This window comes from Vreelandella rituensis (genome assembly GCF_003336665.1).
Classification (GTDB): Bacteria; Pseudomonadota; Gammaproteobacteria; order Pseudomonadales; family Halomonadaceae; genus Vreelandella; species Vreelandella rituensis.
In genome coordinates this window covers 1-57,094 of the sequence record NZ_QPIJ01000005.1, presented here as the reverse complement: position 1 = coordinate 57,094, position 57,094 = coordinate 1, and the positions used below count along the sequence as shown (strand labels likewise).

Below are 57,094 nucleotides of genomic sequence, written 5' to 3'. Positions count from 1 at the left end.
TTGATGGCAGCCATGCTTGCGGAAATCAAATCGCGCAGCTTGCTGCCGCGCCCGCCCAGACAAGGAGGCGATGAGCAAGAAGAGGACCCCCGCGCTGCCTTGATTCGCCGCCTGCAGGAATACGAACGCTTGAAGGAGGCGGCGGAGTCGCTGGAAGCCATGCCGCGTGCTGGACGTGACTGGTTCCCTGTTCAGGCAGGCTTGCCACCGCTTGAAGCGCAAGTGATCCATCCCGAGGTGGCGCTGGATGAGCTGCTCGGCGCCTTGGCCGATATTCTCAAGCGCGCCGAACTCAATCAGAGCCATCAGATCAGCCGGGAAGTACTTTCCACTCGTGAGCGCATGCTGAGGATCATGGAGCAATTGACTCACGAGCATTACACGCCCTTTGAAGCGCTGTTCACCCTGGAAGAGGGTCGCGCCGGCGTGGTGGTGACCTTCATGGCGATACTCGAACTGACCAAGGAGGCCATGATCGAGATCGTACAGAATGCACCGCTTTCGCCGATTCACGTCCGTGCTCGCACGGCTGTCCCTTCTGGCATCGAGGAGAGCGCCTTCGAAGATCAAACGGCGGAGCCCGCTTTCGAATGGCAGGAGAAGGTGCCGAAATGAATGCCTCCCTGTTGGAAGAAATCCTCGAGGCCACCTTGCTGGCCGCCGGTGAACCGCTGGCGCTGGAGCGCCTGGAAGGCGTCTTCAATGAGGCGGAACGGCCGCAGCGGCGTGAACTGCACGCCGCCTTGCAGCGCCTTGAACAGCGTCATGCAAGCGGGGCGCTCGAACTGATGGAAACCGCTTCCGGCTACCAATTGCGCATCCGGCCACGGCTTTCGCCCTGGGTCTCGCGGTTGTGGGACGAGCGCCCACAGCGATATTCGCGCGCGCTGCTGGAAACCCTGGCCTTGATCGCTTATCGTCAGCCGGTTACCCGCGGCGATATCGAAGACGTTCGCGGGGTCAGCGTCAGCAGCTCCATCGTGCGTATCTTGATGGAGCGCGGCTGGATTCGTGTGATCGGGCGCCGTGATGTGCCAGGGCGCCCGGCGGTATATGCCACCACGCGCACCTTTCTGGATGACTTCGGGCTCAAGACGCTGGATGCTCTACCGCCTATGCATTTGTTGCTTGACGACATTCAGAGTAAAGAAACGCTGGACAAGGACGACCAGGCCAAGGAAAAAGCATTCAAGGATGAGGCGAGCGCTCCGGTGGAGACACCGACGGCTGAGATAGCCGACACCCAGCACGCCGAGACGGCGTCAAAATCGCCGCTGAGTTTTGCCGACCTTCAAGCAAGGCTGGCGGCACGCGCCGGGACTAGCGTCGATGACGACACAAGTGCCGGTGATGATAACCCTGAAGTGAGGTCGGATGACCATGAGTACGACAACTAACACGCCTAACAGCACCCCTAACAGCACCCCTAACAGCACCCCTAACAGCACCCCCAAGCCCAACACGGAAAAACTTCAAAAGGTGCTGGCTCGCGCCGGTATGGGGTCGCGCCGTGAGATGGAAACGGCGATTGCCGGGGGGCGCGTCAAAGTCAATAATCAGCTTGCCAAGCTGGGCGATCGTGTGGGAATGCGCGACAAGGTCAGTTTCGATGACCGTCCGGTTTCGCTGCGTGCCGAAGACGATGTGCCGCGCCGGGTGATCATGTACAACAAGCCCGAAGGTGAACTCTGCACACGCAAGGACCCCGAAGGGCGGCGTACCGTCTTCGAGCGCTTGCCGCGCCTGAAGGGCGAGCGCTGGATAGCTATCGGCCGTCTGGATATCAATACCAGCGGGTTGCTGTTGTTCACCACCGATGGGGAGTTGGCCAACCGCTTGATGCATCCTTCCACCCAGGTTGAACGTGAATATGCCGTTCGGGTCATGGGTGAAGTAAAGCGAGAGCAGATAGTGGCCATGGTCGAAGGCGTAATGCTGGAAGACGGCCCAGCGCGTTTCAGCGATGTGCAGGAATTCGGCGGCGAAGGCATCAACACTTGGTTCCATGTGGTGATCCTCGAAGGACGCAATCGGGAAGTGCGGCGTCTGTGGGAATCCCAGGGTTTGACGGTCAGCCGTCTAAAGCGCGTGCGTTACGGTAATATCTTTATCGACAAGCGTGCCAAGGCTGGCGAATGGATCGAGCTGACTCAGGATGAGGTCGATGACCTGGCCGGTCTGGCTGAGCTTGAATCGCGCAAGGTGCCGGCACTGACCCCGGATGAGCAAAATCGCTGGAGTCGCGATAAGCAAAAGCGTCGCCCGGTGCAGGCAATGCGCAAGCCAAATGAAAAAACTCGGCGTCGCTAGTCGCTGCCAAGTATTCGTTTGCTGATTTCAGTCGCAACCTGATGATACCGCCATGGAAAAAGTTAAAATAAATCCTTGCCATGGCGGGCTCCTATACGTATTATTTGCACCCGTTCAGGCGGGTCGTTAGCTCAGTTGGTAGAGCAGTTGGCTTTTAACCAATTGGTCGTAGGTTCGAATCCTACACGACCCACCATTCGGACGTGGTGTGAATTGCGAAGTAGGTATGCGAAAGCCAGGTATGTGAGAAGTAAATCGGTAAGAATCAAACCGGTAAAAGGCAAGTCCGGGTCGTTAGCTCAGTTGGTAGAGCAGTTGGCTTTTAACCAATTGGTCGTAGGTTCGAATCCTACACGACCCACCAATTTCAACGCCCTGTCAGCTTGCTGACGGGGCGTTTTGCTGTGTGGCCATGAGTATAGCGGCACGGTTTAGGCCTCTGTCACTGCCCTTGGTCTTGCGCTGTGCAACGAATTGCCAGCACAATGGTCCGAATAGCTATTGGTTGGCCACCGCGAGAGACGCCACGGCCACCATTTCGGTGCATGGTTCATGCGGAGTGCATGAGTGCCGTGCCTGGTGCCATGCAGGGGGAGCCCCTGCCGTCACAGTGGTAGACACGATGACTATAATGACCAAGCAAGCTGAGCTTATCGCTCAGATCCCCAGCCCGTATTGTCCCACTCGCATTCCCGCCGAAGACCAAGCGCGCGTGGAAGAGATCAAGGGATTGTTGAAAGCCCATAATGCGGTGCTGGTGGCACATTATTATACCGACGACGCCATTCAGCAGCTCGCTGAAGAAACCGGCGGCTGCGTGGCGGATTCCCTGGAGATGGCCCGTTTCGGTGCACGTCACGAAGCCACCACCCTGGTCGTGGCCGGGGTTCGCTTCATGGGTGAAACCGCCAAGATTCTGTCTCCGGAAAAGCGTGTGCTGATGCCCACTCTGGAGGCCACCTGTTCGCTGGACATCGGCTGTCCGGAGGATGAATTCAGTGCATTCTGCGACGCACACCCAGACCGTACCGTGGTGGTGTACGCCAATACGTCGGCGGCGGTGAAGGCCCGTGCGGACTGGGTGGTGACTTCCTCGATCGCCGTGGAGGTGATCGAACATCTCCAGGCGCGAGGCGAGAAGATCTTGTGGGCGCCGGATAAGCACCTGGGAGGCTACATCCAGAAAAAAACCGGTGCCGACATGTTGCTGTGGGACGGCGCCTGTATCGTTCACGAAGAATTCAAGGCCAAGGGCGTGGAAGGCCTGAAACGCCTCTATCCGGATGCCGCCGTTCTGGTGCACCCGGAGTCTCCCGCTGCGGTAGTGGAATTGGCCGATGTGACAGGCTCGACCTCGCAGTTGATCAAGGCCGCAAAAGAGCTACCCAACGATAAACTGATCGTTGCGACCGATCGTGGCATCTTCTTCAAGATGCAGCAGGCGGTGCCGCACAAGACATTGTTCGAGGCGCCCACGGCGGGTAGTGGCGCTACTTGCAAGAGCTGCGCCCATTGCCCGTGGATGGCGATGAACGGTCTGGATAACCTGGCGGAGGCGCTGCGTCAGGGTAGCGGAGAAATTCATGTGGATGACGCCCTGCGCCAAAAAGCGTTAATACCCTTGGAACGCATGCTCAGCTTCAACGCCTGACAGGTTCTTGCCCGGTGATGACTTTTGTAGCGCTGGAGCTGATTCTTGGCTTCAGCGCTTCTGGTTTATCGAGTGGGCTTTAGAGCGTTTAACGTCCGAATTTTTCCAACGTTTCCCGATAGTCGACAAAATCTTCGCGGCGCTGCTCGATGCGCCCTAAGGCTTGGCGATCATTTTGTTTCTCAGCTACGCCCTTGGCGATATCCAGTTGCCTAATACCCCGATCAATCCGCCCGGTGAGCTGTAACTGCTCGGCACGGGCGAGATGTCCCCAGGCTTCTCGATCGCTGCGCCCAGCGGCTTCCGCCAATAAGCTGAATGCTTGTGCATTTTCCGGATATTGAAGGGTAATGTCGCGCAGGACGCGATAGGCCTCGTCTGGCTGGCGCTGCAAGAGTGCTTCGCCAAGCACCATCTGCGCCGGAAGGTGATTGGGCATCAAGCGCAGCAGGCGATGGCTGCGCTGGGCAGCTTCTTCATAGCGGCGAGCCTTGAGCGCGACCTCCGCAGCGGAAGCCGGGAATATGGCCAGGTCGGGCAATGCTCGAGCGAGTTGATCAATCTCATTCAAGGCCTCGTCGGTACGTCCGGCCTGAGCGTCGAGTAACGCCTGGAGATAGCGTTTGGCGGTGTCCTCTGCAACCGGGCTTTCCGCCAGCCGAGTGATTGCCTGCTGCGGGCGGTCGGCGTGGATATGTGCCAGAGCCCGCGCCCTTATCAAGGCATACATGGGGTTGCGATCGCCGGACGAGGCCGCTTGCAGTTGTGAAGCGCGTGATTGAGCATCGCTCAGGCGTGCCTCGGAAACCGGGTGGGTAAGCAGGAATTCCGGTGGGGTGCCGCCTTGCAGGCTGGCCATGCGTTGCATGGCACGAAACATGCGCACCATGGCGGCGGGTTCGAAGCCGGCATCGGCCATGGTTTGCAGGCCTAGGCGGTCGGCTTCCTGTTCGAAGCGTCGCGAGTAACGGAGTTGGTCCTGCGCCAATGCCGCCTGGGAGCCTATCGCCGCAGCGATGCCGGCATCGCCACCACCGCTTGCGGCTATCAGCATTCCCGCCAGCATTCCCGCCATGGCGGGAAGCTGGGTTTGCTCGGCACGTGCTGTGCCTCGCGCATAGTGGCGTTGCGAGAGGTGCCCCAGTTCATGGGCCAGAACCGATACAAAGGCGCCTTCATCTTCGGCAAAGGCAAAGAGTCCGGCGTTGACGCCGATGACGCCGCCGGGCACGGCGAAGGCATTCAAGGCGTCGTTATCGACCATCACGATGCTGGTGCGGGTACTGCCCAATTGGCTGTGAGGAAGTAACCGGGAAACGAGGCTGTCGATGTAATCAGCCGCTATTGCATCATCCCATTCAGGGGCATGGGCGCGAAATTGACGTAGCCAGGCACGCCCAAGGCGATACTCCTCGTTGCCCGCCGTTTGCGTGGCGCTGCTGCTCAGGCTGGGCAGGCGTGATTCGTCGAAAGCCAAGGCATGGGTGCTGAAAAGCATCAGGTTGAGGATGCAAAGTATCAGCCAGCCAGAGCAATACCGATGTAGAGCGGAAGACAACATGGTACATCCTCATGAGTAGGGGCGTGAATGGACCGAATAGTGAGCGTGAACGAGAACAAGCAAGAGCCATGCTAAAAGAACAAGGTAAATGAAATGGGCTGAAAAGATGAAAAAAGCGGGATGTTAAGCAATCAGTAACGTTGTGACATTGATTCACAGGCGGAAGTGCCGTTAAATCCTCAGGGTTTTGTCGAAAGAATTTTATTGAAAGCGTTTATTGAAAAAGTTTTATCGAAACAGGGTGCCATTGGTATGCATGGCATTCTCATGGGAGTTTCCAGTTTTATGCAACCCAGCTCTATGCAACCCGATACGGTATTGAATGCCTGTGGGCTTTCATGTCCGCTGCCATTGCTCAAGGCCAAGCAGGCGCTATCGCGCTTGGCGCCTGGTGAGTTACTGGAAGTGCAGGCCACGGATGCCGGCTCCTGGCGTGATTTTGACTCTTTTACCGCGCAGAGTGAACATGAATTGATCGCGCGTGAAACACGCGGTGACATCTATCATTACTGGATTCGTAAGGGCGGAGCTCCCATTTCATGACCATGCAGGCATTATTGAAAGGCTGGGTGGATCGTTACTTTTCCGATGAAGAGGCGATTATTCTGCTACTGGTATTGGTGGTGGGGTTCGCTGCGGTGATCTGGTTCGGGCGTATGTTGGCGCCTTTTTTCACCTCATTGGTGATTGCCTTCCTGTTGCAGGGGGGAGTGAATGCGTTGACCCGCCGAGGGGTGCCCCACCTGCTCGCGGTGATCGTGATATTTCTGGGGTTCATCAGCATACTGTTGAGCATGGCGTTTATTCTCATGCCATTGATCTGGAACCAGATGGTGAGCTTGTTGCAGGAAACCCCGCGTATGTTCGCCAGTGGCCAGCGCTGGCTCGATGAGCTTCAGGGTCGCTACCCCAACCTGATCACGCCCGATCAAATGCAAAGCTGGATCGGCGTGGCAAGCCGTGAAATCACTCAGTTGGGCCAACGTGCGCTGACGCTTTCGCTGGCCTCGCTGGGTAATGTCCTGTCGTTGATCATCTACCTGGTACTGGTTCCCATCCTGGTGTTCTTCATGCTCAAGGACCGCCAGAAGCTAGTTGCCTTCACGCTCTCCTTGTTACCGCAAAAACGCAACTTGATGGAGCGTGTCTGGCAGGAGATGGACGTCCAGATTGCCAACTATGTGCGTGGCAAGTTCATCGAGATCATCATTGTAGGTACGGTCACTTTCTTGACGTTCGCTTACTTCGGCTTGCCCTATTCAGCCTTGCTGGCGGTATTGGTGGGGTTCTCGGTATTGGTGCCTTACATCGGGGCGGCGGTGGCGACCCTGCCGGTTGCCGCCGTGGCCGGGTTTCATTTCGGTCTTAGTGAACAGTTCGCCTATGTCTTGATTGCCTACGCAATTATCCAGGCGCTGGATGGCAATGTGCTGGTGCCGGTATTGTTTTCCGAAGCGGTTAATCTGCACCCGGTCTCGATCATCGTGGCGGTGCTGTTTTTCGGCGGGATCTGGGGCTTCTGGGGGATATTCTTTGCGATACCGCTGGCTACCTTGCTCAAGGCGCTGGTGTATGCCTGGCCGCGGGGTATCCGTAAGCGCCATGAAAAACAAGCGTTGGAAGCGGGACAGGGTTGATGATTCACTCGCCCGCAAATGCTGTTAGGCGGGAGCAGGCGATGTGTGTGGTCAAGCTGGACATAGTCAGGCGCGATCATTTACCTTCATGCAGCGCCTGGGCGGCTTCCAACACCTCGTCGACGTGACCTTTTACCTTGACCTTGCGCCACTCGCGGGCAAGTCGACCGCCTTTATCGATCAGGAAAGTGCTGCGTTCGATCCCAAGATGCTCCTTGCCGTAGAGCTTCTTGAGTTTGATCACTTCGAATAGCCGACAAACGGCTTCGTCCTTGTCCGAGATAAGCTCGAAATTAAAGCCCTGCTTGGCCTTGAAGTTTTCCTGAGCACGAATGCCGTCACGCGAGACGCCGAGTATCAGGGTGTCGGCCGCATCGAAGGCTTGCTTGAGATCGCGAAAATCGCCGCCTTCCGTGGTGCAGCCTGGCGTGCTGGCCTTGGGGTAAAAGTACACCACCACCTGCTTTCCCTTGAGATCCGAAAGCGTGATGGTGGCGTCACCGGTGGCCTGGGCGGTAAAATCCGGAACGGGCTGGCCTAGACTGAGACTCATGGAAATTCCTCATGGGGTGGTAGGTTAAGGTGCCGATTACACGCAACCCGCAGCCTGCTGTCAAAACGCATTTGCGCAGGCTGAAAAAAGACAGGTGGCTTTGCGCTGTACACACTCGAGTCGCCTGAGTACCATTTGTCCCTTACGTGGCGGCAGGGCGTTATGTTTGACGCTGCGCCGATTTTTTGTCAGCGGGTACCTCCGAAATAGAGGAATGAACGGATGATCACAGGCAGTATTGTCGCCCTGGCGACGCCGATGAAAGTCAATGGCGACATCGACTGGGAGGCGCTTCGTCGTCTAGTGAACTTCCATCTCGACAACGGCACCGATGGTATTGTCGCCGCCGGTACCACCGGTGAACCCACCACCATGTCATTCGCCGAGCACTTCGATGTGATTCGCAGCGTGGTCGAGCAAGTCAACGGGCGAATTCCGGTGATTGCGGGTACCGGTGCCAACGCCACGTCGGAAGCCGTGGAATTGGCACGCTATGCCAGCGAAGTGGGTGCGGATTACTGTCTCTCCGTGTGTCCGTATTACAACAAGCCGACCCAAGAAGGGCTGTATCAACACTTCAAGGCGGTGGCCGAAGGCAGCCAATTGCCGGTTATCCTGTACAACGTGCCGGGGCGTACCTGCTCGGATCTGTACAATGAGACCGTGGTACGCTTGGCCAAAATCGATAATATCATTGGTTTGAAGGATGCCACCGGCAATCTCGAGCGTGCGGAAGACTTGATCAAGCGCTTGGAAGGCAGTGGTTTCATGCTTTATTCAGGTGATGATGCTACCGCCTGCGACTTCATGCTGATGGGCGGCCATGGCGATATCTCGGTGACCGCCAACGTAGCGCCCAGGGCAATGCATGAGTTGTGCGCGGCGGCGGTAGCCGGGGATGCCGACAAGGCTCACCAAATCAATACGCGCCTGATGCCGTTGCATACTAACCTGGGGATTGAGTCGAATCCTATTGCGGTGAAATGGGCTCTACACCGCATGGGGTATGCCGAACCCGGTATCCGATTGCCGCTTACCTGGCTTTCGGAAAAATACCACGCCACGGTCAGTGAAGCGCTGCAATTGGCTGGTGTGATCGAGGAATGATCGCCTTGTTGAGCAGGCGCATATACCGGTGAGCCGTCGCCGGGTCCCGAACTGTAGATTGCTAAGGTGGCTTGATGAAATTTGCGCTTAATAACCCTGCACTCAAATGGATGCCGTTGACGCTAGTGGCGGCCATGTCATTGGCAGGGTGTGCGCGTGATGGTTTCTACCATGACCGTAACCTGGACTATGTGGAAACCACGCCCAGTGCACCCTTGGCATTGCCGGAAAGTCGCGATATGCGACAGTATGGCGACGCCATGCCAGTGCCGCCTGTCACCTCTGAAAATACCCGACCTTCCGAACCCGCTCTGGTCAGGCCGCCAAGAGCACTTGCCGGTAGTGGCGCTGAGCAGGATTACGTGGAGCGCCGCGATATCGATGGGCAAAGCTGGCTGGTGGTCGCGGCGCCTCCCGGCGCGGTTTGGTCGCAGCTGGAAGATTTCGTCCAGTCGCGGCGGCTCGGTGTGCAAGAGAGCGATGCCGAGCGTGGGGTTATCGAAACCACTCAGGGGCGTATTCGGCTGGAAAGTGGCTTGCGTGCCGGTAACAGCGAAGTGCGCTGTGAACGCGGCGGTCAGACATTGGGTGCCTGTCTGGATGCGTTGGAAAATCACTTCAGCGCCCGTAGCGCCCTGGCTGATTCCGTATCATCTTCACTTTCCGCCCAGCGTCTGGATCGTAGCGCATACATCCAGCTGGAGCAGGAAGGAGACGAGTGGAAAGTCATCATTCCCCGCAATATCGACAGGGTATGGGCGGAACTCAATCATTTCCTGACGCTTGAGTTCGCTCAAGAAGGGCAGCATGAACTGTTGTCGGAAGACCCTCAGGCACATGAGTTTATCGTGGACTATACCCCCAGCGAGAAGCGCGAGCGTGGCTTTCTGTTGGGCCTGATCACCCCGGACGTCAGTCAGATGTCGCAACGCATCCGCCTGGCGCTGGAATCCGTGAGTGCCGATCAGACGGTACTGCGGGCGATCAATGCCAGCGAGCGTGACCTTACCTCGCAAGACCAACGAGAACTGCTGGAACGGGTATCCAGCTATCTGCGCTGAGTGCCGACTGATCGGTTGTTACCTTTGTTTTGACTCTCCTTCGGAGCCCTCATGGAAAAGCGTCAAGAACTTTATGCCGGTAAGGCGAAATCCGTCTACACCACCGATGATCAAGACCGGTTGGTGCTGCAGTTTCGTGATGATACCAGTGCCTTTGATGGTAAGAAAAAAGAAGCCTTGGCCCGCAAGGGCATGGTCAACAATGTGTTCAATGCCTTCATCATGGCGCGCCTGCAGGAAGCCGGGGTGCCGACGCATTTTGAAAAACGTCTGAATGCCACCGAAAGCCTGGTCAAGAAGCTCGACATGATTCCGGTGGAATGTGTGGTGCGTAACATTGCGGCCGGCGGGTTGGTCAAACGGCTGGGCGTGGAAGAAGGCATCGAACTTGCCCCGCCGACCTTCGAGTTGTTTCTGAAGGACGATGAGAAGGGCGACCCCATGATCAACGAGTCATTGGCGGAAACCTTCGGGTGGGCGAAACCCGAGCAACTGGCTGAAATGAAAGCGCTGACTTACCAGGTGAACGACGTGCTCAAGGCGTTGTTCGCTCAAGGTGGGCTATTGCTGGTGGATTACAAGCTCGAATTCGGTGTCTTCAAGGGTAAGATCGTGTTGGGGGATGAATTCTCGCCGGACGGTTGCCGACTGTGGGATGCCGAGACCCGCGAAAAGCTGGACAAGGATCGCTTCCGCCAAGGCCTGGGTGGTGTCATCGAAGCCTACGAGGAAGTCGGCCGACGCATCGGAATCGAATTCCCTGCCTGAACCGCCTTTCCTGCAAGCCAGCCCTGCCTTAAACCGCGACGATCGCCACGACTTCCAGAGTCGTGGCGTCATTGTTTATTACAGCGCGAAAGCGCACATCCACGTCTCTGAGCCTGACTCCATGGAGGCGGTCCGCTGTGCTGTTCTTGCGATAGGCCGGGCGAGGGTCCTGGGCAAGCACTTGGCTGATGAGCAGCGTTAGCGATTCCCCCTCAGGGTGTTGCGCCAAGTCGCAAACAGCAGAAGGGGAAAAGCTCACCGGGCAGGCTTCAGGCGGCTGGGGAGCAAAGCCGGAACGTGCTTCCGGGTGTGCTTCCGCCCAAGGTAAGTAGGGCTTGATATCCACCACCGGCGTGCCGCTGACCAGGTCGCAACCAGCTAATTCCAGGCGCACACCCTGGGTAGTGTCCACGCGCGTAAGCTCCACCAGCGAAAGTCCCAGACGGTTGGGGCGATGGGTGCTGCGGCTGGCAAATACGCCGACTTTGGCATTGCCGCCCAGGCGAGGTGGACGCACTAACGGTGTCCAGCGTTCAGGGCTCTGATGAAAAATGAAGCTTAGCCACAGGTGGCTAAAGGCTTCCAGTCCGCGTACCGCCAAGGCGTCATTGTGCGGGGGTGTCAGCACAAGCGTGGCGCGCGCCGCCGGGGCCAGGCCCGGCTGGCGCGGAATGCCGAATTTATCCGGGTAATCGCTTTCGATCACACCGATAGAAGTGAGTGAAAAGTGAGCAGCTGCGAAAGATGAATCAGGCATAGGGAGCAGGGTATCGTGGAAAGTAATCGAGACGGTGCGGCTTGAGTCGTTTAAGCAAAGTGCTTAGTCTGCCAAGACGCGCCAACCAATAAGGATAACCGGATGACTAGCCCTCGCATACTTTATCGTGCCGCCCTGTCGCGTGATGCGGCCGACCAGGCGGAAGTGTTTTACCATGCGGTGATGCAAGGTGCGACGGCGCAATACGACTTGACGCAGCGCCAGGCCTGGGCTTCGGCACTGCCGCGAGAAGCCAGTGCCTGGGCGGTGCGTCAGGCGCTTTATACCACCCTGGTGGCTACCTGTGATGGCCGTTGCGTGGCTTTTCTGGAGCTGGATATTCCCACAGGTCGCGTGGTCACTCTCTACGTCTGGCCGACGTTGGCCGGGCGGGGTATTGGCACCACCTTGTTGATCCATGCCGAGCGTTTGTTGCTGGAACATGGCATCCAGCATATCCAGATAGACGCCAGCCTGATGCTTTGTGAACGTTTGCTGCGACGGGGCTGGCGTGACTTAGGTGAGGAATGGGTCGAGCGTGGCGGCGAGCGGTTGCGTCGCCACCATTTGAAAAAGCCAATCGTGGCGGTAGAAACCTAGGCGATGCTTGGCATCACGTTTGTGAGCGCGTCTGGGTGATGCGCATGGAAAGGTCGATGGCTTTGATATCCTTGGTTAACGCACCGCTGGAAATACAGTCAACGCCGGTCTCGGCAATGGCGCGCAGCGTGCTTGCGTCGACGTTCCCCGAGGCTTCCAGGACAGCGCGTCCTGCGGTACGTTTGACCGCTTCGCGCATATCGTCCAGTGAGAAGTTATCCAGCATGATAGTATCGGCGCCCGCCGCCAGTGCCTGATCGAGCTCATCGAACGTTTCCACTTCGATTTCCACGGCAAGTTCCTTGGCAATCTTGTGAGCCTGGTTGATTGCCGCTTCGATACCGCCACAGGCAGCAATATGATTTTCCTTGATAAGAAAAGCATCCCACAGACCGATACGGTGGTTATGCCCACCGCCGCAAGTCACCGCGTATTTTTGCGCTAAACGCATGCCAGGTAGTGTCTTGCGCGTATCCAGCAGACGTACACCGGTATTTTCGATCAAGTTCACATAATGCCGTGTGGCTGTCGCGGTGGCGGAAAGTGTCTGCAGCAGATTGAGTGCGGCACGTTCGCCGGTCAATAGACTGCGCGCAGGACCCTCCATTTCCACAAAGCGTTGCCCGGCTTCCAAGCTGTCACCATCCGCGGCCAGCCAATGGAGCACCACACGGCTGTCCAGGCGGCGAAATACCTCATCGACCCAAGCAACACCGCATAGCACCGCAGCCTCTCGGGTAATCACATGAGCGGTGGCCCACTGGGTGTCGGGGATCAATTCAGCGGTAATGTCCCCGGGGCCGACGTCTTCCGCCAACAGGTGCGCGGCGCTGTTACGGATTTCATCGATAAGGGCGGTTTGATAATGCATAGCGTGCCTTTCAGCAGAAGGAATAACATATAGTTGAGCATTATAGGAAAAGTCACAGCGCAACGTCAGGGGGCAAGGTGATCAAGCGACAACAAACCATGGAGAAAAGTGCAGTCGACCAACGTCCAGTCCATCAAGATTCAATCGAACAAGGGTGGTGGGGGGCAGCGTGCCGGGTGGATTCGCCCAATCAGGATCAGCGTCCCGAAGGCGAAGTCTCGTTACTGCTCCTGCATGCTATCAGTTTGCCACCGGGGCAGTTTCATGGCGATGCAATAGAGGCCTTGTTTCTGAACCGCCTTGATCCGGATGCGGATGAATTTTTTAGTGAGATCGCCCATTTGCGCGTCTCGGCACATTTGCTGATTCGCCGCGACGGTAAGTGCGTCCAGTTCGTCCCCTTCGAGTCGCGGGCCTGGCATGCCGGGCGCTCTATCTGGTTCGATGCACGTTGCAAGCAGTGGCGCCGCGCACTCAATGATCTTTCAGTGGGTATCGAGCTTGAAGGAGATGACGAGACGCCTTTCACCCAGGCTCAATATCATGCCTTGGCGTGTGCCACCAAAAACTTGATGGACTGCTATCCTTCTCTTACGCCCGAACGTATTACCAGCCACGCCCAGGTGGCGCCGTTGCGCAAGACCGACCCTGGACCGGCATTTGATTGGCAATATTTTCGCGGCTATCTGGCTGGACTATCGTCTAAAACCTATAAAACGGTAGTTTGACTACAAGTTGCTGCGCCTTGGTCGTAAGACGCGATATTCTGGGCAATGCTTATGCTGCAGTGCAGTACTTTGTTTTCGATAGGCTTTTCCTGTTGCGGTGAATTGGCAGCGTGGCGACTTTGAGGTATCTTCTGCTGTACAAGCCAGTTATTTTTAACATTTTTGTAGCTTTACTACATTTTGAAATTACGTGATTCGTTTTGAAATTAGATAGTCGTTGAATATAGCTCGCGGAATATAGTTCGTTGAATATAGAGCCAAATTCCAATTCGGTGCTGTTGCCGTCTATTATGGTTGATGCTCTTTACAGCGATTTATCATTGGTTCACGGCGTAAGCGTCGCTATCGCCGGCCGGCCCTGAGGTTGCGGGGCCATTGTCATTTATCGTCATTCGGAGAGACCTCTATGAGTCTGGAGACAAGAGAAGATCTCGATCTGACCGAAACCACGGAATGGATGGATTCCCTGGAGTCGGTACTGGATCGCGAGGGTGAGGATCGTGCCCGCTACCTGATGACCCGCCTGGCGGACCGGCTGCGCCGAGACGGGATGAAGGTGCCCTTCTCGGTGACAACCCCGCACCGCAACACCATCCCGGTCCACCGCGAAGCGCCGATGCCGGGCGACCTGTTCATGGAACGCCGCATTCGTTCCATCATCCGCTACAACGCCATCGCCCAGGTGATCCGCAACAACCGCGCCTGCCCCGGGGTGGGCGGCCATATTGCCAGCTTCATGTCGGCGGCAACGCTCTATGATGTGGGCTTCAACCACTTCTTCCGCGCCCCCAACGGCGACTTTGAAGGCGACCTGATCTACATCCAGGGCCATGTGGCGCCGGGCATCTATGCCCGCGCCTTCCTCGAAGGCCGCCTGTCCGAAGCGCAGATGGACAAGTTCCGTCAGGAAGTCGACGGCGACGGCCTGTCGTCCTACCCGCACCCCTGGCTGATGCCCGACTTCTGGCAGTTCCCCACAGTCTCCATGGGTCTGGGCCCGATCCAGGCGATCTACCAGGCTCACGTGATGAAGTACCTGCACTCGCGTGAAATGAAGGACATGCACGATCGCAAGATCTGGTGTTTCATGGGTGACGGCGAGTGCGACGAGCCCGAATCGCTGGGCGCGATTTCCCTGGCCGGGCGCGAGAACCTCGACAACCTGATCTTTGTGGTCAACTGCAACCTCCAGCGCCTGGACGGCCCGGTGCGCGGCAACGGCCGTATCATGGACGAGCTGGAAGGGGTGTTCCGCGGCGCCGGCTGGAACGTGGTCAAGGTCGTCTGGGGCCGTCACTGGGATCCCCTGTTCGAGAAGGACAAGAAAGGCATCCTGCAAAAGCGCATGGATGAGGCGGTCGACGGCGAGTACCAGAACTACAAGGCCAACGGCGGCGCCTACACCCGCGAGCACTTTTTCGGCAAGTACCCGGAAACCGCCGCGATGGTCAAGGACCTGTCCGACGAGGACATCTGGAAGCTCAACCGCGGCGGCCACGACCCCTTCAAAGTGTATGCGGCCTACCACGAGGCCACCCAGAACGCCGGCGGCAAGCCTACCGTGATCCTGGCGCACACCGTCAAGGGCTACGGCATGGGCGGCGGTGACGGCGAAGCCGCCAACGAAGCCCACCAGATCAAGACCATGGAACACGAGGCGTTGAAGACCTTCCGCGACCGCTTCGGCATTCCCCTGTCCGACGACCAGCTCAAGGACGTGCCCTACTACAAGCCCGAGGACGACTCCCCCGAGCTCAAGTACATGCACCTGCAGCGCGAACGCCTGGGTGGCTATTTGCCCAGCCGGCGCAGCGACTTCCAGGCGCTGGAGATCCCCGGGCTCGATCACAAGATCTTCGCCTCCCAGACCGGCGGCTCCAAGGGCCGCGAAGTCTCCACCACCATGGCCTTCGTGCGGGTGCTCAACGGCCTGGTCAAGGACAAGACCCTGGGCAAACGCGTGGTACCGATCATCCCCGATGAAGCGCGCACCTTCGGCATGGAAGGCATGTTCCGCCAGCTGGGCATCTACACCTCCGAAGGCCAGAAGTACGAGCCGGTGGACAAGGGCCAGATCATGTTCTACCGCGAGGACAAGCAAGGCCAGATCCTCGAGGAAGGTATCTCCGAGGCTGGTGCCATGTCCGCCTGGATCGCCGCCGCTACCTCCTACTCGAACAACAACGTCACCCTGCTGCCGTTCTACGTCTACTATTCCATGTTCGGCTTCCAGCGCATCGGCGATCTCGCCTGGGCCGCCGGCGACCTCCAGGCGCGCGGCTTCATGGTCGGCGGCACCGCCGGGCGCACCACGCTCAACGGCGAAGGCCTGCAGCACCAGGACGGCCACAGCCTGATCCAAGCCTCGACCATCCCCAATTGCCGCAGCTACGACCCCACCTACGCCCACGAGGTCGCGGTGATCCTCCAGGACGGCCTGAAGCGCATGTTCGCCGACAAGGAAAACTGCTTCTACTACCTCACGGTGATGAACGAGAACTACGAGCACCCCGAGCTCGAGACGATCCCCGCCGAGGACATCATCAAGGGCATGTACCTGCTGCGCGAGACAAAGGGCGACAAGGGCCGCGTCCAGCTGCTGGGCTCCGGCACCATCCTGCGCGAAGTCGAAGCCGCCGCCGAGCTGCTGGCCAAGGACTGGGGCATCGGCGCCGACATCTGGAGCGTCACCAGCTTCAACGAGCTGCGCCGTGACGCCCTGACCGTCGACCGCCAGGCTTTCCTGCACCCCGACGAGGACCCGGCCACGCCGCATGTCACCCAGTGCCTGGCCGGGCGCGAGGGGCCGGTGATCGCCTCCACCGACTACATGAAGCTCTACGCCGACCAGGTCCGCGCCTGGGTGCCCAGCGACTACACGGTACTGGGTACCGACGGCTACGGGCGCTCCGACAGCCGCGAGAAGTTGCGCTACTTCTTTGAAGTGGACCGCCACTTCGTGGTGGTCGCCGCGCTCAAGGCCCTGGCGGATCGCGGCGAGATCGAACGCAAGCGGGTCGGCGAGGCCATCAAGCAATACGGCATCGACCCCGACAAGCCCAACCCGCTGACCAGCTGATCCGGTGCCCGGCGGGCCAGGCCCGCCGGCTCGACACGATTTGGAAGGAGCGCGACCTTGAGTAGCGAAATCATCAAAGTGCCCGACATCGGTGGCAGCGAAGGTGTCGAAATCATCGAGATCGCGGTGGCCGAAGGCGACGTGATCGCCGCGGAAGACACCCTGATCACCCTGGAATCCGATAAGGCCAGCATGGACGTGCCCGCCCCGAAAGGCGGCAAGGTCCTCAAGGTGCTGGTGAAAGAAGGCGATACGGTCTCGGAAGGCGACGACATCCTCGAGCTGGAAATCGAGGGGGGCGGCGACGGCGAAAACGACGAAAAGCCCGCCCCAGCCGAGCCTGAGCCCGACGCAAGACCGTCATCGCAAGAGAAACAAGCACCGCCAGCGGCGGATAAGCCTGCCGCCAAAAAAGCCGGCGGCGGTAAGCAGACCGTCGACATCAAGGTGCCGGACCTGGGCGGCGACAGCGACGTCGAGATCATCGACGTGGCGGTGGCCGAAGGCGACGAAGTCGACGCCGAAGACACCCTGATCACCCTGGAGTCCGACAAGGCCTCCATGGACATGCCTAGCCCACACACCGGCAGGATCGTCAGCTTGACGGTCAAGGAAGGCGATGCCGTCTCCGAAGGCGATGTGATCGGCCAAATGGAAATCGCCGGTGACGGCGCGGCCGACGAGCCGGCACCGGCGCAAGAAGCCGCCTCTGCGCCGGCTAGCGAGCCAGAGGCAGACGCTACCGAAAGTACTGCCGAAGAAGAAACCGGCAACGGCGAGCCCGAGCGCAAGGAAATTCGGGTGCCGGATCTGTCCGGTTCCACGGATGTACCGATCATCGAGATCGGCGTGGCGGCCGGTGACGAGGTCAATGAGGAAGATCCGCTGATCACCCTGGAGTCCGACAAGGCTTCGATGGACGTGCCCAGCCCTTACAAGGGCCGGATCGTCGAGCTAACCGTCAAGGAAGGTGACACGGTCTCCGAAGGCGACGTAATCGGTATCATGGAGGTGGCGGGCACCAAGCCGGCCAAGAAAGCCAAGCCACAGTCGGCCGAAAAGAGCGCCCCGGCGCCCAAGGCTGACAAGCCGGCCGCCAAGGCGGAAACGCCCCCCGGCACCCCGAGCCCCGAAGCCCAGATGGCTGCACACAAGCCGCGCGACGGCAAGCTGGTGCATGCCGGGCCGGCGGTGCGCATGCTGGCCCGGGAGCTGGGCGTGGACCTGGGGCTGGTCAAGCCCAGCGGCCCCAAGGAGCGGGTACTCAAGGAAGACGTGCATGAGTACGTCAAGCAGGCGATTGCCAACCAGGCCAAGCCCGGTGCGGCCCCCGCCGCCAGCGGTGGCGCGGGCATCCCGCCGATTCCCGAGGTCGACTTTAGCCAGTTCGGCGAGATCGAAGAAAAGCCCATGGGGCGGTTGCTCAAGATGGGCGCAACCAACCTGCACCGCAGCTGGCTGAACGTGCCCCACGTGACCCAGTTCGACGAAGCCGACATCACCGAGCTCGAAGCGTTTCGCAAGGCGATGAAGGCCGAAGCGGAAGCCCAGGGCGCCAAGCTCACCCCGCTGCCGTTCATGGTCAAGGCCTGTGCCTTTGCGCTTAGGAAGTTCCCGCAGTTCAACGTCAGCCTGAAGGGCGACGGCGAGACGCTGGTGTGGAAGCACTACGTGCATATCGGCGTGGCGGTGGATACTCCGGCCGGACTGATGGTGCCGGTGGTGCGCGATGCCGACAAGAAGTCGTTGATCGAGATCGCCAAGGACATGGCCGAGCTGGGCAAGAAGGCCCAGACCAAGAAACTCAAGCGCGAGGAAATGACCGGCGGCTGCTTCACCATCTCGAGTCTGGGGTCGATCGGCGGCACGGCGTTCACCCCGATCGTCAATGCGCCGGAAGTGGCCATCCTCGGGGTGTCCAAGGCGTCGATGAAGCCGGTCTGGGACGGCACCGCCTTCCAGCCACGGCTGATGATGCCGCTGTCGCTGTCCTACGATCACCGAGCGATCAACGGGGCGGATGCAGCGCGCTTCACCGCCTTCCTGGCGGAGGTGCTGAGCGATATTCGGCGCTTGCTGCTGTAGCAGAGTTATTTTAAGTAACGTTACGTTAGCGGCGCCTTCGGGCGCCGTTTGCGTCGCATGTTTTCGATCTAAACCGGTTTTACCGGCTAAACTTGATAAAAAAGCCGCTTCTCAGGCTTTTGGAGAGTTGTGCCTCTTCGGCGGCGCGGTTATTGTCGACGGTCTATTTTTTACATTTTTGTAATCCAAGGAGCAGTGCGATGCGTTTGATCCTGTTGGGCGCCCCGGGGGCTGGTAAAGGAACTCAAGCTCAATTTATTTGCGAGCAGTTCAAGATCCCGCAAATTTCCACCGGCGACATGCTGCGCGCCGCCGTCAAGGAAGGCAGTGAGCTGGGGCTCAAGGTCAAGGAAATCATGAACAGCGGTGGTCTGGTGTCCGACGACCTCATCATCGATCTGGTCAAGGAGCGTATCAGCCAGCCGGATTGCGAAAATGGTTTCCTGCTGGATGGCTTTCCGCGCACCATTCCTCAGGCGGAAGCCATGAAAGATGCCGGCGTGAAGATCGATCATGTACTGGAAATCGCGGTTTCCGATGAGGAAATCGTCAGTCGTCTGGCAGGACGCCGGGTTCACCCTGCATCCGGGCGCGTCTATCACGTCGAGCACAATCCGCCCAAGGAATCAGGCAAGGATGATGTGACCGGTGAAGCCTTGATTCAACGCGAGGATGATCAGGAATCAACCGTGCGTCATCGTCTTGCGGTCTATCATGACCAAACGGCTCCGCTGGTCGACTATTACCAGCAGTGGGCCAAGGAAGATCCGCAAGCGGCCCCCGAGTATCACCGTGTGGAAGGCACCGGTAGCGTTGACGAGATTACCGGTCAGGTGCTTGAAGCACTTAAAGACTGACTCTCGCTTGCCCAGCATCGCAGATGGCCCGCCTCGTGCGGGCCATCGTCGTTATGGCCCAAGCCACGTATAATCATGTTTCATTCTGCGTTGGGTGGTTTTTCGCCATGTCATCAGTGTTGCTTGCCTTGGATGCCTCTTCGAGTGCTTGTTCGGTTGCCTTGCTCCGGCGGGATGCCGGAAAGCAGGAATGCATCAGTCGCTTTGAGCTGACGCCCCGTGCCCATACCCGTCGGTTGATGCCGATGGTGGATGAGGTCCTGGCCGAGGCCGGTATTGCTCCAAGCGAGTTGGATGCGGTGGCCTATGGACGTGGTCCAGGTTCTTTCACCGGCTTGCGAATTGCAGCGGGGGCGGCTCAGGGGTTGGCGTTCGGTCTGGAACGGCCTCTGTTGGGCGTATCCACCCTGGAGGCTTTGGCGCTGGGTGCCCACCGTCGCTATCACTTTCGCTATCTGGTCACTGCCCTGGATGCCCGGATGGGCGAGATCTATGTGGCTGCCTGGCACTGTGCCGATGGTGTCACCACGCTTTTGCAGGAAGAAGCGGTAATCGCCCCGCAAGCCTTGCGGTTGCCCGCAAAGGAAACCGACTGGGTAGGGGTGGGGTCGGGTTGGACGTTATGGGAGCAAATGCCCGCCCAGGTTCAAGCCGGCTTGACCCAGACGCTCGAGAACATCGAAGCCAGTGCCGAAGACATGGTGGTGTTGGCTGCTCGGGACCTTGATGCTGGCCTGGGGCGTGATCCCCATGAGGTTCAGCCAGTGTATCTGCGTAATGAAGTCGCCTGGAAAAAGCCGGCATGAGTCTTCCCGATGGGTTGATCTTGCGCCATCAGTCAGATGGCTTGGTGCTGGCCGGGGATGAACTTCTCTACGGCAAGCCTCTACGTGTGGATTTTGTGCAAGGGCGTGCGGCTCATCGGCGGCGCTTCGGTGGTGGCCGCGGCCAACTGGTCGCCAAGGCATGCGGTTTGAGCAAGGGGGTAACGCCGAATGTGGTCGATGCCACTGCGGGTCTGGGGCGCGATGCTTTCGTATTGGCGAGCCTGGGGGCCGAGGTGCTATTGATCGAGCGTGTCGACGCCATTGCCGCCTTGCTTGGGGATGGTCTGATGCGTGCCGCCGGTGATCCAGAGATTGCCGCGATAATAGCGCGTATGCGGTTGATCAAGGGGGATGCGGTGAGTGAACTAGAGGCATTGGTCGCTGAAGCGGCGTTTTCGCCACAAGTCATTCATCTTGATCCCATGTTTCCTCATCGGGAAAAGTCTGCCCTGGTCAAAAAGGAAATGCGCCTGTTTCGTGAACTAGCGGGCGATGATCCTGATGCATCGCGCTTGCTGGAAGCGGCGCTGGATGTGGCGACCCATCGGGTGGTGGTCAAGCGGCCACGCAAGGCGCCGCCTATCGCGGGTCCGGCGCCTCAGCACAGTGTGGAGGGTAAAACCAGTCGGTATGATTTGTATGTTCACCGGGCGTTGACCCAGCGCTGACACTTGCCAGGCTGAGCCACAAACGCCTGGGAAAGAAGATCAAGGATGCGACGGGATGCATGAAGGAAGCGGTTTGAAAAGTGTCTGGCGAGAGAGCAACCAATTTACGTTACTGCCCGAGGCTTCTCGGTTTTTGCCTGCCATGTTCAAGGTGGTGTCGCAGGCGCAGGATTACATACTGGTCGAACTCTACTTGATGGAGTCCGGTAAGCTTGCCACTCGGGTCTGCAATGCGCTGATCGCCGCGGCCCAGCGTGGTGTGACGGTTCTTCTATTGTTGGATGGTTACGGCGCCATGGGCCTTTCAAAGGAAGACCGACACCGTTTGGAAGCCGGCGGCGTAGCATTGCGTTTTTTCAATCCGCTAGGGTTTCATTCCCTGGCACGTAATCTGAGCCGTGATCACCGTAAAATCGTGGTAGTCGATGGGAAGGTGGCGTTCACCGGTGGGTTCGGGGCCGTGGATGAATTCCTTCAAGCCTGGTATGAAATTGCCATCCGTATTCAGGGGCCGGTAGTGAACGACTGGGAGCGACTGTTCCGCCAGTTATGGGATTCCAGGCTGACACGCGGTACGGGAAAAACCTGGCTGGTACGCAATCTTCCGGATACATCTGCCGCGCAGCGAGGCGAGGAAGGCATGCGCGGCCGGGTGATCTGGGGGCGAGGTTACCGTTATCAGGCCATTCGCCACTCATTGTACCAACGTGTTTCCTCTTCCCGGCAACGGCTGTGGCTATGTACGCCTTATTTCGTGCCCACTTTCACCTTGCGGCTGAGGCTGACTCGGGCGGCGCGCCGAGGGGTGGATGTACGGTTGTTGCTGCCGGGGAGCAAGAACGACCACCCCGGGGTGCGCTATGCCAGTCAGCGGTTCTATCAGCGTATGCTCAAGGCGGGGGTGCGAATTTTTGAATTCCAGCCGACGTTCATCCATGCCAAATTTGTGGTGGTGGACGATTGGGTCAGCTTGGGGTCCTGCAATTTCGACCACTGGAATCTGCACTGGAACCTGGAAGCCAACCAGGAAATCGAAGATCGATATCTGGCGGATGAAGTGGGCGAATTGTTCAAGCGTAATTTCGCTTCCAGTGCAGAAGTGAATGTCGGTGAATGGGCGAAACGTCCTTATCCGCAACGCATCAAGGAATGGCTGTACGGCACGCTGGACAGCTTGCTGGCTCGGTTGCGTTAACGTCTTTTGCCCGGCGCCGGTGCCTTTTTGCGCGGCTTGGGCTTGGCGGTTTCCGGCGGCACCCGGTAGTGCAGGTAAATATCCAGTACCAGTTCGGGTAGCTGAACCACCAGCGCTTCCAAGCGCTGGGTATCGGCGGAAAGCTCCGCCATGTCCGGTTCGTCATTGAACAGCCCGGAGAGCAGCATGAACGGCAGAAGTAGCGTTGCCGTGGCCTCTTCGTTATCGTCGAACCAGGCGGTTTCATCGAGGAAAACGCCTTCCATGAAACCGGCACACCAATCGCCTATAGGTGTGTCTTCTGGTGTGGCTCCCTTGAGAGTCAGGTCGAAAGGTAGCTCCGGCAGCCCGCCTTGTTCGAGCACGTCCACGGCGTTATCGCGCAGCAAGGTGAGCAGCGCGAAAATGTCCTGACGCTGGGCATCGCTGGTGAACGTCGGCTCGCCTTGGAAAAGCTCTGCCATCCATTCAGTGGAGGGGGTTTCCCGCGGAGCGACGGCGAGAGCGACAAGAAAGCCATGAGCTGAAATCAAATCCAGTGCATCGGGGTCGACGTGCTCGGAATCGAGAAACTCATCCAGCCGTTCAAGTTGTTCATCGTCAAGCAGCGGCTGAGGAGAGGGTGTCTCCGCATGAGGGGAGGAGTGATCTGCCATGGGAACCTCATCATTACGTGAATCAAAGGCACAGTTTAGCATTATGACGACACCGGTATTGCCTTCGCCGTGCAGCAAACGACTAGGGTTACTTGATTCGAGCGCTTTGGCACAGGCCGTGGATGCGCGGGTGGCCGAGGCGTGGCAATTGTGCCGGGAAGTGCATCCTGATTTGCCGCGACCGGGAGTATGGCTGGATCTGCGGGGGGCCGGGGCGGGGCAAGCGAATATGAAACGCGGCGGGCTGCGTTTTAATCGACTACTCTTGGAAGATAATCGTCTGGCTTTCTTTGAGGAAGTGATTCCTCATGAAATGGCTCACTGGTTGGTGTTTCACCTGGAAAATGGTCCTCGGCTGAAACCTCATGGGCATGAATGGAAAACCGTCATGCGTGAATTATTCGGTTTGGTGCCTCGGGTAACTCACCGCTTCGATACGCAGCGCGTGCGTTTGACCCCGTTTCGCTATCGCTGTGGTTGCCGGGAGCATGCCTTGACGCGCCGCCGACATACCTTCGTCCTGCAAGGAGGATGCTACCGTTGCCGTTTTTGTGCCGAGACCTTGGTCTATCATGCGGAGGATGGGTCTGAAGGGCGTATATAAGTCTTTGTTATATAAATAAAAATAGCTAATACCAATGTCTAAAGGGAAGGCTGCCAAGGGAGGTTTATGCTAAGAGAGTTATATGGCGTCGATAGAGTTAATAATAACCTGGTCGACAACATTCCCCTTAGTGAGTGCATTTCACGGAATTGTTTCCGCGAACTCATTCCTACGGACTAGAGGCAATTTCATGAGCGAACAGCAGAACGTCTATCCGGTGCGCGACGATTTCGCCGCCAATGCCTGGGCCGACCAAGAAAAGTATCAGGCCATGTACCAGCAGTCGGTGGACGATCCTGAAGGCTTCTGGGCCGACCAGGCCGAGCGTATTAACTGGATCAAAAAACCCACAAAAATCAAGCACACTTCTTTCGACATCAATAACGTAGATATTCGCTGGTTTGAAGACGGCACTCTCAACGTCAGCGCCAACTGTCTGGATCGCCATCTTGAAGCGCGCGGCGACCAGCCGGCGATCATCTGGGAAGGGGATGACCCCAACGATTCCGAGACGATCACCTACCGTCAGCTGCATGAGCGTACCTGCAAGCTTGCCAATGCGCTCAAGGAAATGGGTGTCGCCAAGGGTGACGTAGTCACGCTTTACATGCCGATGATTCCGGAAGCCGCCGTCGCCATGCTGGCTTGTGCACGTATCGGTGCCATTCACTCCGTGGTCTTCGGTGGTTTCTCTCCAGATGCCGTCGCTCAACGTGTCATCGGTGCCGACTCCAAGCTGGTGATTACCGCCGATGAATCCGTGCGTGGCGGCAAGCACGTGCCGCTCAAGGATAACGTCGATGCCGCCCTGACGCGTCCCGGTACCGAAGTCTGCACGAAGGTATTGGTGGTCAAGCGTACTGGGGGCGATGTCGAGTGGAAGGACGGCCGTGACGTCTGGTATCAGGATGCCGTGAACCATCAGTCCACCGACTGTGCGGCGGAAGAAATGGGCGCCGAAGACCCGCTATTCATCCTTTACACGTCCGGCTCCACCGGTGCCCCCAAGGGGCTGAAGCATACCTCCGGGGGTTATCTGACGTATGCCGCGATGACGCATCAGTATGTCTTCGATTACAAGGAAGGCGAGGTTTACTGGTGTACCGCCGATGTGGGCTGGGTCACGGGGCATAGTTATATTATCTATGGGCCGCTCGCCAACGGTGGCATCACTCTGATGTTTGAAGGGGTGCCGAGCTATCCGACTCACGGCCGCATGGGTGAGATTGTTGATAAGCACAAAGTTTCCATCCTTTACACGGCCCCCACGGCGGTACGTGCCCTGATGGCGCATGGCGACAACGTCATGGATTCCAGTACGCGTGAAAGCCTGCGTTTGCTGGGCTCGGTAGGTGAACCAATCAACCCGGAAGCCTGGGAGTGGTTCTACCGCGTTATCGGCAATGAAAAATGCCCTATCGTGGATACCTGGTGGCAGACGGAAACCGGCGGCATCATGATAGCTCCCTTGCCGGGCGCAACCGACCTCAAGCCGGGCTCTGCGACCATGCCTTTCTTCGGTGTGGTGCCGGCCCTCGTTGACAACGAAGGCAATGAGCTCAAAGGCGCGACCGACGGTAATCTGGTGATCATGGATTCCTGGCCGGGTCAGGCGCGTTCGATCTGGAACGATCATGACCGCTTCGTTCAGACCTATTTTTCGACCTACAAAGGCATGTACTTCACCGGTGACGGTGCCCGCCGTGACGAGGATGGCTATTACTGGATCACCGGGCGTGTTGACGACGTGCTCAACGTCTCCGGCCACCGTATGGGTACCGCCGAGATTGAATCTTCTCTGGTGGCTCATGAAGCCGTTGCCGAGGCTGCTGTGGTTGGCTTCCCGCATGATATCAAGGGCCAGGGTATCTATATCTACGTTACCTTGAACGATAACGCCGAACCTACCGACGAACTCAAGAAAGAGTTGATCAAGTGGGTACGTAAGGACATCGGTCCCATTGCCTCGCCGGATATCATTCAGTGGGCACCAGGTCTGCCCAAGACGCGCTCAGGCAAGATCATGCGCCGTATCCTTCGCAAGATCGCTGCAAATGAATGTGACGGATTAGGCGATACCAGTACTCTGGCCGATCCTTCTGTCGTGGATGACCTAATCGAGCATCGCGCTATCAAATAATTGCTCCAGATCAAATATAAGCGATGCCAATGAACAATGCCGGCCCTTTGGGCCGGCATTGTTGTATAAAAATGACACATTCTTCGCGCAGTGCTTGGGCATCGGGAAGTCCATGCGTTACCATGCTCCCACCCCAATGAGCCTAGCCTCGTGGCGGCAGGTAGTGACCCGCTGCGCAAGGAACCGGAGGAATATCCATGGCCTTTGCCCATAAATTTATTGTCGCCGACGATCACCCGCTTTTTCGCGCGGCGCTGACGCAGGCGTTGCGCCAGTTGGCACCACAAGCAGAAATCGTGGAAGCCGACACCATGCAAGCGACCAACGAAGTGGTCAAGCGCCATCCCGATGCGGACTTGATCCTGCTGGATTTACACATGCCCGGCGCCCATGGTTTTTCCGGGTTGATTCAGTTACGCGGCCAGATGCCCGATATCCCGGTAGCGGTCGTGTCGGGGAGCGATGAACCTTATGTGGTAAGGCGGGCCATCGATTACGGCGCTTCCGGCTTTATCCCCAAATCATCTTCGCTGGCCCTGATTGCCGAAGCAGTGGGAGAAATTCTCGAAGGTGAAGTCTGGTTGCCGGAAGCCTTGGCTAATGTCATGGAAGGCAGCAATGAGGATGAAACGCGCTTTGCCGAAGCCATCGCCTCGTTGACCCCTCAGCAGTTTCGCGTTCTCAACATGTTGACGGAAGGCTTGCTTAACAAGCAGATTGCCTATGAGCTGAGTGTTTCCGAAGCCACGATCAAGGCACATGTAACGGCTATCCTGCGCAAGCTGGGAGTGCATTCACGCACCCAGGCGGTGATTGCCGCCCAGAAGCTTGAAGTCGACCCCCCTAAGGTTCAGTCCTGAACTAACCCTGCCTTTTGCTTATATCGCAGCGCCGACTCAGTCGCTGCGAGGAGCACGGCTGGCCTGCAAGGTGCGGGTCAGCAAGGCGCGTAGCGCAGCGGGGCGCACTGGCTTGAGCAATAGCTGATAGCCACTGCGTCTGATTTCTTCCGCGACGGCTTCGGTTCTATCGGCGGTGATCACCACGCCCGGCACTTCCCCTTCCAGGCGTTCGCTCAACACTTCCAGCGCCATCAGGCCGGTGACTTCATTGTCCAAATGATAATCCGCCAAGATGGCGTCGGGTTCGCCGTCCATATTGCGCAGTACCGATTTTGCTCCCCCGATGGTGGTTGCGGTAAACACCTCGCATCCCCATCCCGATAGCATGGCGACCATGCCTTCTAGGATTAACGTCTCGTTGTCGATACATACGAGACGAATCCCGGCGAGCTTGTTGCTGCCGCGGCGCTGTTGAAGCTCGGCATTCTCGGTGGGGCGCTCTCCCGCGGCTACTCGTGGAACACTCACCGCAAAGACGGTACCCACCCCTTCCTGAGAAAGCACCTTGATCGGATGATCGAGTACGCGACTCATTCGGTCGGCTATGGACAGCCCGAGCCCCAATCCTCTCTCGCTTTCCTTGTGACGTGAGACCTGATCCAACCGGCGGAACTCCTGGAAGATCTCCGATAACTTGGATTGAGGAATGCCCGGACCACTGTCCCAGACTTCTATCCATAACCGATCATCCCGGCGCCGGCATCCTAGCAATACGCGGCCGTCTTGAGTGTAGCGAAGCGCATTGGAAAGAAAGTTCTGCACGATGCGTCTGAGCATCTGGGGGTCGCTGTCCACCCATTGCTGGGTGGGAACCACCATCAGGTCCAGGCCGCGCTCATCGGCCATGACTTCGAATTCAGCGCGCAAGGGGCGAAAGATATCCGCCAGGGCAAAGTGGCTGCGTCGCGGGGTCAGGGCACCGGCATCGAGCTTGGAAATATCCAGCAAGGTGCCGAGTAGCTCTTCGGCGGCCTGCAAGGAGTTATCGATATGGCCGATGGTGCGCTGCGTGTCTTCGTCTTTCACGTTCTGCAACAAGGCTGAAGTGAAAAGACGTGCGGCATTGAGAGGTTGCAACAGGTCGTGGCTTGCCGCCGCCAGAAAGCGGGTCTTGGAGGCGTTGGCATCTTCCGCGAGCTGCTTGGCCTGGCGCAGAGCGAGCTCCGCTTCCGCACGTACGCGGTTTTCCTGACGCAGGGCGGCGTTGGCCTCGGATAATGCCTGGGTACGCTCACGTACCCGTTCCTCCAGGGTTTCGTTGGTTTCTTTAAGGGCGATTTCAGCTTGGCGCCGTTCGGTAATGTCCTGGTAGAGGGCAAAGAAACCCAGGATCGCATTACTATCACCGAAGTGCGGGGTGTAGGTCACCAGCATGTAACGCATGGCGTCGCCTACCCTCAGCGAGACTTCAAAGTTGACTCGTTCGCCAGTCAGGGCACGTGCCACCCAAGGCGCCCGTTCTTCGGCATGTCTGGCCGCAAGCACTTCTTCATAGCGTTTGCCGATGACTGCATTCCGGTCGATGCTGAACGCCTGCTCGTAAGCGCGGTTGGTGAAGAGATAACGACACTCCTTGTCGAAATAGGCAATGAGGGCCGGAACGTTGTCGGTATAGATGCGTATATTGTTTTCGGAGCGAATCAACGCCTCTTCAATGCGCTTTTGCTGCGTAATATCCTGATAGGTATACACAAATCCGCCACCGGGCATAGGGTTGCCCTGAACTTCCAGCACGCTCCCATCCTGGCGATAACGCACATAGCGATGGGGTTGGCCGTCACGAATGTTGTCGAGCAGCAATTGGACGTGTTCTTCAGGATCGCCAGGGCCGTACTCGCCGTTATGGGCGTTATAGCGAAAGATCCGATCGATGGGGGCGCCCACGCGAATCAAGTGATCGGGGAAGCGGAACAGCTCCAGATAGCGCTGGTTCCACACCACCAGTTTGAGGTTCTGGTCCACCACACTGATGCCCTGATTGATGTTTTCGATGGTGGCTTGAAGAAGGGCACGGTTGAATTCCAGCACTTGCGAGGCTTCATCGACGATCGAGATGACATCCGAAATACCGATACCCCGACCCTGAAGAGCCGAGTTGACCACGATGCGCGCCGAGGAGGCGCCAAGCACCGATGCCAGGAAACGCTCGGTGAACTGAATGATATCGATCGAAGCACGCGTGCTGTTATCCAAGGGCTTGCCACTGCGCCGAGCGTAGTTCTCGAAGGCTCGGTCGACCTGGCCTGCCCCGAGAAAACGTTCGCAGAGTACCTTCAGGTCGCCCACCGTAGTGGCGCCCGTCCAGGGACGATTGACCGAGGTCTGACGAGTTTCAACACTATCGACGAACAGCGAAGCCTGAATGCGTTCCACCACGCGCTGCGAGGTGACTTGCGAAATGAAGATGTAAAAGAATAAATTGAGTCCCAGCGACAGCATTACCCCATGGGTGAGGCTATCGCCCAGATTGAGTCCGAACAATGAAACGGGTGATAGCCAGTTCAACCCCAATGGTCCACCGTCCAGCCATTCCACCGGTAGCACCCCAGCACTGATCATTGCCGGGAGTAACAGGCTGTAGGCCCAGATGGCAAAACCTATGTTCATCCCCACGATAACCCCGAGCCGGTTACCGCGTTTCCAGTACAGTCCGCCGATTACCGCTGGAGCGAATTGTGCCGCAGCGGCAAACGACAGCATGCCGATCGATGCCAGTGAGGAGAACTCGGCGATCAAATGGTAAAACCCATAGGCCATGGCAAGTACGGCGACGATGGTAAGACGCCGTGCTCGAAGCACCATGCGTCCATAATCACGTGCCTTGGTGTCGAACCAGCGCATGCGGAACAGGGCGGGGATCACGATCTCATTGGAGATCATGATGGAGACGGCTACCGCCGCAACAATCACCATGCCGGTGGCGGCGGAAAAACCGCCGATGAAGGTAAGTAACGTCAGCCATTGCTGGTCGGAGGCCATCGACAGGGCCAGGACGTAGGAATCGGCTTCCACGCCGGTGCCGGAAAACAGCATCAGGCCGGCGGCGGCCAAAGGCACCACGAAGAAGGCAATGGCAATCAGGTAGAGCGGAAATAGCCAGCGCGCCTTGGTGGCGTCATCTGGATGAATGTTTTCCACCACTGCTACATGGAATTGGCGGGGAAGACAAAGGATCGCCAGCATGGCCAAGAGCGTTTGCGCCCAGAAACTTTGCCCGAAGTCCTGGCGAGCGAGTTGGCGCTGCAACTCGAGTTGGCTTTCGGCATGGCTCATTAGCTCACCCAAACCGTCAAACATCACCCAGGTGACATAGGCACCCAGGGTGAGAAATGCCACCAGTTTGATCAATGACTCGAAGGCGACCGCATGGATTAGGCCTTCATGATGTTCGGTTGCATCGGTGTGGCGGGTGCCGAATAGAATGGCAAACACGGCCATGACGATGGCGATGTAAAATGCCGTGTCCCCGAATAACGGGGCATTGGTGATATCAGTGGCATCGGTCAGTACGGTAAATGACGTGGAAACGGCTTTCAGCTGCAAGGCGATGTAAGGCAGGGTGCCGACGAGGGCGATCAGACTGGCAAAGGCGGCCAAGGATTGCGTCTTGCCATAACGCGAAGCGATAAAATCGGCGATCGAGGTGACGTTCTGGTGTTTGGCCACCCGGATCATCTTGGCCAGGACTGGCCAGAAAAGCAGGAAGGTCAGTATCGGTCCGACAAAGATGCTGGCAAACGACCAGCCCGCAGTGGCGGCTTGCCCAACTGCGCCATAAAACGTCCAGGAGGTACAGTAAATGGCCAATGCCAAGCTGTAGATGATTGGACGGCGTCGGCTGGCGCCATGCATGCGTGCGCGGCGATCACCGTACCAGGCGATAGTGAACAACACGGCAATGTAGAACAGGGAAATGATTACCAGCAGCCAGCCGTGGAACATGCATCTCTCCGTCAATAGAGCTAACAAATAAGTGCCTGGTAAATACGATTACCGAAATAGCGCTTGGGAGTGCTGGAAAACCCGGGCCAAGCGATAGGCAGCAGGGGAACGCAGATTCTACGTTAATACCGCTTATGGGGGCAGTCGAGAGGCAGGAAGTTTGTAATGACGAGATAACCTGAGTGAGTCCAGTCCACCAACCGGTTTCCGGGCGCTACTCAGGCATTGAAGATTTGAAACCGGCCACTTGGAAGAAATGTCAGGTGTTGCATAACGCTTGGTAGAGAGGGGCAGAGTCTTTTAGCTGACGCATCTCGGTAGTGCGGGGCTGACGCTGTTCCCCTTCGAGGGGCAGGAGGTCGCGGGTGGTGCAATTGAGTAGGTAAGCCTGCGTGGTTACCCGGTCCATATGCAGTTTTTCAAAGTGGTAGAGGATGAATTCAACCAGTTGTTGGTCATTCGCCTCACTTTTCACCATGTTGTCCTGGTCGACGACCCTGAAGGCGATAGTCATTGGAAAGAAATATGTCCAGGGGCGCCAGAAGGCTTCACCTTTTTCGCTGCTGATTACCTGCGCTGATTCAGGTAGCTGGCTTTGCTTGTGGCTGAACCAGGAATACTCGTGGTTTATTTGGTAAGCCAGCATGCCCAGCCCGGCACAGACTGGAACGATCCAGCTGGGTAGCCATTTGCGAGTGACAACCCGCAAGAACAAGCCCACTCCGGCGGCCGCTAAACCGGCGAATACTGCCGCAACTAAATGCCATAACATAATTCAACCTTCCTGAAAGCAATCGGGCTCCCCCAGGGGAAGCCCGATTTCATTTTGATTCCACAGCTCAGAGAGGCTGCATCCGGAATCGATTATGGCTTAATGGTCGACTGCCATGCCAGCCCCTTTTGGAGAGCGAACGCTTTCCACCAGGTCCTGGATAGCTTGCGGAGGTTCTTCAGTGGCACTGGATACCGCGAAGGCAACCGCGAAGTTGATCATTGCACCCACCGCGCCGAAGGACAGCGGCGAAACGCCAAATATCCAGTTTTCCGCGGTGTTGGGCAGCATGTTGGTGCCGGGAATGAAGAGCCAGCCCAAGTAGGTGAAGATATACAGCAGGGTGCAGAGCAGACCGGCCAGCATGCCGGCAATCGCGCCTTTGCTGTTCATGCGCTTGGAGAAGATACCCATCATCAGCGCCGGGAACAGCGAAGCACCGGCGATGCCGAAGGCAAGTGCCACCGTCTGAGCCGCAAACCCGGGTGGGTTAAGACCAAGATAGGTTGCCAACAAGATGGCGCCGCCCATGGAGATCCGCGCAGCCAGCATTTCGCCTTTTTCGGAGATCTTCGGGTTGATCATGGTCTTGATCAAGTCATGACTGATGGCCGAGGAAATGGCCAGCAACAGACCCGCTGCGGTAGACAGTGCCGCTGCAATACCACCGGCGGCGATCAGACCGATAACCCATGGCGGCAAGTTGGCGATTTCCGGGTTGGCGAGTACCAGAATGTCGTTGTTGACACTCAGTTCGCTGCCTTCCCATCCACGCGCTTCCGCTGTATCGGCAAAGTCTTCATTGCCATCGTTGTAAAGCTGGACGCGGCCGTCATTGTTGCGGTCGGTGAAGGTGATCAGGCCCGTCTCTTCCCAGGTTCTGATCCATTCGGGACGCTCTTCATAAATCAGGGCGTTATCCATTGCATCTTCGTAGCTTTCCACCTGGCCTGCGGCTTGTGGGTAAACGGTGGTCATCAGGTTCAGGCGTGCCATGGAGGCGACAGCCGGTGCCGTCAGATAGAGCAGGGCGATGAATACCAATGCCCAGCCCGCCGACCAACGTGCGTCAGCCACCTTGGGAACGGTGAAGAAGCGGATGATGACGTGAGGCAGACCAGCGGTACCTACCATCAACGACAGGGTGAACAGGACCATGTTCAACTTGTTGTCGACGTCGGCCGTGTAGTCCCGGAACCCAAGTTCATTGAGAACCGCGTTCAGTTTGGTCAGCAGCGGCAAGCCGGATTCGGTGTGAGTGCTGAACATCCCGAACATGGGAATGGGGTTGCCGGTCAACTGCATGGCGATGAACACTGCCGGAATGGTGTAGGCAATGATCAGTACCACGTACTGGGCCACCTGTGTGTAGGTAATGCCTTTCATACCACCGAATACGGCATACAGGAACACGATGAAGGCGGCAATCCAGATGCCCCAGGTGTTGCTGACTTCCAGAAAGCGCGAGAAGGCTACGCCGGCACCGGTCATCTGACCGATGACGTAGGTGACCGATGCCACTACCAGGCAGATTACCGCCACCAGACGAGCGGTGTTGCTGTAGAAGCGATCGCCGATGAAGTCGGGCACGGTGAACTTGCCGAACTTACGCAAGTAAGGTGCCAGCAACATGGCCAGGATGACATAGCCGCCGGTCCAGCCCATCAGGAACGATGAGTTGGCATAGCCGCCTGACGCCAGCAGACCGGCCATGGAAATAAAGGAAGCTGCGGACATCCAGTCGGCCGCCGTCGCCATGCCGTTAGTGATCGGGTGTACCCCACCACCTGCAACATAGAAGTCCTTGGTCGAGCCGGCACGCGCCCATACAGCGATGCCTATATATAGGGCAAATGATGCCCCGACGAACAAAAGATTGATTGCAAATTGACTCATGCTGGCTTACTCCCCGAGTCCAAATTTTTCGTCCAGTTTGTTCATTTTCCAGGCGTAGAAGAAAATGAGCACTATGAACGTCAGAATGGAACCTTGTTGGGCAAACCAGAAACCAAGGTCGGTGCCGCCGACAGGGATGCCTGCCAGCAATGGTCGGAACAGGATGGCACAGCCGTACGAGACGAATGCCCAGACGACTAGGCATCCGGCAATCAGGCGTACGTTAGCCTTCCAGTAAGCAGCAGCATTGGATTTATCGTCTGCCATAGTGATGATCTCCACTTGTAATTTAAGGTTGGAGGGGGAAGTTGCACTGAAAATGAATGACTCATCAGGGTGTCGCATGCACGAAACAATATCTTGTATCCCTTTTCAGCATACAGCCATCTTGTTCGTTCATATGCTCAAGAGGTAACAAGGTAACCGGCATTTTCATCATTGGTGATGACAGCGCCGGTTACCCTTTACTGCCCTTGGCTGACTAAAGTCGCTCTCTACTCACTTCAATGCCTGCCTATCGAGCTACGTAACTAACATGCGATTACCCTGCCTGACTCGTGAACAATACTGGGCAATAAACACAAAAATTAAATCCCAGACTTTGGTATCACGACAAAAGGGGAGTAGTGGATATTTTTAATAAATTGTTAAAAAACAAAGGCTTTAATAATTTTTTCTCTGTAGGGGCTTATGCGTTTCACAAGGATACGGAACGATAGTCTAGGTATTCTCACAAAACATGATTTTGTTATTCTGTTTTGATCCACTTTCAGCTTCTCAGCATGGATGGGTGCTTTTCATAAGTCGTTCTTTGGGTTCCATCAAATAATGGTAAGGCGCTGCGAAATCCTTCTCCAGGTGTGGCTGCTGGTTTTGGCAAACTGTACCGAAACGAGTATTACCGGTGTTGCCGGCGACAGACAGTGAATCACCACAATCTTGTAGTACCTGTACTATAACGAGGGTAATACCATGGTCGATGTCGAACTTTCACAACCGCCTTTTTCATTGTTGGACGAGGAGGGTCGAGAACGGATACGCAGTGGTGTGGATCTGGCCTATTTTGACCGGGATGAAATCATTCTGGAAACCGGACAGCCTGGTGAGTTCGTCTTTCTGATTCATAAAGGTGAAGTGGCTGAACTCGATCCCACCTTGCCAGCGTCAAGTGCTCGGATCGGTCTTTACACTGCCGGCGATCTTTTTGGTGCGATCAGTATCCTCAATGGCAAGAGTCGTTATCGTTTCCAGGCGGAGCAGGAGACGCTGTGCTACTTGCTGCCCAAGGCCTTGTTTCAGCAGTTATGCCGGAAATATCCCGATTTCAATGATTTCTTTCGTCAAACCTTGGCTCACAAAGCGCGCTTGTTGACCGAAAAGCGTGCAGAAGGTGGCGTTACCATGGCTGGGTTCATGCTGGCCAAGGTGATTGAATGCATGCGCGCGCCCTTGATGGTCGAGGCGACGACACAAATCCACCAGGCGGTACATACTCTTAATGACAGTCATGCCGATAGCCTGTTGGTGAAAAGTCAGGAAGGCGTGGGGATGGTGACCAAGACTGATTTGCTCAACGCCTTGGTGGTCAAGGGACTGGCGCAGAGCACTGCGGTCAAGGATATTGCCCATTTTGAGTTGGTGAGTGTCACACCGCAGCAATATCTGTTTGAAGCCCTGGTGGCCATGACACGTCACAAGGTCGCCCGTGTAACGGTGGTGGAAGACAAGGAAGTAACCGGCGTTGTCGAACTGACGGATGTGCTGAGTTATTTCTCCAGTCGTAGCTATGTCATCAGCCTCCAGGTCGAGCAGGCGGATAGCCTACAGGCTCTGACCGAAGCTAGCCGGCGCACCCCTGAGTTGGTCAAGGCGTTAATGGCTCAGGGGGTCAAATTGCGCTTTGCCATGGATCTTCTGGCTGCGCTCAACGGGCGCATCATGAACAAGGCGTGGGGATTTCTGATTGATGAGCGCTACCATCGTGATAGCTGCATGATGGTGATGGGCAGTGAAGGGCGGGGTGAGCAAATTCTCAAGACTGACCAGGATAACGGGTTGATTCTTGCCGACGACCTGGAGTGGCCGGACGTTGGTGAGCAAATGCAGGCCCTGACGGATACGCTGGTGGAGCTGGGCTATCCTCCCTGTCCCGGTAATATCATGGTATGCAATCCTGAGTGGGTAGGAACGGTAACTCAGTGGAAGCACAATATCGCTCACTGGGTCGCGGCCCGTGATGGCGAGAGCCTGATGAAGCTGGCCATCCTTCTGGACTCTCATGCGGTGGCGGGTAATGCAGAATTGCTGGAACAGGTGCGCGATGAATTGTTTGAACGCTGCGCACGAGATGAGATTTTATTGTCCTACTTTGCTCGCACGGCGCTGCGTTTCTCGACGCCTCTGACGTTGTTCGGCTCGTTGAAAAAACCTCAGCACGGCATCGATATCAAGAAAGGCGGCATCTTTACGATCGTGCATGGGGTTCGCACCATGGCTCTGGAGCGGCGTATCAAGGCGACGTCCACGTTTGAGCGTCTCGATGCGTTAGTGGAGGATGGACGTCTGAAAAAACGCTTTGCCGAAGACTTGGGGGAAGCCTTGGCGCTGTTCACCGAAATTCGTCTCAGACAGCAATTGGCCCAGATGGAAGGGGAGGCTGAAGGGCGCCAGCCGGATCGCGTGGTGGTGCAGGAGCTTTCCTCATTGGAGCGTGATCTGCTGCGAGAGGCCCTGCATATCGTCAAGGATTTCAAGCAACGGCTGTCGCATCGTTACCATCTGGAATATTCGTGAGCGGGAGACAGAAAGTTGCTAGGCAGATAGGTAGTTTGTATAGACAGTTGGTATATAGACAGTTGGTAGGCAAGGGGCGAGTGTTGATAGAATGTTCGCCCGCCATTTCAGCCATCGGCAGGCTTACTCTATGCAATCCGTTGAACATTTCGATCCTGATGTCCTCGCTCATTCCAAGGTGAACGGCTCCGGTATAGATGATGCTCGTAGTATTGTTTCATCGGCTTTTAAGCCGGGCGTAGATGCCAAGGAAAAACGTGACTTCAACAGGCTGCAAAAGCGCCTGCGGCGTCAGGTAGGCAATGCCATTATCGACTATGACATGATTCAGGAAGGTGATCGCGTCATGGTATGCCTCAGTGGAGGCAAGGATAGCTACACTCTGCTGGAAATTTTGCGCAACCTGCAGCGCAATGCACCGGTCGATTTTTCCTTGATCGCCGTTAATCTTGATCAGAAACAGCCCGGATTTCCCGAGCATATCTTGCCAGCCTATCTCGACAATCTAGGCGTCGAGTATCATATTCTCGAGCGAGATACGTATTCGGTGGTCAAGGAAAAAACCCCGGAAGGCAAAACCACCTGCGCGCTGTGTTCGCGGCTGCGTAGAGGGTCTTTGTATGGCTTTGCCGAAGAAATCAAGGCCACCAAGATTGCCTTGGGGCACCACCGAGAAGATATACTGGAGACCTTGTTTCTTAATCTTTTTTTCGGTGGAACGCTCAAGGCCATGCCGCCTAAACTGCTCTCGGATGACGGAAAAAACATCGTGATTCGGCCACTTTCGTATTGCAGGGAAGCCGATATCGCCGAGTTTTCCCGGCACATGGCGTTTCCCATCATTCCCTGCAATCTATGTGGTTCTCAGCCCAACATGCAGCGTCAACTGGCGAAAGAGATGCTGGCGGAATGGGACAAGAAACACCCCGGCCGGCTGGAGAGCATGTTCAAGGCGGTCACCAACGTGGCACCGTCTCAGTTGGCCGATCGGCAGCTGTTTGATTTTGCCGGGCTGGAAGCCAAGCAGGCTGACCTGATGGCCAGCCGCATTCAGGCAGTCAAGGTGAACTGAGCTCTTGCTCTTCTTCCTCAGATAAACCAATCAGCGCGGGCATATCGAGGACATTGACTTCCCTTCCGGAAACCGACACTACCTTCTGGCTTTGAAAACGGCTCAAGATGCGGCTGACGGTTTCCACTGCCAGTCCCAGGTAGTTGCCGATGTCCGCTCGGGACATGGAAAGCCGAAAGCTATAGGGCGAATAGCCCCTGCGGCGAAACCGCTCGGATAGCGTTATCAAGAAGCTTGCCAGGCGTTGGTCGGCGGTCTTGCGTGAAAGTAGACGCATCATGCGCCGATCCTCGCGTAACTCCTTGCTCATGCTGCGATAAAGCTGACCGCGTAATTCAGGGAGTTGTTCGGAAAGGAGATCCAGACGGTCGAAGGGAATTTCACAGACGGTAGTCGTTTCCAGCGCAATGATACTGCCTGGATAGGATGCTTCGTTGATGCCATCAAGGCCCACCAGCTCACTAGGGAGATAGAAGTTGGTCAATTGATCACTGCCATTACCTTCCGTGGTGACTTGCTTGAGACTGCCGGAGCGTACGGCAAACACGCTGGTGAAGAGATCCCCTTGGCGAAACAGGGGCTCACCTTTCTTGAGTGGTGCGCGACGACGAATGATCGAGTCGAACTGATCCATGTGTTCAAGCTCAAGCGCCAAGGGGAGGCAAAGTGAGCTCAAGCTGCATGTCTGACAGTGAGCTTCGTTCAGTATGGCTCTATGACGGCCAATGATGTCCGGCATGAGTTCCTCCCTCAAATAGGTGGCAAAGACCATTATGAGGAATTAAGCGCCGGCAGCAAGTGTTGTCGAAAAAGTTCCTTAAAAATCGGTTTTTACGAAACCGCTTGGGTCGGGGAGCGAGCATCGAAAGCCATGGCTAGATGGCCAAGCACTGATCGACCCTGGGCGGTAACTACCAACCTGGTGCCGGTTCGCTGAATCAGCCCGGCGCGTTCGGCAACTTCCAGCTTGGTCAGGGCACCTGCAAGATAACGCGGTGCGTCGATGTTCCACCGTCTACTGATTTCATCAAGGTCGAGTGCCATGTAACACAGCATGCGTTCGATGGCATGCCGGCGGATTTGGTCATCCCGGGTCAGGCGAAGGCCGCGTTTTATGGCCAGGTGGCCCTTATCCAAAGCTTGTTCATAGCTTGCCGGCTCAGTGGGGTTCTGGGCATAGATATCATCCACGCAACTTACAGCGGAAACTCCTAAGCCCACCAAATCATATTGGGTGTGGCTGGAGTAGCTCTTGAAATTGCGCTGTAGGGTGCCTTGCTGCTGAGCGATGGCCAGGTTGTCATCCGGTCGGACGAAATGGTCCAGTCCAATAGGCACGTAACCGGCCTGGGTCAGCATGGTGATAGCGGTATGTAGAATCGCCGATTTTTCTTCGGGGCACGGCAGGTCGTCGCGGTTGATGTGCCGTTGGGACGCAAAACGCTCAGGCATATGACGGTAACTGGTTACCTTGAAGCGTGCTGGGTTGAGTTCGATTGCCTGGGCGAGTGTCTTGGCGAAACTTGTGCGAGTCTGGCAAGGCAGGCCGTAAATGAGGTCCAAAGAAAGCGAGCGAAAACCGAGACGGCTGGCTTCTTCCATCAATGTCTCGGTCAAGACGTGCGGTTGCACACGATTGATTGCATGTTGAACGGTCGGGTCGAAATCCTGTATCGACAGGCTTATCCGGTTGAAGCCCAGGGCTTGAAGATGGCGCAAGGTCAATACATCTGCTTGATGCGGGTCAATATCGATGGAGTAATCGCGGTTTGGCGCGTAGGAAAGGCCAAAACGTGCATCCAGCCGGTCGATCAAGTCGCTCATTTGATCCAGCGTCAAAAAAGTCGGTGTGCCGCCCCAGTGAAGCTGTTGTATTTGACGAGAGGAATCTAGATGGCGTGAGCTCAGCACCATTTCTCGATCCAGCCGCGATAGGTAAGGCTCGGCTAGTTGGGTATTCTGGGTGACTATCTTGTCGCAAGCGCAATAAAAGCAGACTTTTCGGCAAAATGGCACATGAACATACACGCCTAAAGGCTTGTTGCCGCTATTGCTGCGCTCTAGCGCGGCAGTAAACTCTTTGGCACTGAAGTTATCATGAAAGGAGCGCGGCGTAGGGTAAGACGCATAGCGAGGCTCCTCTTTGTCGTTGCGCTGTAACATGGCTTGGTTCCAAGCTCTGCCTGGAATGAATCCGTTCAAAGCAGGGTAGCGGTCGGGAATGGCTTGAACGGGCATACAGATGCTCCGGTATCTAGAACGTATAGTACTAATGGTAGTTCGCAGAGAGGAAAGGAAGATTGAGCTGAGTCAATGTAACGATGGTTGGGCTTAGTGAAGCGAGGAGGTTGTGAACAATGTCCATAATTGCCAAAGCGCGAAGCTAATGATAGTTAATGCGGCCAGGCTGCGTGTGGCGCGGTGACGAATCAAGCCGGCCATCTGGCGTGCTGCAATGCCGGTAACCAGCAATGCGGGAAGGGTGCCCAGACCGAAGGCTCCCATCAGGGCGGCTCCATGCAAAGGGTCCGCTGTGGCCAGACTCCAGGCGAGCATTGAGTACACCAGGCCGCAGGGCAGCCAGCCCCAGATGGCACCTAGGGCAAAGGCTTGGGGTAGCTTGACCACCGGCATCAAGCGGCGCCCCAAAGGCTCCAGGTAACGCCATAACCGCTTGCCTATCGCTTCAACCTTGAGTAGCCCTTTCCACCAGTTGGCGATGTACAAGGCCATGAGGATCAGCATGACAGCGGCAAAGGCCTGAAGCACCATGCCGGCCTCGGGCGACAATGCCAGTAACGTGCCGAGCGTTGCCACCAAGGCACCGGCAACCATGTAGCTGACAATACGCCCGGCATTATAACCCAATAACAGGCCTGTGAGCCTGGCCGGATGGCGCATGCTGGGCGGCACGGCAAAGGTCAGGGCGCTCATGATACCGCCGCACATGCCGATGCAGTGCGCACCCCCCAAAAGACCGAAAACGAACGCCGCCAGCAGTGGTGGCAGGTCCATCCCGGTGGGATTCATCGGGGGGACTCAGTATCATCATCATCATCGCCCGGCTGCGGCCGGAGCTGCTTTTGCTGTTTTCTGCGCTGGCGCTCCTCGGGTGAGAGGTCGTTTTCATCTTCATCGAACAGGATGCGATGAGCGGGGCCCTCCAGATCATCGAACTGTTCATTTTTCACCGCCCAGAAAAAAGCCCAGACTGCCAATCCCAGCAGAATTAGCGATAGCGGAATCAACAGATACAATATCGTCATGCGGGCACCGGCGTAGGAGAATAAGGCAGCGGCACGGTGCTGCTGTGCCAGCGGGATAGACGTAAGGCATTGCCTACCACCACCAGTGAGCTGAGAGACATTCCGATGGCGGCAAGCCAGGGTGGTACGATACCTATCGCGGCCAGCGGCAAGGCGGAAGCGTTATAACATACCGACCAGATCATGTTCTGACGCATCACCCGGCGCGTCGCCCGAGAAATCTGGATCGCTTCGGCAATGCGCATCAGGCGTGGACTCAACAGTATCGCATCGGCGCGTGTGCGGGCCAGATCCGTGGCGCCATTCATGGCGATCGCCACGTCAGCCCCGGCCAGCACCGGAATATCGTTGATGCCATCGCCGACCATGATCACGGTTTCGCCGCTAGCCTGCAATTGCTGCAAACGCTCAAGCTTGCCTTCGGGGGAGGTGCTTGCCTGCCAGGTATCGATATTCAGCTGCCTGGCCAGGCTTGCCACTGCATGCGACGTATCTCCTGAAAGCAGTTCGACCTTGAGGCCAGCGGCCTGCAGTGCCATTACAGTTTCTCCGGCGTCCTCGCGAATCGCGTCGTGCAGACCGAACCAGGCACGTGGCTCACCTTCTTCTGCCAACAACAGCCATTGCCCTTCATCGGGTATGGTCAGCGGCTGTATCGCGGCGAATTCAGGTTTGCCTAGTCGCCAGCGTGCCCCGTTGATGGAGCCTGACAGCCCTTGCCCCGTGTGGCTTTGCACCTCGTTTGCTTGCACGGTGGCATCACGAAAAGGACGAAATGCTCGGGCAATGGGATGTTCCGAGTGGGCTTCAAGGGCGGCTGCCAGGGCGCGGGCATCTGCTTCGTCGATATTCCCCAGTGGAAGGGTCTGCATCAGCTGCATTTCGCCATGCGTCAGTGTGCCGGTTTTATCGAAGATCACTCTATGGGCTTGGGAGAGAGATTCCAAGGCGTCGGCACGCGTAATCAAGACGCCACGGTTGCGCAGTTGGCCATGACCCGCGGTAAGAGCCGTTGGGGTGGCCAGTGCCAAGGCGCAAGGGCAGGTGACCACCAGTACGGAAAGGGTGACCCAGAGTACACGAGAGGGATCAATGAACCACCAGACCGCTGCCACGCAGGCGGTAACGATCAATAGGCGCAGCACAAAAAGGTGCGCCATGCGTGCGGCCATCTGTGCCAGACGCGGACGGCTGGCAAAGGCGCGGTCGGTCAAGTCGACAATGCCAGCGACACGAGCTTCGCGTCCCGCATAAGTGACTCGAATATCCAGAGGGCTTTCCATGTTCTGACTGCCCCCGGTGACTTCATCGCCTATTCGCCGAGTGACAGGTAGGTATTCGCCGGTCAGCATGGACTCGTCAAGACTTGATTCGCCCGCTTCTATTATGCCGTCAGCGGGTACGCTATGGCCTGGTTTTACTCTGACTCGGTCGCCTGTTCTGAGCTCTGAGGCGGGGAGAATGCGTTCATTGTCCTCATCATCCAGGCGAACGGCAGAAAGGGGCAGCGCGCCACTCAAGGCATTGCCGCTATGCCCACTGCGACGGCGGGCGCGGGTTTCCACATAACGTGCGAACAGCAGAAAGAAGGTGAACATGGCCACTGAATCAAAATACACTTCCCCCACGCCGAATATCACGGCATAACCGCTGGCGAGATAAGCGCCTCCAATGGCTAGTGACACCGAAACATCCATGCCGAGTACGCCTGTTTTTACATCCCGCACGGCATTGCGGAAAAAGGGCATGGCGGAAAAAAACACTACCGGTGTTGCTAGCGCAAACGACAGCCAGTGGAACAGGGCGTAGAAATCTTCGCTGATCTCGCCTGGTGAAGAGACATAGATAGGGATGGAAAACATCATCACCTGCATCATCCCCACAGCGGCGATAATCAAACGCCGTACGTTCATTCGTTCTTCGTGCTGCAGGCGCGCCTGAGCCTGATCCGGCTCATAAGGTTGGGCGTTATAGCCGATAGCCGCCATTTCGGCAAGCAGCTCGGAAAGCTTGATCTGATCGGGGTCCCAGCTGACACGGACCCGGTGGTGGGTCAGGTTGACAGCACTGGATTTTACTCCCGGCATGGCGTTCAGGCGGTGCTCGATCAACCAGGCGCAGGCCGCACAGGTAATGCCTTCCACCGCTAGTGTGGTGGCGACATGCCCTTCATCGCCATCGTGATGGACAAATTGCTGTTGCAGGCCTGGGTCGTCGAAGACCGACCAGGTGTCGGCACGCACGGCTTGGCGTTCATCCGGGCGCTCTGGAAGTTCGGTACGATAGCGGTAATAACTTTCCAGACCACCGTCGACGATAGCGTGGGCTACCGCTTCGCAGCCTGGGCAGCAAAGCGGGTGGGTGTCCTCGTCCAGGGTGATGGTCCAAGGTGCTGCAGCGGGCACTGGGTTACCGCAATGGTAGCAGGCAGGTGCGTGGCTCATTCGCTTTCTGTACGCCCTCCCGGCAGTAACGCGATGCTGTTTTCACTGGGGAAGGTAGCCTCACCCGTGAGACGCCAATCGCTGTCTTGCTGATCGGGCTGTAGCTGCAGATACCAACGATAGCGCAGGTTATCGGGGCCTTGAGTGATATAACGGCCATCGCGGACATGCTCGAGCACGAACGATTGGTCACGGTCATTTTCCGTGGGGAAAATGAGCTGTAAATACAACTTTTCAGGGCGTGTATCGCCCGCCAGGTCCACCACGATATCACTGGTGAGCGGATCAAGACGCAAGCTTGCGCTCAGGTTCAATTCACGCGCACGTACTTGCTTGGCGATTACCATGTTAATGGCTTTGCCATGCTCGTAATAATCTTCCTGGACGACCATGCCGTCGGAGCTCTTTATCGACACGACGGCAAAAGTGGTGCTGACAATAATTGAGGAAAACAGCAGGCCGAGCAAGAACCACGGCCAAAACTGCTTGTACCAAGGAGGTATCTTTGTGGGTGTCGTGGTAGGCATGTTACCTCCTGATGTTGCCGATGAAGCGTATTTCACGCTCCAGGCTGATACTTTCATCCTGCTGAGATTCAATGGTCAGGAAGATGGAATGGCTGGGTTTTTCGATAACGTCCTCATCGGCGGTCACGTCAATCACGAGTAGGCGTGATTCACCGGCTTCCACGTCGAGCGTCTTGTGATCAAGAGTGAGCCCCGGAAGTCCGGAAACACTCAGCTGATAGGTGTGGTCACGGTTATCCAGGTTGCGCACGTTCAATGTATAAACGTTAGTGATTCGACCGTCACGTGTCATTTGATAAAGCTGATTGCGTTCGCGTTCCACATCAAAGCCCAATGGCAGGCGATCACCTACCGCCCAGGCGAATACTCCGATCATGAGCACCAGAGCGGCAAAATAGCCTGCAAGGCGGGGGCGCAGAATGTGACTCTTCTTGCCCTCCAGCGCATTTTCTGTAGTGTAACGCACCAGGCCGCGTGGGTAGTTCATCTTGTCCATCACGCTATCGCAGGCATCGATGCAGGCGGCACAGCTTATGCATTCATATTGCAGGCCGTCACGAATGTCGATCCCTACAGGGCATACCTGAACGCAAAGCTCGCAGTCGATACAGTCTCCCAGGCCTTTTTCCTTGGGGTCGATACCTTTCTTGCGGGCGCCACGAGGCTCACCACGCTCTTGGTCATAAGACACGATCAAGGTGTCGCGGTCGAACATGACTGATTGGAAACGGGCATAGGGGCACATGTAAAAGCACACCTGCTCGCGTAACCAGCCGGCATTCAGATAGGTAAATACTAGAAAGAAACCCACCCAAAAATACGACCAGCCATGTGCCTCAAGGGTGGGAAGATCGATCACTAACTGGCGAATCGGGGTGAAATAACCCACGAACGTGATACCGGTAGCCAGAGCGATCAACAGCCAAATAGTATGTTTTGCACTCTTGCGGGCTAGTTTCTCAGTCGTCATGGACTGTTTGTCGAGTTTGATGCGCTTGTTACGTTGCCCTTCGATACGGTGCTCGACCCACATGAACAAGAAGGTCCAGACGCTTTGCGGGCAGGTATAACCGCACCAGACTCGGCCTGCGAAAACAGTGATGAAAAAAAGACCAAAGGCACAGATGATAAGCAGCCAGGAAAGTAACATGAACTCCTGGGGGTAAAATGTCCCGACAAAGATGTGAAATTCCCTACTCGGCAGGTCAAACCAGATGATCGGCCGATCTCCCCACTGGATCCATGGAAGCAGAAAGAATGCCAGCATCAGTACCCAGTTGGCGCTGCGTCGGATTTTCTGAAATAGCCCCTTTATTTCGCGTACATAAATATGCTGCCGTCTAGCATACATTTCCTGGGTGACTTTCTGGTCCTTGGGGGCGTAATGACCCACAGAATCCGGAGTTACATCTTCGCTGGGTATTCTTTCCATAATGATGTCATAACTCAGAGGGAACAGAGGGAAACTGCTCCAGAGAATGGAGCCTCATTATAACTATTCATGGCCGCCAACAAGAAAGGGTGCGACTCGAAGCCGCACCCTTTGGTTAAAAAAACTAATTTAATCAGTCTTGTAGGCGAAAGCTGTAAACGTAAGCCGCTACCAGATGAACCCGTTCTTCACCAATGTAAGAAGCCTGTGCCGGCATGTGACCGTTACGCCCGTTACGCAGTGTTTGACGAACCGACTCCGCGACTTCCTGGCCGGGTGCTAGGTAGAGCCAGATGTCGTTGGTCAAGTTGGGCGCGCCCAAGGCCTGATTGCCGGTGCCGCTTGGCCCATGGCATGCCGCACATACTGATGCGTAGGTGGCTTCACCTTGCTCGGCGCTCTCGGCGTCGTGCTCAAGCCCGGAAAGAGAAAGGACATATTGCGTCAGGTTGCCAATATTGTTCTCTCCCAGCTGCTGCCAGGAAGGCATCAAGCCATTACGCCCATTGTGCAGGGACGTCAGAATGTTTTCCGGCTCACCCCCATATAGCCAGTCATCATCGGTGAGATTGGGGAAACCATACCCGCCCTGGGCGTTGGAGCCGTGACAGACTGCACAGTTATTCTGATAGATACGCTCGGCCACCTGCATGGCTGCTTCGTCTCTTGCCAGCTCAGGGATCGGCACTTCCTGATATTGAGCGAAAATCGGTGTAAAGCGCTCTTCGGCCTGAGCCACTTCCTCTTCCCACTGACCTTCCTGTGACCAGCCCAGGATGCCAGCAAAATTACCCAGGCCAGGGTAGAGCACCAGATAGCCCAGGGAAAATATGATGGTGGCGACAAACAGCTGAAACCACCATTTGGGCAGGGCGTTATCATACTCTTCAATCCCGTCTGCCGCATGCCCTGTGGTTTCCACATTGCCGTCGGCGTCGGGGGTCTTATCGGTGCGGCGGTTAGCGAACAGGATCCATCCGCTGAAGGCAATGGTGCCTAGCGTGATGATGATGATCCAGGCACTCCAGAAGCCGGATAGGGATTCACCCCAGAGATTGCTCATACGTTTTTGTCTCCCCCGTCGTGTCGGGAATTGGTCTGCTCTTCTTGCGCGGCGTGTTGTTTGCGGATTTCTTCTTCATCTTTATCATCAGCGAAGGGCAGGTTAGCCGCTTCGTCGAAATCCGGCTTGCGTCGCTTGGAGTAGGCCCACCAGGTGATGCCGATGAAGGCGACCAGAAGCACAAAAGTGATAAGGCCGCGAAAGGTTCCCGTATCCATAACTTAGCGAGTGCCCTCAAGCACAGTTCCGAGTTGTTGCAAGAAAGCGATTAACGCGGTGATCTCTTGAGTACCCTGAACGTCACGCTCGGCACTCTCGATCTGCTCGTCGGTGTACGGGACGCCCAGAATGCGCAATGTGTTCATCTTGGCGGCCATGTCTTCACCATCGAGAGTGTTCTCGAACAGCCAAGGGTAGGCTGGCATTATCGACTCGGGAACGACGTCGCGCGGGTTATACATATGGGCACGGTGCCAGTCATCACTGTAACGGCCACCGACGCGTGCCAGGTCCGGGCCTGTGCGCTTGGAGCCCCACAGGAAATTATGGTCGTAGACTGACTCGCCAGCCACACTATAGTGACCGTAGCGTTCCGTCTCTGCGCGGAACGGACGAATCATCTGGGAATGACAGCTGACACAGCCTTCCCGGCGATAGATGTCGCGTCCTGCCAGCTCCAAGGCGGAAAGTGGTTCAAGTCCTTCAACCGGTTCCGTGGTCTGCTTCTGGAAGAACAGCGGTACCACCTCCGCCAGGCCGCCGAAGCTGATCGCTACCAGGATCAATACGGCGAGCAGACCGACATTCTTTTCAACAATCTCATGTTTCATTGGTCTTAGTATCCCCGTTTAAGCCGCTTGCGGTGCAGGCTGCTGACGAATGGATTCGCTGCGCTTCACCGTCATGTAGACGTTGTAGGCCATGATCAGCATGCCGGTTACCCAGAACAAGCCGCCAATCAAGCGAACGAAATAGCCTGGACCACTGGCTTCCACGGATTCGATGAAGGTGTACATCAAGGTGCCGTCCGGGTTGATGGCGCGCCACATCAGACCTTGCAGAATGCCGTTGACCCACATGGAGGCGATGTACAGCACGGTGCCGATGGTCGCCAGCCAGAAGTGCACAGCAATCAGGTTGACCGAGTGCATCTGTACCTGGCCGAACAAGCGTGGAATCAAGTGGTACATGGAGCCTATGGTAATCATGGCTACCCAGCCCAGCGCACCAGAATGTACGTGTCCAATGGTCCAGTCGGTGTAGTGGGAGAGGGCATTGACGGTCTTGATGGCCATCATCGGGCCTTCAAAAGTCGACATGCCGTAGAAAGACAGGGCCACGACCAGAAAGCGCAAGGTCGGGTCGGTGCGTAGCTTATGCCAGGCGCCGGAGAGCGTCATCATGCCGTTGATCATGCCGCCCCAGGAAGGAGCAAGCAGGATGATCGACATGACCATGCCCAATGATTGCGCCCAGTTAGGTAGAGCGGTGTAATGCAAGTGGTGCGGGCCGGCCCACATGTAAATCATGATCAGCGCCCAGAAGTGGACGATGGAGAGCCGATAGGAGTACACCGGGCGTTCCGCCTGCTTGGGGACGAAGTAATACATCATCCCCAAGAAGCCGGCAGTAAGGAAGAACCCTACCGCGTTATGCCCGTACCACCATTGCACCATGGCATCGATGGAACCGGCATACACCGAGGTGGAGTACATGGCCGTGACCGGAATGGCTGCATTGTTGACGATGTGCAGCACGGCTACGGTCAGAATAAAGGCAGCAAAGAACCAGTTGGCCACATAGATATGCGACGTCTTCCGTTTCTTGATGGTCATCAGGAATACCAGCGCATATGTCACCCAGACAGCGGCGATCAATATGTTGATTGGCCATTCCAGTTCGGCGTATTCCTTGGTAGTGGTGTAACCCAAGGGTAGCGAAACGACGGCGGAAAGAATGACGGCTTGCCAGCCCCAGAACGTGAATGCGGCGAGCTTGTCAGAAAAAAGACGGACCTGACAGGTGCGCTGGACAACGTAATAAGACGTGGCAAACAATGCTGAGCCACCGAAGGCGAATATGACGGCATTGGTATGTAACGGGCGTAGCCGCCCAAAGCTCGTCCAAGGTAGATCGAGGTTCAGTTGCGGCCATACCAGTTGTGCGGCAAGGATGACACCGATGAGCATGCCCACGATGCCCCATACCACTGTCATGATCGCGAACTGCCGAACTACCTTGTAGTTGTAGGTCGGGTGTTCTAGTGCTGAGTTCATTTGAATGTTCCCATCGAACGCGGTTAGGGGGTAACCCGTAGCATTGTGCCCGGGTGCGGCCACCCGCTTGATGATGCAGGTCAATAAATCCGTCTGGGATTCTATCGCAGCCACGCTGCAAGCTGAACAACCCAATTGGCTAAGTGATTATATACGCAAGCAATAGCATTGGGGTTCGAGACCTGCGGGTGTATTTTTGCGCCACCCTTCATTATTGGCCCACAAGCCTTCCAGACGCCTGGAATCACCGCTATTGCAAGCATTTGCGAGTGTAGCGGTTAAGCGGGGCGCTTGTTATCAATATGTTTTTTTGAAGGCCCCGATGCGGTCTTGGTCGGCCTGCGACAAATTGCCTCCATGATTGTCTTACAGGTATTTCTTCAAGATGATTGACCCGGAGGCTCGTATATTGCATTCTTCACGCGCTCGCAGCAGGCTGCCGAGGCAGGGAAGTAATTCATGACAATAAAATTATCATGAATGTTGACAACGTCCTGATCTTTGGTAGAATGCAGCGCCACGTGACCAGACGGGTGGTTAGCTCAGTTGGGAGAGCACCAGCCTTACAAGCTGGGGGTCACTGGTTCGAACCCAGTACCACCCACCATCACCTAGGTGATGCGATCACGTTGCGGTAGCAAAGAAAAACGTAGTCTGAAGTTTTGATGCATATAGCGGACCGGTAGTTCAGTTGGTTAGAATGCCGGCCTGTCACGCCGGAGGTCGCGAGTTCGAGTCTCGTCCGGTCCGCCAGCATCATCCTCCTAGTCTTGCTTTTCTGAGTGAATTTTCATTATGCGGACCGGTAGTTCAGTTGGTTAGAATGCCGGCCTGTCACGCCGGAGGTCGCGAGTTCGAGTCTCGTCCGGTCCGCCAGCATCATCCTCCTAGTCTTGCTTTTCTGAGTGAATTTTCATTATGCGGACCGGTAGTTCAGTTGGTTAGAATGCCGGCCTGTCACGCCGGAGGTCGCGAGTTCGAGTCTCGTCCGGTCCGCCATGATGAAAGTACCGAATTTGTAGTAGAAAGCCGTAAGAATAGCGTTAAAGAATGCTTATGCGTGGGTGATTAGCTCAGTTGGTTAGAGCACCAGCCTCACATGCTGGGGGTCACTGGTTCGAATCCGGTATCACCCACCACGCGGACCGGTAGTTCAGTTGGTTAGAATGCCGGCCTGTCACGCCGGAGGTCGCGAGTTCGAGTCTCGTCCGGTCCGCCATTTAGCATCCACGAATCTCAAGCCCCGGTTCAGTTATCTGATCCGGGGCTTTCGCTATGGGTGCTTTTCGGTTAACCGCCGACAGCCTTGATGCCTGCCTTGGCCACCTGAGCATCCTGATCCGGCTTCACACCGGAAATACCCACTGCACCGATTACCTGACCATCGATGATGACCGGTACGCCACCTTCGAGCATTCCTTCCAATGGCGCGGAAAGAAACGCATTTCGCCCGCCATTGATCATATCTTCGAAAACCTTGGTTTCCTTGCGCCCGATAGAAGCGCTACGCGCCTTTTCGGTGGCTACGTAAGCGCTCATGGGGGCGGCATTATCCAGGCGACGCAATCCCAACAGATGGCCACCATCATCAGTGACCGCAATAGTCACCGGCCAGCCGTTGCTGTCGGCTTCCTGTTGGGCGGCATCCAGCATGGCGGTGACATCGGCTTGGGACAAAACGGATTTGGTCTGCATGAGAGTTTCCTCTTGATGATTGATTGTAGATCATGGGTGGTGAGCAAATGCCCGGAAAGTCGATGCCGGTGCGACTCGCAGTTGAGTCATGCCGGCATCGAATTTGAAACCAAGGTCAGGTAAGGGCGGCATCGACTACTTCGATCCAGTGGCGTACCGATGTGCGGTTAGCGCCGGCAAGGTGTGTCTGACAGCCGATATTGGCGGTAACGATCATCTCCGGATTGCCGGCTTCCAGAGCATTGAGCTTGTTGTCACGCAGTTGGGTGGCAAGTTCCGGCTGGGTGACCGAGTAGGTGCCAGCTGAGCCGCAACACAAATGGGCATCCGCCACCGGTGTCAGCGCAAACCCCAGGCGTGTGAGTATACCTTCCACGGCACCACTCAGTTGCTGGGCATGCTGCAGGGTGCAAGGGCAGTGAAATGCCAGGCGCTGAGTGTCGCCTATCTCGAACGTTTCCAGATTCTCGTCACGCAATACTTCCACGAGATCCTTGGCCAGCTCGCTCACGCGTTGGGCCTTTTCGGCATAGGCGGGGTCGTCTCGGAGCATATAGCCATATTCCTTGACGAAGGCACCACAGCCACTGGCAGTCTGAACGATACTTTCAGCCCCTTGTTCGATATGCGGCCACCAGGCGTTGATATTGGCACGCATGCGGTGACGGCCGTCTTCTTGTGCGTTGAGGTGAAAGTCGATAGCACCGCAGCAGCCGACTTCATTGACTGGCGTGACGCTGATGCCCAGGCGGTCGAGCACGCGCGCCGTGGCGGCGTTGGTGTTGGGCGAAAGCCCGGGTTGCACGCAGCCTTCCAGCATCAGTACACGGCGGCTATGCGTTTGTGTATCCGGGCGCTGTCCTGCATCGGCGGGTTTGGGGGGCATCTTGTTCTGCAGGACGCCGGGAACCATTGGCTTGAAGGTCTGGCCCAGTTTGAGCAATGCCTGAAAACGCTTGGGTTCGACCAAGGCTTTGCGTAATCCAAAGCGCAGCATTCTGTCCGCGGCCGGGCGGGGAACGCGACGATCGATTTCGGCGCGTCCGATATCCAGAAGTTTGTGATACTCGACCCCGGAAGGGCAGGTGGTTTCACAGCTGCGACACGTCAGGCAGCGGTCCAGGTGCAGGCGAGTCTCTTCCGTGACCTGGTCGTCGTCCTCAGCGCTTTCCAACAACTCCTTCATCAAATAAATGCGCCCGCGCGGGCCGTCGCGTTCATCGCCCAGCAACTGGTAGGTGGGACAGGTAGCATTACAGAAGCCGCAGTGCACACAGGTGCGCAGAATGCGATCGGCTTCCTGGATGTGCGGTTTCTGGCGGTCGGCATCGGTAAATTGCGTCTGCATGGTTCAAAACTCCGCGTAGAGACGGCCGGGATTGAAGATGGCATAGGTATCGAGTTCGCGCTTCAGGTTACGATGATACTTGGCCACCACCGGGTTGAGCGGCGTGAACGGCTCGATAGCGCCCCCGTTCTGGTGAGCGGTGTAACAGGTGGCATGACCACCGGCTTCCTGACACAGGCGCCTTAACGTCTCGGCATCAACAGAGGTTTTCACCCAGCGCTGGCTGCCGCCCCAGTCGTAAAGCACCTCGTTTTCCTGAACGCCGGGTAGCGCCAAGGTGCCGCTATTGGGAGGTAGCGACAGGCGCCACAGGGCTTTATCGCCGGTCCCTTGGAAAAAACTCAGAGAATGATCACGCAATTCTTGCCAGAAGGAGGCATCCAAGGAGTCACCACCCAGGCGTTCATGGGTGGCCTTGACCGAGCTTTGCCCCCCTTCCAGGCGTAAATGTAAGCCTCCGTCATGCCAGGCGGCCGCAGTGATCGGTAGCGGTTTTCGCCCCAGCTCGGCGAGTTTTTTCAAGGCTTCGTCAATGGGCATTGTCAGGCGCAGGCTGTGAGTCGCGTTGGGCCGGGGCAATACCTTGAAGGAGATTTCACTGAGTACCCCCAGTGTTCCTTGGGCGCCTGCCATCAAACGTGAAAAGTCGTAGCCGGCGACGTTCTTCATTACCTCGCCACCAAAACGCAGCAGTTTGCCTTCCTGAGTGATGACGCGGGTGCCGAGCACAAAATCACGCACAGCGCCCGCCCAAGGGCGCCGAGGGCCGGAAAGGCCGGTTGCCACGGCGCCGCCGATGGTGCTGGCTTCACCGAAGCGAGGCGGCTCGAAAGGGAGCATTTGGTTATGGTGGGCCAAGGCGGCTTCCAGGTCGCTCAGGCGTGTGCCGGCGCGCACGGAAACCACCAGTTCGACAGGGTCGTAATGCACGATGCCGCGATGCTCTAAGGTCGACAAGGCCCGACCTTCCACTGCTCGCCCATAGAAAGCGCGTGTATCACCCCCCACAATGCGCAGCGGTGAGCGTTCACGATAGGCTTGTCGCACTTGCTCGCACAGGGTCTCGGCATTGTCCTGCTCGGTCATGTCTGGGGCGTGGGGTAACGGCTGGTTGGTGTTGGTCATGATCACTCCTGCAGGCCATTCAGAAACGGGGCAGTTCCGGGTGCGGCAATTCATTGTTGTGCACGTGCATGGCGCCGAACTCGGCACAGCGCGCCAGGGTGGGAATGTTCTTGCCGGGGTTCAGCAGGCGTTTTGGGTCGAAAGCTGCCTTCAAGGCATGAAAAACCGTCAGCTCATCGGGTTTGAACTGGCTGCACATCTGATTGATCTTTTCACGTCCCACACCGTGCTCCCCGGTAATAGACCCACCGGCAGCCACGCACAGTTCGAGTATCTTGCCCCCGACATCTTCGGCGAGTTCCAGTTCGCCTTCCTGGTTGGCATCGAACAGGATCAAGGGGTGCATGTTGCCATCGCCAGCATGAAAGACATTGGCCACGCGCAGGCCGCTTTCTTCGGACAGTGCCGCAATGCCCTTGAGCACCCGGGGTAGCTCGCGACGCGGAATGGTGCCATCCATGCAGTAGTAATCCGGCGACATGCGCCCCACGGCTGGAAAGGCGTTCTTGCGCCCGGCCCAGAACTTGGCACGTTCGGCATCGTCGCGGGCCTGCTGAATGTCGGTGGCGCCGGCAGCTTCGAGAACGCGGCGTACCGTGGCGCAGTCGTCATTGACATCCTCTTCCACACCATCCAGTTCGCAGAGCAGAATGGCCTCGGCGTCCACCGGATAGCCCGCCCGAATGAAGTCTTCGGCGGCGCGAATGGCCAGGTTATCCATCATTTCCAGACCGCCGGGAATGATGCCGGCGGCGATGATATCGCCTACCGCACGGCCGGCCTTTTCAACGTCGTCGAAGCTGGCCATCAGTACCTTGGCGGTTTCCGGCTTGGGCAGCAGCTTGACGGTAATTTCGGTGACTACGCCGAGCATGCCTTCGGAGCCGTTCATCAGTGCCAGCAGGTCGAATCCCGGCGCATCCAGGGCTTCCGAGCCCAGGGTCATGGGTTCGCCTTCGATGGTGAGTATGTCCAGACGCATGACGTTGTGCACCGTGAGGCCGTACTTCAAGCAGTGCACGCCACCGGCATTTTCCGCCACGTTGCCGCCAATCGAGCAGGCGATCTGGGAGGAGGGGTCGGGGGCATAATAAAGCCCGTAAGGTGCGGCCGCCTCGGAGATGGCCAGGTTGCGTACCCCCGGTTGCACGCGCGCCAGGCGGGCATCCGGGTCGACGCCAAGAATCTTGCTGAAGCGCGACATCACCAGCAGCACGCCCTTTTCCAGGGGCAGGGCGCCACCGGAAAGGCCGGTACCCGCGCCCCGGGTCACCACTGGTACACCCAGATGGTGACAGCGCTTGAGAAGCGTTTGTACCTGTTCGAAGGTTTCCGGCATCGCCACCAGCATGGGAAGTACGCGATAGGCCGCCAGGCCGTCGCACTCAAAGGGGTGCAGGTCTTCTTCGCGATGCAACAAAATCAAGTCAGGGGAGGCGTTCTGAAGGTCGGCCAGTACTTCGGCCTTGTCGATAACAGTCAGTTCACCGTCTAGGCGCTCGTCGAAGTGAATATTCATGGCAACTCCTGAAACCGAAGAGGGCGGGACGAAATGAACGCCACCGCCCTGTAGGGTATTGTTTCATGGAAAAGGTTTCCATAATTTATTTGAAGAATTGCAGGAGGAAACCTTTTGCATGAAATCGCCGGGATAGTGATATCCCGGCGATTTGCCCGTTTAGGAACTCAATGCGCGCATGAGCGGGTCGCTGATACCCACCCCATACAACACGATCATGGCGAGAATGCCACTGGCGATGAGGTAATAAAGCGTTGGCAGGATGGTCTTGCGAATCGTCGTACCTTCACGCCCCAGCAAGCCAACCGTCGCTGATGCCGCCACCACATTGTGAATGGCGATCATGTTGCCCGCCGCTGCCCCGACGGCTTGCAGTGCCACCATCATGGCAGTGGAAACTCCCAGCTGCTGAGCGATATTGAACTGGAATTCAGACAACATCAGGTTGGACACGGTGTTGGAGCCGGCGATAAAGGCTCCCAGAGCTCCCACGGTCGGCGCGAAGAACGGGTAGATGTCTCCCACGCTATTGGCGACGAATTGCGCCATGGCCACCGGCATGGAGACCAGATCCGCCGCGTTGACGCCGGAGTTGATCAGGATGCGCACCATCGGAATGGTGAAGATCAGTACGAAGCCGGCACCCAGAATGGTCTTGGAGGAATCGCTGAAGGCATTTTTCAGTTCGCCCAATTTCATGCGGTGCAGTAACGCAGTGATCAGAACCACGATCAGCAGGATGCCGCCAGGCAGGTAGAAGGGCTGAATGCTGCCCGAAACGCCTGCCTCTCCCAGAATGTTGCTCCAGCCGAAGGCGAACGAGGTCAAGGCGTCCCTGAGCGGTTCGATGACGCGTGAAGCGACCAGAAAAACAGCCAATAGTACGTAGGGTACCCAGCCCATGAAAGTGGAGATCGGTGCCTTGCCTGCGATGTCGTCCATCTTGATTTCCAGCTTGCCGATCCACTCGTCAGGCCAGGACTTACGATCTGGGAAGTCCCAGGTGTCCTTGGGAATCAGGAAGCCGCGACGAGCCGCGGGCACGACGATTGCCAGGCCCACCATGGCGCCGATCATCGACGGGAATTCCGGTCCAAGAAATACGCCTGCGAGCATGTAGGGCACCACGAAGGCCACGCCGGCGAAGATCGCGAAGGGGGCGATGGAGAGTCCTTCTTTCCACGAACGGTTGGCGCCGAAAAAGCGCACCATGATGACCACCATGATCAGCGGCATCAGCACACCCACGATGCCGTGAATCACCGCGACTTCAGCCGCGATCAACCGGAAGTACTCAAGCCAGGTATAGCCACCCTCGGCGAGCTGCTGGGTAATGCCTTCGCGGTTGATGCCACCGCTCACCCCCACCACGATAGGCGTCCCTACGGCGCCGAAGGAAACCGGTGTCGACTGGATCATCATGCCCACGACGACTGCCGCCAGGGCGGGAAACCCCAAGGCGACCAACAACGGCGCTGCTACCGCGGCTGGCGTTCCGAAGCCGGAAGCCCCTTCAATGAAACAGCCGAACATCCAGGCAACAATGATCGCCTGGACGCGGCGGTCCGGGCTGATTCCGGAGAAACCTTTGCGAATCGCAGTGATGCCGCCGGAATGTTTCAAGGTGTTGAGCAGCAGAATAGCCCCGAAAATGATCCACAATATCGCCACCGTGAGCAGCAGCCCTTGGAGGGTGGAGGCCAGCACACGTGTGAAAGTCATTTCCCAGGCCAGTAGGCCGATCAATGCTGTGACTACGAAGACGATCGGCATGGCGGTCTTGGCCGGCATGCGTAGTCCAATCAACAGCACCCCAGCTAGTACCAGGGGTACAAAAGCAATCAGTGCAAGCGTTGTTTCATTCATGGGAAAAACTGCCCCTTGTTATTTATCGGTAGGCTCCGCGATGACCTCGGCGCCGTAAAGACAGCAGCCAGGCCAGGCTGAAAGATACGTATCGCTTATCAGCTTGACTACTATTGGAAAATTGGTATGACCAATATTTTGGGCGCCTGGACCTATTGAACATCAAGAGAGTTTCTTTAATATTATGATTTTTATGTTGTTTACTTGGATTTATCGGCATTGAATCATGCTGTGTGCCTTAGACTAATAGACAGCCCTTGAACGCTATTTTACCAGCTATTTTGTACGCTCTATTTTCGACCCCTCCTTTCCCTGGCTCTGTTTGCGTGCCTGCCTGCATATGCAAAGCAGGCCGGTGAAGACAAATGGAGATATTGATGCCATCCAGGCCTTTGTGCGACAAATGAACGGTAATTCCACCCCTGAGAACAAGGCATTGTGATGACTCGAGTACTTTATGACCTCTGCGGTCGAGATGAGCGGCTACGTTTTTCCCCTTATTGCTGGCGCGTACGTATGGCGCTGGCTCACAAGGGGCTGAGTTTTGAAACCCGCCAATGGCGTTTCAATGACAAGCAGGCGTTGGCCTTTGCCGAGCATGACAAGGTGCCGGTGCTGTGCGATGGCGAAAAGGTGGTGTCCGACAGTTTCGACATCATGCGTTACCTGGACCAGGCTTACCCTGAATTACCCGTATTGGGAGAAGGTTTAGCTCAATCACGGGTACTTTTCTTCAAGCATTTCGTGGAACGCAGCGTCACACCTGCCTTGTTTCGAATTGTGGTCATGGACTTATTGGCCGCCATTCACCCCGATGACCGAGATTATTTCCGCACCACACGCGAAGCGCGTTTCGGCTGTCGTCTGGAAGAGTTTCATCAGCCCGAGCAGGGGCGTGCGCAGCTCAAAACGCTATTGGCACCATTACGTGACCAGTTGCGGGGCACTGATTTCATCGATGGTGATGTGCCGGCTGGCGCGGACTATCTGATGTTCGGCAGTTGCATGTGGGCCTATAGCGTTTCACGTGCCGACTGGGTGAGTGCTGGAGACCCAGTGGATGAATGGTTCAAGCGCATGTTGACGGTGCACGATGGCGTGGGGGCCAAGGCTTTCACGATTCGAGACCTGGATTAAGCCATCGACAGTCGATGATTCAGGCAGGTGTAATAAAGCGATAAGCGCGGAAGCATATGTTTGAACAAAATCCTGCCGCATTCTGCGATTCGATTCTTTGAATGAATCGTCGGAGGGTTCAATTACTATGATCAATTGCTCAACACCCAGATTGATGCAATGCGGGCTTGCACCGACATGTCCACCCGGGTTATTCACGACGCAGGCCTGAAAACGAAGATAGCGAATGGTAACCTCTATAAAAATCAGTACGTTCCGGCAAGAACCTGATGCAAGAGGACCATTCGCTATGGGTGAAAGATTA

48 protein-coding genes and 8 tRNA genes (1 of these 56 cut by a window edge) are annotated in these 57,094 nt (G+C 56.8%); 31 read left to right on the top strand and 25 right to left on the bottom strand.

Features of this window, described 5'->3' with window-relative positions:
* The 6 genes from DU506_RS04200 to nadA form a co-directional block, all read left to right on the top strand.
* Window positions 1-615, top strand: the 3' portion of a protein-coding gene (locus tag DU506_RS04200; RefSeq protein ID WP_415843587.1) for a segregation and condensation protein A. The gene continues 306 nt to the left of window position 1, outside the view; 615 of the gene's 921 nt are visible here — the last part of the coding sequence; its start codon lies off the left edge, out of view; it ends in the stop codon at window positions 613-615.
* Entirely contained in the window at window positions 612-1,397 is a 786-nt protein-coding gene (gene scpB, locus DU506_RS04195) for an SMC-Scp complex subunit ScpB (protein ID WP_114485693.1), read from the top strand. The genes DU506_RS04200 and scpB overlap by 4 nt, the downstream gene beginning before the upstream one ends.
* Window positions 1,381-2,310 (top strand): 23S rRNA pseudouridine(2605) synthase RluB, encoded by a 930-nt coding sequence (rluB, locus tag DU506_RS04190; protein ID WP_114485734.1) that lies wholly within the window; start codon window positions 1,381-1,383, stop codon window positions 2,308-2,310. Before scpB ends, rluB begins: the two co-directional genes overlap by 17 nt.
* A gap of 120 nt (window positions 2,311-2,430) precedes the next feature.
* Window positions 2,431-2,506 (top strand) — tRNA-Lys (locus DU506_RS04185).
* Between the two features lie 92 nt (window positions 2,507-2,598).
* A tRNA-Lys gene (locus DU506_RS04180) sits at window positions 2,599-2,674 on the top strand.
* Between the two features lie 258 nt (window positions 2,675-2,932).
* Window positions 2,933-3,961, top strand: a complete 1,029-nt coding sequence (gene nadA, locus DU506_RS04175) for a quinolinate synthase NadA (RefSeq protein ID WP_114485692.1) — start codon at window positions 2,933-2,935, stop codon at window positions 3,959-3,961.
* Between the two features lie 88 nt (window positions 3,962-4,049).
* Here the strand turns inward: nadA and DU506_RS04170 are convergent, their stop codons facing one another.
* A complete protein-coding gene (locus DU506_RS04170) occupies window positions 4,050-5,522 on the bottom strand; it encodes a M48 family metalloprotease (RefSeq protein WP_114485691.1) in 1,473 nt (490 codons plus the stop codon).
* Window positions 5,523-5,807: 285 nt separating this feature from the next.
* Between DU506_RS04170 and DU506_RS04165 the strand changes: the two genes are divergently transcribed.
* Window positions 5,808-6,065, top strand: a complete 258-nt coding sequence (locus tag DU506_RS04165; protein ID WP_114485733.1) for a sulfurtransferase TusA family protein — start codon at window positions 5,808-5,810, stop codon at window positions 6,063-6,065.
* Window positions 6,062-7,159 (top strand): AI-2E family transporter, encoded by a 1,098-nt coding sequence (locus DU506_RS04160; protein WP_114485690.1) that lies wholly within the window; start codon window positions 6,062-6,064, stop codon window positions 7,157-7,159. Before DU506_RS04165 ends, DU506_RS04160 begins: the two co-directional genes overlap by 4 nt.
* Window positions 7,160-7,235: 76 nt before the next feature.
* Here DU506_RS04160 and DU506_RS04155 read toward each other — a convergent pair whose 3' ends face one another.
* Window positions 7,236-7,712, bottom strand: coding sequence for a peroxiredoxin (locus tag DU506_RS04155; RefSeq protein WP_114485689.1), 477 nt, complete (start codon window positions 7,710-7,712; stop codon window positions 7,236-7,238).
* Window positions 7,713-7,934: 222 nt separating this feature from the next.
* On the opposite strand from DU506_RS04155, the gene dapA reads away from it, so the two are divergent.
* The 3 genes from dapA to purC all read left to right on the top strand — a co-directional run bounded on the left by dapA (window position 7,935) and on the right by purC (window position 10,648).
* Entirely contained in the window at window positions 7,935-8,819 is an 885-nt protein-coding gene (gene dapA, locus DU506_RS04150; RefSeq protein WP_114485688.1) for a 4-hydroxy-tetrahydrodipicolinate synthase, read from the top strand.
* A gap of 74 nt (window positions 8,820-8,893) precedes the next feature.
* The gene (locus DU506_RS04145; RefSeq protein WP_114485687.1) at window positions 8,894-9,880 is read left to right on the top strand and encodes an outer membrane protein assembly factor BamC; all 987 of its coding nucleotides are present in this window, start codon (window positions 8,894-8,896) and stop codon (window positions 9,878-9,880) included.
* Window positions 9,881-9,931: 51 nt separating this feature from the next.
* On the top strand, window positions 9,932-10,648 hold the full coding sequence (purC, locus tag DU506_RS04140; RefSeq protein WP_114485686.1) for a phosphoribosylaminoimidazolesuccinocarboxamide synthase: 717 nt from the start codon (window positions 9,932-9,934) through the stop codon (window positions 10,646-10,648).
* Between the two features lie 28 nt (window positions 10,649-10,676).
* Here the strand turns inward: purC and tsaA are convergent, their stop codons facing one another.
* Window positions 10,677-11,405, bottom strand: coding sequence for a tRNA (N6-threonylcarbamoyladenosine(37)-N6)-methyltransferase TrmO (tsaA, locus tag DU506_RS04135; protein ID WP_114485685.1), 729 nt, complete (start codon window positions 11,403-11,405; stop codon window positions 10,677-10,679).
* Between the two features lie 102 nt (window positions 11,406-11,507).
* On the opposite strand from tsaA, the gene DU506_RS04130 reads away from it, so the two are divergent.
* Window positions 11,508-12,005: a GNAT family N-acetyltransferase gene (locus tag DU506_RS04130; protein WP_114485684.1), complete on the top strand. Its 498-nt coding sequence runs from the start codon at window positions 11,508-11,510 to the stop codon at window positions 12,003-12,005.
* 13 nt (window positions 12,006-12,018) lie between these two features.
* Here DU506_RS04130 and nadC read toward each other — a convergent pair whose 3' ends face one another.
* Entirely contained in the window at window positions 12,019-12,876 is an 858-nt protein-coding gene (gene nadC, locus DU506_RS04125; RefSeq protein ID WP_114485683.1) for a carboxylating nicotinate-nucleotide diphosphorylase, read from the bottom strand.
* Between the two features lie 98 nt (window positions 12,877-12,974).
* Between nadC and ampD the strand changes: the two genes are divergently transcribed.
* The 7 genes from ampD (at window position 12,975) to DU506_RS04090 (ending at window position 22,315) form a co-directional block, all read left to right on the top strand.
* Entirely contained in the window at window positions 12,975-13,604 is a 630-nt protein-coding gene (gene ampD, locus DU506_RS04120; protein WP_114485732.1) for a 1,6-anhydro-N-acetylmuramyl-L-alanine amidase AmpD, read from the top strand.
* A gap of 406 nt (window positions 13,605-14,010) precedes the next feature.
* Entirely contained in the window at window positions 14,011-16,683 is a 2,673-nt protein-coding gene (aceE, locus tag DU506_RS04115; protein WP_114485682.1) for a pyruvate dehydrogenase (acetyl-transferring), homodimeric type, read from the top strand.
* Between the two features lie 57 nt (window positions 16,684-16,740).
* Entirely contained in the window at window positions 16,741-18,768 is a 2,028-nt protein-coding gene (gene aceF, locus DU506_RS04110) for a dihydrolipoyllysine-residue acetyltransferase (protein ID WP_114485681.1), read from the top strand.
* Between the two features lie 200 nt (window positions 18,769-18,968).
* A complete protein-coding gene (gene adk, locus DU506_RS04105) occupies window positions 18,969-19,625 on the top strand; it encodes an adenylate kinase (protein ID WP_114485680.1) in 657 nt (218 codons plus the stop codon).
* A gap of 107 nt (window positions 19,626-19,732) precedes the next feature.
* Entirely contained in the window at window positions 19,733-20,431 is a 699-nt protein-coding gene (tsaB, locus tag DU506_RS04100; protein ID WP_114485731.1) for a tRNA (adenosine(37)-N6)-threonylcarbamoyltransferase complex dimerization subunit type 1 TsaB, read from the top strand.
* Window positions 20,428-21,120 (top strand): class I SAM-dependent methyltransferase, encoded by a 693-nt coding sequence (locus DU506_RS04095; protein WP_114485679.1) that lies wholly within the window; start codon window positions 20,428-20,430, stop codon window positions 21,118-21,120. The genes tsaB and DU506_RS04095 overlap by 4 nt, the downstream gene beginning before the upstream one ends.
* Window positions 21,121-21,193: 73 nt before the next feature.
* The gene (locus tag DU506_RS04090; RefSeq protein WP_114485730.1) at window positions 21,194-22,315 is read left to right on the top strand and encodes a phospholipase D-like domain-containing protein; all 1,122 of its coding nucleotides are present in this window, start codon (window positions 21,194-21,196) and stop codon (window positions 22,313-22,315) included.
* Here the strand turns inward: DU506_RS04090 and DU506_RS04085 are convergent.
* The gene (locus tag DU506_RS04085) at window positions 22,312-22,971 is read right to left on the bottom strand and encodes a YecA/YgfB family protein (RefSeq protein ID WP_114485678.1); all 660 of its coding nucleotides are present in this window, start codon (window positions 22,969-22,971) and stop codon (window positions 22,312-22,314) included. The two genes, DU506_RS04090 and DU506_RS04085, sit on opposite strands and share 4 nt — an antisense overlap.
* A 43-nt stretch (window positions 22,972-23,014) precedes the next feature.
* On the opposite strand from DU506_RS04085, the gene DU506_RS04080 reads away from it, so the two are divergent.
* The 3 genes from DU506_RS04080 (at window position 23,015) to DU506_RS04070 (ending at window position 26,575) form a co-directional block, all read left to right on the top strand.
* A complete protein-coding gene (locus DU506_RS04080) occupies window positions 23,015-23,575 on the top strand; it encodes a SprT family zinc-dependent metalloprotease (RefSeq protein WP_114485729.1) in 561 nt (186 codons plus the stop codon).
* Between the two features lie 190 nt (window positions 23,576-23,765).
* The gene (acs, locus tag DU506_RS04075; protein ID WP_114485677.1) at window positions 23,766-25,715 is read left to right on the top strand and encodes an acetate--CoA ligase; all 1,950 of its coding nucleotides are present in this window, start codon (window positions 23,766-23,768) and stop codon (window positions 25,713-25,715) included.
* A gap of 197 nt (window positions 25,716-25,912) precedes the next feature.
* Window positions 25,913-26,575: a response regulator gene (locus DU506_RS04070; RefSeq protein WP_114485676.1), complete on the top strand. Its 663-nt coding sequence runs from the start codon at window positions 25,913-25,915 to the stop codon at window positions 26,573-26,575.
* A 36-nt stretch (window positions 26,576-26,611) separates the two neighbouring features.
* Here DU506_RS04070 and DU506_RS04065 read toward each other — a convergent pair whose 3' ends face one another.
* From DU506_RS04065 to DU506_RS04050, 4 genes are all read right to left on the bottom strand, one after another.
* A complete protein-coding gene (locus DU506_RS04065) occupies window positions 26,612-30,559 on the bottom strand; it encodes a hybrid sensor histidine kinase/response regulator (RefSeq protein WP_114485675.1) in 3,948 nt (1,315 codons plus the stop codon).
* A gap of 259 nt (window positions 30,560-30,818) precedes the next feature.
* Complete coding sequence (locus DU506_RS04060) at window positions 30,819-31,331, bottom strand: hypothetical protein (RefSeq protein WP_114485674.1); 513 nt, start codon at window positions 31,329-31,331, stop codon at window positions 30,819-30,821.
* Window positions 31,332-31,430: 99 nt separating this feature from the next.
* On the bottom strand, window positions 31,431-33,227 hold the full coding sequence (locus tag DU506_RS04055; protein WP_114485673.1) for a sodium:solute symporter family protein: 1,797 nt from the start codon (window positions 33,225-33,227) through the stop codon (window positions 31,431-31,433).
* Between the two features lie 6 nt (window positions 33,228-33,233).
* Window positions 33,234-33,494 carry a DUF4212 domain-containing protein gene (locus DU506_RS04050; RefSeq protein ID WP_114485728.1) on the bottom strand — a complete coding sequence of 87 codons (261 nt, stop codon included), beginning with the start codon at window positions 33,492-33,494 and terminating at the stop codon, window positions 33,234-33,236.
* Between the two features lie 705 nt (window positions 33,495-34,199).
* Between DU506_RS04050 and DU506_RS04045 the strand changes: the two genes are divergently transcribed.
* Window positions 34,200-36,020 carry a putative nucleotidyltransferase substrate binding domain-containing protein gene (locus tag DU506_RS04045; RefSeq protein ID WP_114485672.1) on the top strand — a complete coding sequence of 607 codons (1,821 nt, stop codon included), beginning with the start codon at window positions 34,200-34,202 and terminating at the stop codon, window positions 36,018-36,020.
* A gap of 130 nt (window positions 36,021-36,150) precedes the next feature.
* Window positions 36,151-37,092 (top strand): tRNA 2-thiocytidine(32) synthetase TtcA, encoded by a 942-nt coding sequence (gene ttcA, locus DU506_RS04040; protein WP_235825431.1) that lies wholly within the window; start codon window positions 36,151-36,153, stop codon window positions 37,090-37,092.
* On the opposite strand, the gene fnr is transcribed toward ttcA, so the two are convergent.
* The 11 genes from fnr to ccoN form a co-directional block, all read right to left on the bottom strand.
* The gene (gene fnr, locus DU506_RS04035; protein ID WP_114485671.1) at window positions 37,079-37,831 is read right to left on the bottom strand and encodes a fumarate/nitrate reduction transcriptional regulator Fnr; all 753 of its coding nucleotides are present in this window, start codon (window positions 37,829-37,831) and stop codon (window positions 37,079-37,081) included. The two genes, ttcA and fnr, sit on opposite strands and share 14 nt — an antisense overlap.
* Window positions 37,832-37,923: 92 nt before the next feature.
* Window positions 37,924-39,255 carry an oxygen-independent coproporphyrinogen III oxidase gene (gene hemN, locus DU506_RS04030; RefSeq protein WP_235825430.1) on the bottom strand — a complete coding sequence of 444 codons (1,332 nt, stop codon included), beginning with the start codon at window positions 39,253-39,255 and terminating at the stop codon, window positions 37,924-37,926.
* A gap of 168 nt (window positions 39,256-39,423) precedes the next feature.
* Window positions 39,424-40,122: a sulfite exporter TauE/SafE family protein gene (locus DU506_RS04025; protein WP_114485669.1), complete on the bottom strand. Its 699-nt coding sequence runs from the start codon at window positions 40,120-40,122 to the stop codon at window positions 39,424-39,426.
* Window positions 40,119-40,358, bottom strand: coding sequence for a cbb3-type cytochrome oxidase assembly protein CcoS (gene ccoS / locus DU506_RS04020; protein WP_114485668.1), 240 nt, complete (start codon window positions 40,356-40,358; stop codon window positions 40,119-40,121). Before ccoS ends, DU506_RS04025 begins: the two co-directional genes overlap by 4 nt.
* A complete protein-coding gene (locus tag DU506_RS04015; protein ID WP_114485667.1) occupies window positions 40,355-42,802 on the bottom strand; it encodes a heavy metal translocating P-type ATPase in 2,448 nt (815 codons plus the stop codon). The genes ccoS and DU506_RS04015 overlap by 4 nt, the downstream gene beginning before the upstream one ends.
* Window positions 42,799-43,329, bottom strand: a complete 531-nt coding sequence (locus DU506_RS04010) for a FixH family protein (RefSeq protein WP_114485666.1) — start codon at window positions 43,327-43,329, stop codon at window positions 42,799-42,801. The genes DU506_RS04015 and DU506_RS04010 overlap by 4 nt, the downstream gene beginning before the upstream one ends.
* Window position 43,330: 1 nt before the next feature.
* Window positions 43,331-44,761 (bottom strand): cytochrome c oxidase accessory protein CcoG, encoded by a 1,431-nt coding sequence (ccoG, locus tag DU506_RS04005; RefSeq protein ID WP_114485665.1) that lies wholly within the window; start codon window positions 44,759-44,761, stop codon window positions 43,331-43,333.
* Between the two features lie 133 nt (window positions 44,762-44,894).
* On the bottom strand, window positions 44,895-45,824 hold the full coding sequence (gene ccoP, locus DU506_RS04000) for a cytochrome-c oxidase, cbb3-type subunit III (protein ID WP_114485664.1): 930 nt from the start codon (window positions 45,822-45,824) through the stop codon (window positions 44,895-44,897).
* Window positions 45,821-46,042 (bottom strand): cbb3-type cytochrome oxidase subunit 3, encoded by a 222-nt coding sequence (locus DU506_RS03995; protein WP_114485663.1) that lies wholly within the window; start codon window positions 46,040-46,042, stop codon window positions 45,821-45,823. The genes ccoP and DU506_RS03995 overlap by 4 nt, the downstream gene beginning before the upstream one ends.
* Before the next feature lie 3 nt (window positions 46,043-46,045).
* Window positions 46,046-46,654, bottom strand: a complete 609-nt coding sequence (gene ccoO / locus DU506_RS03990) for a cytochrome-c oxidase, cbb3-type subunit II (protein WP_114485662.1) — start codon at window positions 46,652-46,654, stop codon at window positions 46,046-46,048.
* An 18-nt stretch (window positions 46,655-46,672) separates the two neighbouring features.
* Window positions 46,673-48,100, bottom strand: a complete 1,428-nt coding sequence (ccoN, locus tag DU506_RS03985) for a cytochrome-c oxidase, cbb3-type subunit I (RefSeq protein ID WP_114485661.1) — start codon at window positions 48,098-48,100, stop codon at window positions 46,673-46,675.
* Between the two features lie 531 nt (window positions 48,101-48,631).
* Between ccoN and DU506_RS03980 the strand changes: the two genes are divergently transcribed.
* The 6 genes from DU506_RS03980 to DU506_RS03955 all read left to right on the top strand — a co-directional run bounded on the left by DU506_RS03980 (window position 48,632) and on the right by DU506_RS03955 (window position 49,319).
* Window positions 48,632-48,707, top strand: a tRNA-Val gene (locus DU506_RS03980).
* 69 nt (window positions 48,708-48,776) lie between these two features.
* Window positions 48,777-48,853, top strand: a tRNA-Asp gene (locus tag DU506_RS03975).
* 46 nt (window positions 48,854-48,899) lie between these two features.
* Window positions 48,900-48,976: transfer RNA gene (locus DU506_RS03970), tRNA-Asp, on the top strand.
* 46 nt (window positions 48,977-49,022) lie between these two features.
* Window positions 49,023-49,099: transfer RNA gene (locus DU506_RS03965), tRNA-Asp, on the top strand.
* Window positions 49,100-49,162: 63 nt separating this feature from the next.
* A tRNA-Val gene (locus tag DU506_RS03960) sits at window positions 49,163-49,239 on the top strand.
* Between the two features lie 3 nt (window positions 49,240-49,242).
* Window positions 49,243-49,319, top strand: a tRNA-Asp gene (locus DU506_RS03955).
* Between the two features lie 71 nt (window positions 49,320-49,390).
* Here DU506_RS03955 and DU506_RS03950 read toward each other — a convergent pair.
* From DU506_RS03950 to DU506_RS03930, 5 genes are all read right to left on the bottom strand, one after another.
* Complete coding sequence (locus DU506_RS03950) at window positions 49,391-49,795, bottom strand: heme-binding protein (RefSeq protein WP_114485660.1); 405 nt, start codon at window positions 49,793-49,795, stop codon at window positions 49,391-49,393.
* A 115-nt stretch (window positions 49,796-49,910) separates the two neighbouring features.
* The gene (gene glcF / locus DU506_RS03945; protein ID WP_114485659.1) at window positions 49,911-51,143 is read right to left on the bottom strand and encodes a glycolate oxidase subunit GlcF; all 1,233 of its coding nucleotides are present in this window, start codon (window positions 51,141-51,143) and stop codon (window positions 49,911-49,913) included.
* Window positions 51,144-51,146: 3 nt separating this feature from the next.
* Window positions 51,147-52,268 (bottom strand): glycolate oxidase subunit GlcE, encoded by a 1,122-nt coding sequence (gene glcE / locus DU506_RS03940; protein ID WP_235825429.1) that lies wholly within the window; start codon window positions 52,266-52,268, stop codon window positions 51,147-51,149.
* Between the two features lie 19 nt (window positions 52,269-52,287).
* Window positions 52,288-53,787: a glycolate oxidase subunit GlcD gene (gene glcD, locus DU506_RS03935; protein ID WP_114485658.1), complete on the bottom strand. Its 1,500-nt coding sequence runs from the start codon at window positions 53,785-53,787 to the stop codon at window positions 52,288-52,290.
* Window positions 53,788-53,946: 159 nt separating this feature from the next.
* Complete coding sequence (locus tag DU506_RS03930) at window positions 53,947-55,653, bottom strand: L-lactate permease (RefSeq protein WP_114485657.1); 1,707 nt, start codon at window positions 55,651-55,653, stop codon at window positions 53,947-53,949.
* 441 nt (window positions 55,654-56,094) lie between these two features.
* On the opposite strand from DU506_RS03930, the gene DU506_RS03925 reads away from it, so the two are divergent.
* Window positions 56,095-56,790, top strand: coding sequence for a glutathione S-transferase family protein (locus DU506_RS03925; protein ID WP_114485656.1), 696 nt, complete (start codon window positions 56,095-56,097; stop codon window positions 56,788-56,790).
* Window positions 56,791-57,094 lie beyond the last annotated feature (304 nt).

Bases quoted from the DNA above. Each gene is read 5' to 3' on its own strand.
- scpB (WP_114485693.1), top strand. From the start codon at position 612: ATGAATGCCTCCCTGTTGGAAGAAATCCTCGAGGCCACCTTGCTGGCC.
- rluB (WP_114485734.1), top strand. From the start codon at position 1,381: ATGAGTACGACAACTAACACGCCTAACAGCACCCCTAACAGCACCCCT.
- nadA (WP_114485692.1), top strand. From the start codon at position 2,933: ATGACTATAATGACCAAGCAAGCTGAGCTTATCGCTCAGATCCCCAGC.
- DU506_RS04170 (WP_114485691.1), bottom strand. From the start codon at position 5,522: ATGTTGTCTTCCGCTCTACATCGGTATTGCTCTGGCTGGCTGATACTT.
- DU506_RS04165 (WP_114485733.1), top strand. From the start codon at position 5,808: ATGCAACCCAGCTCTATGCAACCCGATACGGTATTGAATGCCTGTGGG.
- DU506_RS04160 (WP_114485690.1), top strand. From the start codon at position 6,062: ATGACCATGCAGGCATTATTGAAAGGCTGGGTGGATCGTTACTTTTCC.
- DU506_RS04155 (WP_114485689.1), bottom strand. From the start codon at position 7,712: ATGAGTCTCAGTCTAGGCCAGCCCGTTCCGGATTTTACCGCCCAGGCC.
- dapA (WP_114485688.1), top strand. From the start codon at position 7,935: ATGATCACAGGCAGTATTGTCGCCCTGGCGACGCCGATGAAAGTCAAT.
- DU506_RS04145 (WP_114485687.1), top strand. From the start codon at position 8,894: ATGAAATTTGCGCTTAATAACCCTGCACTCAAATGGATGCCGTTGACG.
- purC (WP_114485686.1), top strand. From the start codon at position 9,932: ATGGAAAAGCGTCAAGAACTTTATGCCGGTAAGGCGAAATCCGTCTAC.
- tsaA (WP_114485685.1), bottom strand. From the start codon at position 11,405: ATGCCTGATTCATCTTTCGCAGCTGCTCACTTTTCACTCACTTCTATC.
- DU506_RS04130 (WP_114485684.1), top strand. From the start codon at position 11,508: ATGACTAGCCCTCGCATACTTTATCGTGCCGCCCTGTCGCGTGATGCG.
- nadC (WP_114485683.1), bottom strand. From the start codon at position 12,876: ATGCATTATCAAACCGCCCTTATCGATGAAATCCGTAACAGCGCCGCG.
- ampD (WP_114485732.1), top strand. From the start codon at position 12,975: ATGGAGAAAAGTGCAGTCGACCAACGTCCAGTCCATCAAGATTCAATC.
- aceE (WP_114485682.1), top strand. From the start codon at position 14,011: ATGAGTCTGGAGACAAGAGAAGATCTCGATCTGACCGAAACCACGGAA.
- adk (WP_114485680.1), top strand. From the start codon at position 18,969: ATGCGTTTGATCCTGTTGGGCGCCCCGGGGGCTGGTAAAGGAACTCAA.
- tsaB (WP_114485731.1), top strand. From the start codon at position 19,733: ATGTCATCAGTGTTGCTTGCCTTGGATGCCTCTTCGAGTGCTTGTTCG.
- DU506_RS04095 (WP_114485679.1), top strand. From the start codon at position 20,428: ATGAGTCTTCCCGATGGGTTGATCTTGCGCCATCAGTCAGATGGCTTG.
- DU506_RS04085 (WP_114485678.1), bottom strand. From the start codon at position 22,971: ATGGCAGATCACTCCTCCCCTCATGCGGAGACACCCTCTCCTCAGCCG.
- DU506_RS04080 (WP_114485729.1), top strand. From the start codon at position 23,015: ATGACGACACCGGTATTGCCTTCGCCGTGCAGCAAACGACTAGGGTTA.
- acs (WP_114485677.1), top strand. From the start codon at position 23,766: ATGAGCGAACAGCAGAACGTCTATCCGGTGCGCGACGATTTCGCCGCC.
- DU506_RS04070 (WP_114485676.1), top strand. From the start codon at position 25,913: ATGGCCTTTGCCCATAAATTTATTGTCGCCGACGATCACCCGCTTTTT.
- DU506_RS04065 (WP_114485675.1), bottom strand. From the start codon at position 30,559: ATGTTCCACGGCTGGCTGCTGGTAATCATTTCCCTGTTCTACATTGCC.
- DU506_RS04060 (WP_114485674.1), bottom strand. From the start codon at position 31,331: ATGTTATGGCATTTAGTTGCGGCAGTATTCGCCGGTTTAGCGGCCGCC.
- DU506_RS04055 (WP_114485673.1), bottom strand. From the start codon at position 33,227: ATGAGTCAATTTGCAATCAATCTTTTGTTCGTCGGGGCATCATTTGCC.
- DU506_RS04050 (WP_114485728.1), bottom strand. From the start codon at position 33,494: ATGGCAGACGATAAATCCAATGCTGCTGCTTACTGGAAGGCTAACGTA.
- DU506_RS04045 (WP_114485672.1), top strand. From the start codon at position 34,200: ATGGTCGATGTCGAACTTTCACAACCGCCTTTTTCATTGTTGGACGAG.
- ttcA (WP_235825431.1), top strand. From the start codon at position 36,151: ATGCAATCCGTTGAACATTTCGATCCTGATGTCCTCGCTCATTCCAAG.
- fnr (WP_114485671.1), bottom strand. From the start codon at position 37,831: ATGCCGGACATCATTGGCCGTCATAGAGCCATACTGAACGAAGCTCAC.
- hemN (WP_235825430.1), bottom strand. From the start codon at position 39,255: ATGTTACAGCGCAACGACAAAGAGGAGCCTCGCTATGCGTCTTACCCT.
- DU506_RS04025 (WP_114485669.1), bottom strand. From the start codon at position 40,122: ATGAATCCCACCGGGATGGACCTGCCACCACTGCTGGCGGCGTTCGTT.
- ccoS (WP_114485668.1), bottom strand. From the start codon at position 40,358: ATGACGATATTGTATCTGTTGATTCCGCTATCGCTAATTCTGCTGGGA.
- DU506_RS04015 (WP_114485667.1), bottom strand. From the start codon at position 42,802: ATGAGCCACGCACCTGCCTGCTACCATTGCGGTAACCCAGTGCCCGCT.
- DU506_RS04010 (WP_114485666.1), bottom strand. From the start codon at position 43,329: ATGCCTACCACGACACCCACAAAGATACCTCCTTGGTACAAGCAGTTT.
- ccoG (WP_114485665.1), bottom strand. From the start codon at position 44,761: ATGGAAAGAATACCCAGCGAAGATGTAACTCCGGATTCTGTGGGTCAT.
- ccoP (WP_114485664.1), bottom strand. From the start codon at position 45,824: ATGAGCAATCTCTGGGGTGAATCCCTATCCGGCTTCTGGAGTGCCTGG.
- DU506_RS03995 (WP_114485663.1), bottom strand. From the start codon at position 46,042: ATGGATACGGGAACCTTTCGCGGCCTTATCACTTTTGTGCTTCTGGTC.
- ccoO (WP_114485662.1), bottom strand. From the start codon at position 46,654: ATGAAACATGAGATTGTTGAAAAGAATGTCGGTCTGCTCGCCGTATTG.
- ccoN (WP_114485661.1), bottom strand. From the start codon at position 48,100: ATGAACTCAGCACTAGAACACCCGACCTACAACTACAAGGTAGTTCGG.
- DU506_RS03950 (WP_114485660.1), bottom strand. From the start codon at position 49,795: ATGCAGACCAAATCCGTTTTGTCCCAAGCCGATGTCACCGCCATGCTG.
- glcF (WP_114485659.1), bottom strand. From the start codon at position 51,143: ATGCAGACGCAATTTACCGATGCCGACCGCCAGAAACCGCACATCCAG.
- glcE (WP_235825429.1), bottom strand. From the start codon at position 52,268: ATGACCAACACCAACCAGCCGTTACCCCACGCCCCAGACATGACCGAG.
- glcD (WP_114485658.1), bottom strand. From the start codon at position 53,787: ATGAATATTCACTTCGACGAGCGCCTAGACGGTGAACTGACTGTTATC.
- DU506_RS03930 (WP_114485657.1), bottom strand. From the start codon at position 55,653: ATGAATGAAACAACGCTTGCACTGATTGCTTTTGTACCCCTGGTACTA.
- DU506_RS03925 (WP_114485656.1), top strand. From the start codon at position 56,095: ATGACTCGAGTACTTTATGACCTCTGCGGTCGAGATGAGCGGCTACGT.